Genomic DNA, 57025 nt, shown 5'->3' with positions numbered 1-57025 from the left:
TGACGATTTGCATGCCGGCCCCGGGCCGAGCGGTACGCCCGCCGGCGAATCGCTCGAAGGCCCGCCGGTCCCGCTACGCGCTCCGCAGCGGCTGAGCGATCCGGCTTCGAAATCCGACGGTTTGCCGCCCAATCGCCCGATCACGCTGAATTTCCAGCACGCGGAGCTTGCCGCCGTGCTCCATGCATTCGCGGAGTTCACGAAGCTCAATATTGTGGCGAGTGAGCGCGTGCGCGGCCAGGTGACGCTGCGGCTCGAACAGGTGCCGTGGCGCGTGGCCTTCGATCTGCTGCTGGAGGTGAATGGCCTCGCGATGGAGCGTGCGGGCGACGTGATCTGGGTGGCTCCTGCGGCCGAACTGGCGGCGCGCGAGCGGCAACGCTTCGAAGCGCATGCGCGGGCCGCCGAGCTGGAACCGTTGGCGAGCCGCGCATTCGAACTGCACTACGCGCGAGCCGAAGACGTCCAGCGCCTCCTGAGCGGCTCGGGCACGCAGCGCGCGTTGTCCAAACGCGGCGCGGCCGTGGCCGACGCGCGCACGAATTTGCTCTTCGTGACCGATCTGCCGGCGCGCCTCGACCAGATCGCCGATCTGATCGATCTGCTCGACGCGCCGGCGCGGCAGGTGCTGATCGAGGCGCGCATCGTCGAGGGCGACGAGGGGTTGTCGCACGAACTCGGCGTGCGGCTCGGCGTGACACCGGTTCAGGGTGACGGCGCCGCGCGCGGCGTGCAGGGCGGCAAGGACGGCGTGGTCTTCGACCTGGCCGCAGGGCCGCTGGCGGGCTTCGATGCCGCGCAGGCCGGCATTTCGCTGCTCGCCGCCCACGCCACGCGCCTGCTCGACGTTCAGTTGAGCGCCATCGAGGCCGAGGGGCGCGGACGCGTGGTGTCGAGCCCGCGCGTCGTCACCGCCGACCGCACGCGGGCCGTCGTCGAACAGGGGACCGAACTGCCCTACCAGGCGAAGGTCGGGCAGGGCGTATCGGGCGTGCAGTTTCGCCGCGCCAGCCTGAAACTGGAGGTCGAGCCGCAGATCACACCCGATGGCCATGTGATCCTGGACCTCGACGTCGCCAAGGACAGCGTCGGCGAGCAGACCGCCGCGGGGCCGGCGATCAACACCAAGCACGTGCGGACGCGGGTCGAGATCGAGGACGGCGGAACAGTGTCGATAGGGGGTATCGACGCGTCCGACGATCGCGACGATGTGACGCGTGTGCCGCTCCTGGGCAAAATACCCCTTTTGGGCGCGCTTTTTTCGCATCGGGCGCACCGCGATCAGCGCAGCGAACTGGTGGTGTTCATTACACCGCGCGTCGTCGGAGCGAATTGACCCCTGATTTTCGCTTCGACGGCAGGCAGGCGTCGAAGCGCGGGCCGCAGGCTCGACAACCCCGCCGCTTTGCCAGTAAGCTGCGGCACCAACCTAAACAGGAAACGCTGCAAGTGCGGGACGCAAACGCCAATGTTTTTTTCGTAGGGCTCATGGGCGCCGGCAAGACGACCGTGGGCCGGGCGGTCGCGCGCCGGCTGGAGCGTGAGTTTTTCGACTCCGACCATGAGATCGAGGCCCGCACGGGCGCTCGCATTCCCGTGATCTTCGAGCTGGAAGGCGAGTCGGGCTTTCGCGAGCGCGAGGCCCACGTGATCGACGAGCTGACTGGCCGCGAGGGCATCGTCCTCGCGACCGGCGGCGGTGCCGTGCTGCGGCCCGAGAACCGCCTCGCGCTCAAGGAGCGCGGCTTTGTCGTCTATCTGCGCGCGAATCCGCACGATCTGTGGCTGCGCACGCGGCGCGACAAGAATCGCCCGCTCTTGCAGACCGAAGACCCGAAGGCGCGTCTGGAAGCGCTCTACGAGGTGCGCGACCCGCTCTACCGCGAGATCGCCGACTTCGTCATCGAAACCGGCCGGCCTTCCGTCAACGGGCTCGTCAACATGGTGCTGATGCAGCTCGACATGGCCGGCGTCGCGCGAACCCCGGCGCGCTGAAGGCGCGTCAGTCATAATGGCCAGCATGATTACCGTCAACGTCGAACTGGGCGACCGCGCCTACCCCATCCACATCGGCACGGGCCTCCTCGGCCAGACCGAACTGTTTGCGCCGCATATCGCCGGCCAGTCGGTGACGATCGTCACGAACACCGTCGTCGATCCGCTTTACGGCGAAGCCCTGCGCGCGGCCCTTGCGCCGCTCGGCAAGGACGTCCGCACGGTCGTGCTGCCCGATGGCGAGGCGTACAAGAACTGGGAAACCCTGAACCAGATCTTCGATGCGCTCCTCACCGCGCGTGCGGATCGCAAGACCACGCTGATCGCCCTCGGCGGCGGCGTGACCGGCGACATGACCGGTTTTGCGGCGGCCTGCTATATGCGCGGTGTGCCGTTCATCCAGGTGCCGACTACGCTACTGTCGCAGGTCGACTCGTCGGTCGGCGGCAAGACGGGGATCAATCATCCGCTCGGCAAGAACATGATCGGCGCGTTTTACCAGCCGCAGGCCGTGATCGCCGATATCGGCGTGCTGCGCACGCTGCCCGAGCGCGAGCTGGCGGCCGGCATTGCCGAGGTGATCAAGACCGGCGCCATCGCCGACGCGGCGTTTTTCGGCTGGATCGAAGCCAACGTCGAGGCGCTCAACCGCTGCGACCCGCAGGCGCTCGCGCACGCCGTCAAGCGCTCCTGCGAGATCAAGGCGTCCGTGGTGGCCGCCGACGAACGCGAAGGCGGCCTGCGCGCGATCCTCAATTTCGGCCACACGTTCGGCCACGCCATCGAAGCGGGACTGGGTTACGGCGAGTGGCTGCACGGCGAGGCGGTCGGTTGCGGCATGGTGATGGCGGCCGATCTTTCGGTGCGGCTCGGCCATCTGGACGAGGCTTCGCGCGAGCGGCTCGTGCAGGTCGTGGCGGCCGCGAAGCTGCCGGTGCGCGCGCCGGCGCTCGGCGCCAGTCGCTATGTCGAGCTGATGCAGGTCGACAAGAAGGCCGAAGGCGGTGCGATCAAATTCATCTTGCTGAATCGCTTCGGCGACACGCTGATCACCCTCGCGCCGGACGAAGCCGTTCAGGCCACGCTTGCCGTCACGACGAAGGATTGAGCGCCGCCGGCCCACATACCTTGCGGAGGAACCGGTGAGCGATAGTCGCAGTGCAGTTTCAGCAGGCCAGCCGGGCGCGGTTCCCGGCGTTGGCGCATCGTCCTTTGCAGCCTCGCTCGAGGCCGTGCTCGCGCCGTACGCGGCACATGCCTCCCGGTCGCGCGGGCGACGCCACCCGGAGCCACTGCCCGCAGCGCGCAGCGAATTTCAGCGCGACCGCGACCGTATCGTCCACTCCACGGCGTTCCGGCGGCTCGAATACAAGACCCAGGTGTTCGTGAACCACGAGGGCGATCTCTTTCGCACGCGGCTCACGCACAGCCTCGAAGTGGCGCAGATCGCGCGTTCGGTCGCGCGCAACCTGCGCGTGAACGAGGATCTCGTCGAAGCGATCTCGCTCGCGCACGATCTTGGCCATACGCCTTTCGGTCATGCTGGCCAGGACGCGCTCAACGACTGCATGCGCGAGCACGGCGGCTTCGAGCACAATCTGCAAAGCCTCGCCGTGGTGGACGAGCTCGAGGAGTACTATGGCGCTTTCAATGGCCTCAATCTCTGTTTCGAGACGCGCGAAGGCATCCTTAAACACTGCTCGCGCGAGAATGCGCGGCGGCTTGGCGACCTGGGCGAACGCTTCCTGCTCGGGCGTCAGCCGTCGATCGAGGCGCAGATCGCGAATATCGCGGACGAGATCGCCTACAACAATCACGACGTGGACGATGGCCTGCGTTCGGGCCTGATCACCATCGAGCAACTGGCCGAAGTCGAACTCTGGCGGACGCACTACGAAGCCGCCCGCGCCGAGTTTCCCCAGATCGAGGGCCGCCGGCTGATTCACGAGACGGTACGCCGCATCATCAATACGCTGATCGTCGATCTGATCGAAGAAACCAGCCGGAATCTGGCGAAGCACGCCCCGCAGTCGATTGACGAGGTGCGCAGCGCGCCGCCGCTCGTGGCGCACAGCGCGGCCGTGGCGGCCCAGGCGGCGACGCTCAAGCGGTTCCTCTACCGCAATCTGTACCGGCACTACCGCGTGATGCGCATGGCGAACAAGGCACAGCGGGTCGTGACGGGCCTGTTCGCCGCGTTCACGGAGGATCCGCGCCTCCTGCCGCCCGCCTACCAGTCGCCCGATCCGTCGGCGCAGCCGCGCCTGATCGCGCACTATATCGCCGGCATGACCGATCGTTACGCGTTGAAGGAATACCGCCGCCTTTTCGTCGTCGACGACGACGTCTGATTGCGGCTTGCCAATGCACCCGGGAGCCCACGGAATGAGAGCCTGGCCGTATCCGCGCGTCTGCGCACACCGCGGCGGCGGCACGCTCGCACCGGAGAACACGCTGGCGGCCCTGCGCACGGGTGCCCGCTACGGGCACACGATGGTCGAGTTCGACGCGAAGCTCTCGGCCGACGACGTCGTCTTCCTGCTCCACGACGACACCGTCGAGCGCACGTCGAACGGCCACGGCGCGGCGGCGCGGCTGCGCTACGACGAACTGGCCGCGTTCGACGCCGGCAGTTGGCGCGATGCGCGTTTTGCGGATGAGCGCATGCCGACGCTCGCGCAGGTGGCCGCGTGCTGCCGCGAAGAGGGCCTTGCAGCCAACGTGGAAATCAAGCCGTGCCCGCACCGGGACGTGGAGACGGGATGCCTCGTCGCGCAGGAGGCCGCGCGGCTGTGGCGCGGCGAGACACCGGCGCCGCTGTTGTCGTCGTTTTCATTCGAGGCGCTCGCGATGGCTCGCGAGGCTGCGCCCGAACTGCCGCGCGGACTGCTGTTCGAGCACGTGCCGGCGGATTGGCGCGAGCAGACGGCCGATCTCGAATGCGTATCGCTGCATGCGAGCCATCGCTACCTGGACGAGGCGCTGGTCGCACGTATCAAGTCGGCCGGGCTACGCCTGCTCGTCTATACGGTGAACGATCTCGAGCGCGCCCGTCTGCTGGTGCGCTGGGGTGTCGACACGATCTGCACCGACCGCATCGACCTGATCGGGCCACACGCCCTCGACGGCTGAACGGGCGCGCAGCCGGCGAGCCTTCTTGTCGCGCCGTCGCCGGTCATGGATGTTTCAGCGGCTGCGCGCGATCAGTGCGCCGGCGATCAGCGCGACGCCGCCCACAATGGCGATGGCCTGCCAGGGGTTGGTGCGGACGTAGTCGTCGGCCTGGGCAAAGGCCTCGTCCGCGCGCTCGCGCGTTGCCGCGCGCGCCGCTTCGAGGCGCTCGCGCGCTACGTCGAGGCGTTTCCTCAGATCCGCGCGCAGCTCGGCGGCGTCGGCCTGGGTACCCTCGCCGAGGGACTTTTCGAGTTCGGCCAGCAGTTCGCGCAGTTCGTCGGCGATATCGGCTGCGGCACTGCGCCCGCGGCGCGCAATGCGTCGCGCACGGTGACCTGTCCTCGTCCAGGATTCCCCGAGGGCGTCTCGCGTGTTGGGAAATGCGCTCATGAATGGCTCCGTGGTTGAAAAGCAAAGATGACGTTCGTTTCGCCCCCGAAAATCGGGCGCCATGAGGCAGAGTATTGCGCAAATCCGGTACCCGGCACCCGAAGGTGTACAAGGCAGCTTGCCGTGGCGGCCCGCCGGACGGGGCTTTGCGGCCGGACGCCGCATTAGGTGATTACGGGGACAGCACGGTTTTTCCCAGAGGCATAGAATCAGGGAAAGCCTGCTTGTGTGTGGTGAAGACCGGATGCGGGAAGGTGGGGATGCCGCCCGCCGCCGGGGGCCGCGAGGGCTGGCGGAGGGCGGTGAACCGGGCGGTAGCCCGGCGCGGCAGTTAGAACATGTAACCGACCTTCAGGTAAGTGACGATCGGATTCAGGTGGATCTTGGCTTCCGCGCGTTGCGACAGGACACCGACCTGTGTTTGCTTTTGCGTGTCGAGGGTGGCGGTCACGTTGATCGGAATGTAGGACACCGAGAAGCCCGCGAACCAGTGCTTGGTGAAGTTGTAGTTGAAGCCCGCGTTAAACACCGGCGCCCAGGAACGATCTGTCGAAACGCTGGTCGGACCCCCAAGGGCCGCGCTCTGTTCGAAGGCGCCGTTGGTGATGTGGTCGTCGGTAAACCAGGCGTAGGTCACGCCGATGCCGGCATACGGGCGGAACTTGGCGTCGGGCTTGTTGAAGTAGTACTTGAAGAGGAGCGCCGGGCTCCAGAGCTTCGCCGAACCCAGCTTGCCGTACGGGCTCAGTTCGCCTTCGCCGTTCAGATCGAAGGTCGGCGGGATGCCCAGCTCGAGTTCCGTGGAGATGTGGTCGGTGATGAAGTAGCCGAAGCTGAGGCCGAGCGTATCGGCCGAACCGACTCCGGCACCGGTGCCCGGGAACGACATGTTGACTGGAGAACCGCCAACGCTGTCGATTTTGAGGGGGTCACTGCCGTCCTGAGGGGCGAAGTGGAACCACCCTGTCGTAACGTAGAACGTGTTGGCTGATTGAGCGTGTGCTGCCGAAAAACTGGCGAGCGCGGCGATACCTGCCAGCGCCTGTTTTAATTTCATATATGTGCTCCTCCATAAAAGGCCCGCTCATTATGAACACAACGTTTGCAACAAACCATACGCCACGGTTAGAGGCTTCTCCCTAAGCGCCGCGACGTTTCCGCTTCAAGCCGTATGCCTTGCGCACCGAGCGCTGGCGCGGCCTGGCGGGTCTGCGGGTATTCACCAACGGACTAATGGAAAATCGAGCATGGCACGGCTTGCACGTCTATATGTACCCGATCAGCCGCAGCACGTGATCCTGCGCGGACTCGACCAGCAGCCCGCATTCGTCGACGACCAGGACTACGAGCTTTTCATCGATTGCCTGAAGGCGGCGGCGCGCGATCATCATCTGGCGGTTCACGCATGGGTGCTGATGCCCGGCGCGGTGCAACTGCTCGCCACCCCTTCCGACGAGGCGAGCCTGCCGAAGGCCATGCAGGCCGTCGGCAGGCGCTACGTGGCGCACTTCAACCGCCGCTATGCGCGGCGCGGCACGCTGTGGGAAGGTCGTTACCGGGCCACGGTGATCGAGGCCGAGCGGTTCTTCCTGCTCGCGAGCCGGGTGGTCGAACTGGCGCCGGCGCGCGGTCATCTCGTCGCGGTACCCGAGGACTACCGGTGGTCGAGCTACCGGCATCACATCGGGCTCACCGTCGACAGTCTCATCACCGACCATCCGCTGTACTGGGCGCTCGGCAACACGCCGTTCGAGCGTCAGCGCGCCTACCGCGAACTGTGCGAGCAGCCGCTGGACGAGCGCGAGACCTCGCAACTGATGCAGGCCACTCTCAAAGGCTGGGTGCTCGGCAGCGAGAGCTGGCGCGATTGGGCCTCGCGCTCGGCGAACCGCCGCGTCTCGCCGCTGCCGCGCGGCCGGCCGCGCAAGGTGCGCGAGGCGCCTTCGCCGGCGGCCGCTGGTTCATCAGGGTCAAATCAACCGGGCGCTACGCCGCCCTCATCCACGAACTCGCCTGGCGGACACGGTAGTGGTCAGCCGACAACACATCCGGCGGGTCATCCGGGTAGCCAGCCGGCCGGTTCGGAGGGGCATGCGCCCGGTTCGTCCCCAACGGGGAGCACCGCGCCGGCCAGTTCGCCGTCCACGCACGAGGAGCGAAAGCCGGGCACTGGCACGCATTGATCTTTTTTAAATCAATGGTTTACTCAGAAAGGCGGCATCTTTCGATGCCGCTTTCTTTTGCCCGCTTTTGATAAGTCCCCAATAAAAAGTTGTGCGGATGCACCATCTTGATAATTGGGGTTATATCATGCACTTTTATTTGCATGCCCTTGATTCGTCGCGTATATTCGCCTTTCGGCTCTCCTTGGCGCACAACGCGGGAAGCCCGCATCGCCCGCGCAACGCCGTACAGCGGTCGCGCAAGCGGCGGGAACAAAAAAGTACGGAATCAACGGCCAGCCCTGGCCATTCTTGGACGGTCCCCATGAACGATCACCTGCAGCGCGCCGCGGTGCCCGCCGCGCAAGGTCTGTATGACCCGCAAAACGAACACGACGCATGCGGCGTCGGCTTCGTCGCCCATATCAAGGGCAAGAAGAGCCACGAAATCATTCAGCAAGGCTTGAAGATTCTCGAGAACCTCGATCACCGGGGCGCCGTGGGCGCCGATCCGCTGATGGGCGACGGCGCGGGCATCCTGATCCAGATTCCGGACGCCTTCTATCGCGAGGAAATGGCCAAGCAGGGCGTGACGCTGCCGCCGAATGGCGAGTACGGCGTCGGCATGATTTTCCTGCCGAAGGAACACGCCTCGCGCCTCGCCTGCGAACAGGAACTCGAGCGCACGGTGCGCGCCGAGGGCCAGGTCGTGCTCGGCTGGCGCGACGTGCCGGTCGACCACGCCATGCCGATCTCGCCCACTGTGAAGGCGAGCGAGCCGCTGATCCGCCAGATCTTCATCGGCCGCGGCAAGGACGTAATGGTTACGGACGCGCTCGAGCGCAAGCTGTACGTGATCCGCAAGACCGCGAGCCACCGCATCCAGGCGCTCAAGCTCAAGCACGGCAAGGAATACTTCGTGCCGTCGTGCTCGGCGCGCACGGTCGTCTACAAGGGTCTGCTGCTGGCGGGCCAAGTGGGCGTGTACTACCGCGACCTGCAGGACGAGCGCGTCGTCTCGGCGCTCGCGCTCGTGCACCAGCGCTTCTCGACGAACACGTTCCCGGCGTGGGAGCTGGCTCACCCGTACCGCATGATCGCCCACAACGGTGAGATCAACACCGTGAAGGGCAACGTGAACTGGCTGAACGCCCGTACCGGCGCGATCGCCTCGCACGTGCTTGGCGACGATCTGCCGAAGCTCTGGCCGCTGATCTACCCGGGCCAGTCGGACACGGCGTCGTTCGACAACTGCCTCGAACTGCTGGTGATGGCGGGTTATCCGCTCGTCCACGCGATGATGATGATGATCCCGGAAGCTTGGGAACAGCACACGCTGATGGACGAGAACCGCAAGGCGTTCTACGAGTACCACGCCGCGATGATGGAGCCGTGGGACGGCCCCGCCGCGATCGCCTTCACCGACGGCCGCCAGATCGGCGCGACGCTCGACCGTAACGGTCTGCGTCCGGCGCGCTATGTCGTCACCGACGACGACCTCGTCATCATGGCCTCGGAAGCCGGCACGCTGCCGATCCCCGAATCGAAGATCGTCAAGAAGTGGCGCCTGCAGCCGGGCAAGATGTTCCTGATCGACATGGAGCACGGCCGCATCATCGACGACAAGGAACTGAAGGACAACCTCGCCAACGCCAAGCCCTACAAGAGCTGGATCGACGCCGTGCGCATCAAGCTCGACGAGATCGAGCCGAAGGCGGAAGACGTCGCGACCGCGCGTGCCGAAGCCGCCGTGCTGCTCGACCGTCAGCAAGCGTTTGGCTACACGCAGGAAGACCTCAAGTTCCTGATGGCGCCGATGGCGATGTCGGGTGAAGAGGCCGTCGGCTCGATGGGCAACGACTCGCCGCTGGCGGTCATGTCCAACAAGAACAAGACGCTCTTCAACTACTTCAAGCAGTTGTTCGCGCAGGTCACGAACCCGCCGATCGACCCGATCCGCGAAAACATGGTGATGTCGCTCGTGTCGTTCATCGGCCCGAAGCCGAACCTGCTCGACACGAACAACATCAACCCGCCGATGCGTCTCGAAGTGTCGCAGCCGGTGCTCGACTTCAAGGACATCGCGAAGATCCGCGCGATCGAGCAGTACACGGGCGGCAAGTTCAGCTCCTACGAACTGAACATCTGCTACCCGGTGGCCTGGGGCAAGGAAGGCATCGAGGCGCGCCTCGCGTCGCTGTGCGCGGAAGCGGTGGATGCGGTCAAGTCGGGCTACAACATCCTGATCGTCTCGGACCGCCGCGCGGATCGCGACAACGTCGCGATCCCGGCGCTGCTCGCCACTTCGGCGATCCATTCGCACCTCGTCGAGCACGGTCTGCGCACGAGTACGGGTCTCGTCGTGGAAACGGGCTCGGCGCGCGAAACGCACCACTTCGCGCTGCTCGCGGGCTTCGGCGCGGAAGCCGTGCACCCGTACCTCGCTATGGAAACGCTCGCACAGATGGCGCAGGGCCTCAAGGGCGATCTGTCGCCGGAGAAGGCCGTCTACAACTTCACCAAGGCGGTGGGCAAGGGCCTGCTCAAGGTGATGTCGAAGATGGGCATCTCCACGTACATGTCGTACACGGGCGCGCAGATTTTCGAAGCGGTCGGTCTTGCCGACGACCTCGTGCAGAAGTACTTCAAGGGCACGGCTTCGAAGGTGGGTGGCATCGGCCTGTTCGAAGTGGCGGAAGAAGCGATCCGTCTGCATCACGACGCATTCGGCGACAACCCGGTTCTCGCGAACATGCTCGACGCGGGCGGCGAGTATGCCTACCGCGTGCGTGGCGAAGACCACATGTGGACACCCGACGCGATCGCCAAGCTCCAGCACTCGGCGCGCAGCAATTCGTACCAGACATACAAGGAATACGCGCACCTGATCAACGATCAGACGAAGCGCCACATGACCTTCCGCGGCCTCTTCGAGTTCCGCATCGACCCGGCGCGCGCGATCTCGATCGACGACGTCGAGCCGGCCAAGGAAATCGTGAAGCGCTTCGCCACGGGCGCGATGTCGCTCGGCTCGATCAGCACGGAAGCGCACGCCACGCTGGCGGTCGCGATGAACCGCATCGGCGGCAAGTCGAACACGGGCGAAGGCGGCGAAGACGAGAAGCGCTACCGGAACGAGTTGCGCGGTATTCCGATCAAGAACGGCGACACGATGCAGTCGATCATCGGGCCGGAAGTCGTGAAGGACATCCCGCTGAAGGATGGCGACTCGCTGCGTTCGAAGATCAAGCAGGTCGCGTCGGGCCGCTTCGGCGTGTCGGCGGAGTATCTGTCGTCGGCGGACCAGATCCAGATCAAGATGGCGCAGGGCGCGAAGCCGGGCGAAGGCGGCCAGTTGCCGGGCCACAAGGTGTCGGAGTACATCGGCAAGCTGCGTTATTCGGTGCCGGGCGTGGGCCTCATCTCGCCGCCGCCGCACCACGACATCTACTCGATCGAAGATCTGGCGCAGCTCATTCACGATCTGAAGAACGTGAACCCAGTGTCGTCGATCTCGGTGAAGCTGGTGTCGGAAGTGGGCGTGGGCACGGTGGCCGCGGGTGTCGCGAAGGCGAAGGCCGATCACGTCGTGATCGCCGGCCATGATGGCGGTACGGGCGCCTCGCCGCTCTCGTCGCTCAAGCACGCCGGCACGCCGTGGGAACTCGGCCTCGCCGAAACCCAGCAAACGCTCGTGCTGAACCAGTTGCGCGGCCGCATTCGCGTGCAGGCCGACGGCCAGATGAAGACGGGCCGCGACGTGGTGATCGGCGCGCTGCTCGGCGCGGACGAATTCGGCTTCGCGACGGCGCCGCTCGTCGTCCAGGGCTGCATCATGATGCGCAAGTGCCACCTGAACACCTGCCCGGTCGGCGTCGCGACGCAAGATCCGGTGCTGCGCGCGAAGTTCTCGGGCCAGCCCGAGCACGTCGTCAACTTCTTCTTCTTCATCGCCGAGGAAGTGCGCGAAATCATGGCGCAACTGGGCATCCGCAAGTTCGACGACCTGGTCGGTCGCGCGGATCTGCTCGATACGCGCAAGGGCGTCGAGCACTGGAAGGCGAAGGGCCTCGACTTCTCGCGCGTGTTCTATCAGCCGCAAGTTGGCGAGGAAGTCGCACGCAAGCACGTCGACACCCAGGACCACGGTCTCGACCGCGCGCTCGATCACACGCTGATCGAGAAGGCAAAGGCCGCGATCGAAACGGGCGAGCACGTCTCGTTCATCCAGCCGGTGCGCAACGTGAACCGCACGGTGGGCGCGATGCTCTCGGGCATGATCGCCAAGAAGTACGGCCACAACGGTCTGGACGACGACGCGATCCATATCCAGTTGAAGGGCACGGCGGGCCAGAGTTTCGGCGCGTTCCTCGCACGCGGCATTACGCTCGACCTCGTGGGCGACGGCAACGACTATGTCGGCAAGGGCCTCTCGGGCGGCCGCATCATCATCCGTCCGACCAACGACTTCCGCGGCAAGTCCGAAGAAAACATCATCTGCGGCAACACGGTGATGTACGGCGCGCTCGAAGGCGAAGCCTTCCTGCGCGGCGTGGCGGGCGAGCGCTTCGCGGTGCGTAACTCGGGCGCAACGGCGATTGTCGAAGGCACGGGCGACCACGGCTGCGAATACATGACGGGCGGCACGGTGGTCGTGCTCGGCGAGACGGGCCGCAACTTCGCGGCCGGCATGTCGGGCGGCGTGGCCTACGTCTACGATCCGGACGGCATGTTCGCCGGCAAGTGCAACCGCGCGATGGTCGCGCTCGATCCGGTGCTGCAGCAGGCCGAACAGGAACGCACCGTGGACCGCGCGCTGTGGCACGCGGGCCAGACCGACGAAGCGCTGCTCAAGGGACTCGTCGAGCGTCACTTCCAGTTCACCGGCTCGCCGCGTGCGAAGGTGCTGCTCGAGAACTGGGACGCGTCGCGCCGTCAGTTCGTGAAGGTGTTCCCCACGGAATACAAGCGCGCGCTGGGCGAGATCGGCGCGAAGAAGGCGAACCAGGAAGTGCTGGCCGCCTGAAGCCGCGACACCACGACGTACAGACGAAGGAGCGCTTGCCGCTGCGCGTGAAGCGCGCGGCGGCAGGCGCCGACCCCCTCACCGAATACATGGATGGACGAGAGCCAAATGGGTAAGGCAACCGGTTTTCTCGAATACGAGCGCCAGCATGAGGCGTACGAAGCACCGCTCACGCGCGTGAAGCATTACAAGGAGTTCGTTTCGGCACTTGCCGACTCGGACGCGAAGATCCAGGGCGCGCGCTGCATGGACTGCGGCATTCCGTTCTGCAACAACGGCTGCCCGGTGAACAACATCATCCCCGACTTCAACGACCTGGTGTTCCGCCAGGACTGGAAGTCGGCGATCGACGTGCTGCACTCGACCAACAACTTCCCCGAGTTCACGGGCCGCATCTGCCCGGCGCCGTGCGAAGCGGCGTGCACGCTCGGCATCAACGACGATCCCGTCGGCATCAAGTCGATCGAGCACGCGATCATCGACAAGGCCTGGGCCGAAGGCTGGGTCGCACCGCAGATCGCGAAGCACAAGACCGGCAAGAAGGTGGCCGTGGTGGGTTCGGGCCCCGCGGGTCTCGCCGCCGCGCAGCAGCTCGCGCGCGCCGGGCACGACGTGACGGTGTTCGAAAAGAACGACCGCATCGGCGGTCTCCTGCGCTACGGCATTCCCGACTTCAAGCTGGAGAAGTGGCTGATCGACCGCCGCATGCGCCAGATGGAAGCCGAAGGCGTGACGTTCCGCACCAATGTCTTCATTGGCAAGGGCGAACTGCCGGCATTTATCGGCAGCACGGCGAAGGAAACCATCACGCCGGACCAGTTGAAGGAGCAGTTCGACGCCGTGGTGATCGCGGGCGGTTCGGAAACGCCGCGCGACCTGCCGGTGCCTGGGCGCGAACTGCAGGGCATCTACTACGCGATGGAATTCCTGCCGCAGCAGAACAAGGTCAACGCGGGCGACAAGCTGGCCGATCAGCTCGTGGCGAAGGGCAAGCACGTCGTGGTGATCGGCGGCGGCGATACGGGCTCCGACTGCGTGGGGACGTCGAACCGCCATGGCGCGAAGAGCATCACGCAGTTCGAACTGCTGCCGCAGCCGCCCGAAGAGGAGAACAAGCCGCTCGTCTGGCCGTACTGGCCGATCAAGCTGCGCACCTCGTCGTCGCATGAGGAAGGCTGCTCGCGCGACTGGGCGGTGGCCACGAAGCGTCTGGAAGGCAAGAACGGCAAGATCGAAAAGCTCGTCGCCGCTCGCGTGGAGTGGAAGGACGGCAAGATGGTCGAAGTGCCCGGTTCGGAGTTCGAAATGAAGGCCGATCTCGTGCTGCTCGCCATGGGCTTCACGCAGCCGGTTTCGCCGGTGCTCGAAGCGTTCGGCGTCGACAAGGATGCGCGCGGCAATGTGCGTGCCTCGACCGAAGGCGAGAAGGCGTACTACACGTCGGTCGACAAGGTCTTCGCCGCCGGCGACATGCGCCGCGGCCAGTCGCTCGTCGTCTGGGCGATCCGCGAGGGCCGTCAATGCGCGCGCTCGGTTGACGCTTATTTGATGGGGCGCACGGAGCTGCCGCGATAAGGCACTCACTTCCGGCCGATATCGAAGCCGGGCACCCGGGAAGGGTGTCCGGCTTTTTTACGTTCTGGCGCGCGCACGTTACCATGACGCGATTGCCCGACCCACTTGACGGCCACCGATTATGTCCGAAGCCCGCGAGACCGATCAATGGCGGCGCTGCTTCGTCGCGCTCGCGCCCGATGCGGCGTCGCGCGACGCGCTAGCCGCGCTCGACGTGCCGCCCAACGTGCGGCGCGTGCCGTATGCGCAGTTGCATCTGACGGTGGCGTTCATCGGCGCGATGTCGTTCGATCAGGGCGAGATGCTCTCGCAGCGGCTGGCCGGGCAAGCGCTGCCGGTTCCGCCTGCGCCTGTGACGAAAATCGAATGCTGGCCCAGCCGCGCGCAGCCGCGGCTGATCGTGGCTGCGCTGGCGATGTCGGACGCGTTGACGGCGCTCGACTGGCGCGTGCGGTCCCTGATGGGCGAGGTGGGGTTGCCGCTCGATGCGCGCGCATTTCGCCCGCATGTGACGCTCGCACGGTTTGCGCGCGATGCGGCAGCGGGGCCCGCCGCGATGAACGGCGAAGCGCTGCCGCCATTGCGATTCGAGTCGCTCGTGCTGTATTCGAGTACGCTCGCCCGCCAGGGGGCGCGCTACGATGCGCTGGCCAGCGTGGCGCTGGCGTGAGGGGCAAGCAGGGTATTCGGGTGACGCGCCTCAGTGTCCGTTGCGCCGGTAGCGCGCCAGCGTGAGCCCATCGAGATCGATTTCGGGCGTGCGCTGCGTGACGAGATCGGCGACCACGCGCCCGGAGCCCATCGACATCGCCCAGCCTGTCGAACCATGCCCGACGTTGAGCCAGAGTCCCTCGACGCCGGAAGCGCCAAGCAGCGGCGCGCCGTCCGGCACCATGGGCCGCCGTCCGACCCAGAACTGCGCCGACGAGGGCGTGGCCGCATGCGGGAACCAGTCGTCGAGCACTTTCATGAGCGTTTGCAGCGCCTGTTCGCGCAGCGTCGCGCGATGGTCGCCCAGCTCCGCCGTGCCCGCGACGCGCAGATACGGGCCGAAGCGCGTGATCGCCGTCTTGAGCGATTCGTCCATGAGCGCGGCGCGCGGGGCTTTTTGCTCGTCGACGACGGGCAGCGTCGCCGAGTAGCCCTTCACGGGATAGAGGGGCACGCGCACGCCGAGCGGCGCCACGAGTGCTGCGCTCTCCACGCCCAGCGCGACGATCACCGCGTCGGCGGCGAGCGTTCGCGGCGCCGCGTCCGGCGCTTCGGGCGCGCTCGCGGACGGGCTCAGCACCTCGGCCGGCGCGCGGCGCTGCTCGCGGCGGTTGAGCTTGCCGCGGCCGGCGCGCACGCGCACGCCGCTCACCTTGCCGCCTTCGGCCTGCAGAGCCTCCGCTTCGGTATCGAGCAGAAAGCGCACGCCCCTGGCTTCGCACACGGCGCGCAGCTCGCGCGTGAAGCGCGCGCAGTCGCCCGCTTCGTCGTCGGGAAGGTAGATGCCCGCAACCGGCTTGATATGCGACCACGCGAGCCCCGGCTCGATCTGCGTGCATCCCGCGGCGTCGAGTTCGCGCCAGGCGATGCCCGCATCGCGCAGCACGTCGAGCGCTGGTTGCGCGAGTGCCAGGTCGTAGTCGCTGCGAAAGAGCTGCAAATAGCCCTGGCTGCGCCCGTATTCGAACGCATGCGTTTCGCGGAACGCGTGCAGGCAGGTGCGGCTGTAGCAGGCAATGCGCTGCATCCGCTGTTTATTCAGACGAAAGCGTTCGAGGTCGCATTCGCGCAGCCAGCGCGCGATCCAGCGCCATTGGGAGGGGGCGAGCGTGGGCCGGAAGATGAGCGGGGAAGTGGGCTTGAACAGATATTTGAGGAGCTTCGCGGGCATGCCGGGCGCCGCCCACGGCGTGACGTAGCCAGGCGCGATCACGCCCGCGTTGCCGAAGCTCGTGCCGAGCGCGACGCCGGGTTCGCGCTCGACGACCGTGACGTCGCAGCCCCGCTCGCTCAGATAATACGCAGTAGCGACGCCGATCACACCGGCGCCGAGGACGATCGTTTTCATGCCGGTCGACTCGGGTGGGACGGGAGGTATTGCAGCACGTTCGGACTCATCGTGCAGCGGATCGAGCAGCGAGCGCCTTGCCCTTCGTTTCGGGCAGGCAGAGAGCGGAGACGATCACCAGCAGATAGCCGGCGCCGGCCACGCCGCCGATCGCCTTCACGAGCGATATGGACTGCGCGAGCATGCCGACGAGAATCGGGAACAGCGAGCCGAGACCGCGCCCGAGGTTGTAGCAAAAGCCCTGACCGGAGCCGCGGATCGCATTCGGATAAAGCTCGGAGAGATAGGCGCCGATGCCCGCGAAGATCCCCTGCACCACGACGCCGAGCGGAAAGCCGAGCAGCAGCATGGCGCCATTGGTGATGGGCAGCATGGTGTAGGCCATGCCGAGCGCGAACGAGCCGAGCGCGAACAGGATGAACGAGGCGCGCCGGCCGATGCGGTCGCAGAGGATCGCGCCGACGATATAGCCCACAAACGAACCGACGATCAGCACGAACAGGTAGCCGCTCGTGTTGAACACGGAGAGATGGCGCACGGTTTTCAGGTACGTGGGCAGCCAGGTGGTGATGGCGTAGTAGCCGCCGAGCATGCCGGTGCAGAGCGCGCTGCCGAGCAGCGTGGTGGCGAGATGCGCGCGCGAGAAGATCTGCAGGAAATGCGCACGCGCGGCGCCGCTGTCACGCTCGCGCCGCGTTTGCACGAAGACGTCGGGGTCGCTCACGTTGCGGCGCACATAGAGGATCCAGAGCGCCGGCACGATGCCGATCCAGAAGCAGGCGCGCCAGGCGAGCGCCTCGGGCAGGGCGGCGAAGAAGGCCCAGTAGAGGATCGCGGCGGCTGCCCAGCCGAACGACCAGCTGCTCTGCAGGGTGCCCACCGCCTTGGCGCGGTGCTGCGGCGAGCGGATGGTCTCCGCCATCATGATCGTGACCACCGACCATTCGCCGCCGAAGCCGAAGCCCTGCAGCGTGCGCGTGGCGAGCAACTGCCAGAACGAGTTCGTGAATCCGGAGAGACAGGTGAAGATCGCGAACGTCGCAATCGTCCACTGCAGCACGCGCACGCGGCCGTAGCGGTCGGCCAGCACGCCCGCGAGCCAGCCGCCGAGCGCCGACGAGATCAGCGAGCTCGTCGCGATCATGCCGGCTTCGCTCTTGCTCATGCCCCAGGCGGCGATCAGCGTGGGGATCAGGAACGAGTAGATCATGAAATCGAACGCGTCGACGGCGTAGCCGCCGAAGCCGGCGTAGAGCGTTCGACGCTCGCGCCCGTTCAGTTCCGTGAACCACTGGAACGATCCCATCGCGTGTCTTCCCCCAATTGTTGTGTGCGCCACCATTTGTCATGCCGTATGCGGCATGAATGCTGGAGCGGGGGCTATTTTACGGCGCGACGGAACAGGCAGGCGAGCGTTTCGTTTGCATTTCCGTTAGCCAGGACGCGGTTGAAGGACTCGATGCCGGAGCGTCGGCGAGCGGTGCGACGCGCCCGCCGGCCCCAAGTTTAAGCGGCGATCCGCTCTTCGGGCATGCGCTCGATGTCGAGCGTCTCGTCGTGGAAGGCCGCAAGCGACTCGCGATGCGCGACGCTCACGATCGCCGCTTTCGGCAGACGCTCGTTGAAGAGCTTGTAGAGACGGCCTTCGTTGTCGGAATCGAGGGCGCTCGTCGCTTCGTCGAGGAACAGGTAGTCGGGCTTGTGCAGCAGCACGCGCGCACCGGCCAGCCGTTGCTGCTCGCCAGGCGAGAGCACGCGCGTCCAGTGCGCCGATTCGGCGAGGCGGTCCGCGTAGTCTTCGAGACGGCAGGCGCGCAGCGCCTCGCGGCAGTCTTCGTCGCTGTAGTCGTCGGCCGGCGACGGGTAGGTGAGCGCCGCCTTGAGCGTGCCGATCGGCAGATAGCTTTGCTGCGGGATGAACATCATGCGCGCGTCCACGGGCGCGTCGATCGAGCCTTCGCCGAACGGCCAGAGGCCCGCGAGCGCGCGCATCAGCGTGCTCTTGCCCGCACCCGAAGGGCCGCGCACGAGCCAGCGCGAGCCCGGCTTGATGGCGACGTCGCGGACTTCCGAAAGCGGCACGCCGTTAGGCAGGGCGAGCTTCAGGTGGTCGGTGGAGAGCACATTCGCGTCGACGAAGTGCAGGTTGATGCCGCCGTGCTCGGTGGCGGGCGAGACGGTTTCCTTCAGGCGCGGCGAGTGGACCACGCGCACGAATTCACGCAGACGGTTGACGGTGGCGCGCCAGTCGACCAGCGTCGAGTAACTGTTGATGAACCACGAGAACGAGTCGCTCACGGTGCCGAACGCCTGCGAGATCTGCATCAGCACGCCGAAGGTGAACGCTCCGGCGAAATAACGCGGCGCGGCGACGACGAGCGGGAAGATGATGGCGATCTGGCCGTAGAAGCTCAGCACGAAAGTGAGGCGCTTCGTGTACTTCATCACGCGCCACCAGTTGTCGCGGATGTGCTGGAAGAGGCCTTGCGCGCTGCCGCGCTCGGTGTCCATGCCGTCGTAGAAGGCGATCTGCTCGGCGTTTTCGCGCAGGCGGATGAGGCCGAAGCGGAAGTCCGCCTCCACTTTCTGCTGCTGGTAGTTGATCGACACGAGCGGATGGCCCACCTTCTGGATCACGATCGAACCGAGCACGGCGTAGAGCGCGGCGGCCCACACCATGTAGCCCGGAATCGCGAGCGGGTGGCCGCCCAGCGTGATCGAGAGTGCGCCCGCGAGCGTCCAGAGAATCGTCACGAAGGAGATCAACGTAACGACCGTGGAGAGCAGGTCCAGTGTGAGCGCGAGCGTACTGGTCGCGAACGACTGGAGGTCGTCGCTGATCCGCTGGTCCGGGTTGTCGGCCAGCCGGTCGCGCTCGATGCGATAGAACGCGCCCTTGCCGAGCCACTCGTCGAGAAAGCGCGTGGTGAGCCACTGGCGCCAGCGGAAGCCGAGCATCTGACGCAGATAGCGCCCGTACACCGCGAGGATGATGAAGGCGAACGCGAGCACCGTGAAGATCATCAGGAGGTGCGGGAACTGCTTGACGTCCTTGCCCTGCAGCGCGTTGTAGAAGTCGGCGTTCCAGCTGTTGAGCCGCACGTTGATCCACACGACCAGCAGGTTGATGACGACGATCGCGATGAGCAGCCCCCAGGCGATCCATCGCTCCTCGGACACCCAGTAGGGCTTGATCAGGCTCCAGGCCGTGATCTTTTCGGGCTGATCCGGCGTGGCGCGGGAAGAAAGGTTGGTCATGTGCGTCCTGATATAGACCCGGCCCGAGGCCGGAAAAGGCAAGCGTGCGGCGCGGCACGGCGGTGCCGGGATTCTGTCGCGAACCGCTTAAGCCGGGCTTAACCGCCGTTCAATCGACGTGTAAGCGCGCGGCCCATTGTCTCACCGGCGGCTGGTGGCGGGCGGAACCGGGCGTTGCGGGCATTGTGCCAGAGCGCAGGCGCCTCCCGGCAAATGCCCGGTGCCGGTGCGCCGGGCGGGTGAGGGTGCGTGGCGTTCGGCATGAGCGGTCGCGGAACCACGGCGCGAACCCGAGGGAAGCGGGCCGCGGCGCCAGCGCCGGCGCGGTTTGCGGGCCCCGCGCCTTTTGTGGTCTAATGTCCGCTGACGAAACAGGGGTGCTTCGCCGGCATGCCGTGCATGTCGCTGTGAGGCTGAGAGAGACCCTTCGCACCCGATCCGGGTAATACCGGCGCGGGAAGTTTCCGGAAAGTCTTGCTGGAGCCAGTTCCAGTTTCCCGCCGGGCAAGCGCGCATGGGACCCGTGTCCCATTGCCCCTCGCGCCTGTCCGGCCGGCCTTGCCAGCCGGTTTCGTCCTTGGGTACGTCTGCTGTTGCCGTACGGAAAGGATACGATGACCGCCTATTCCTCAGTCCATTTAGTTTATTGGGCCCGCGCGCTGGTCAGCATTTCGATCAGCACTTTGGCCTGCTCCGGCATACGCGTGTTTGCGCGCTGCGGAGTCGCGTCATGAACGACGTCCGCTCTGCTGCAGCCATGCCGGACTTCGCCGTTCTCGGCGGCGGGCTCTCCGGGCGCCTCGTCGCCTGGCGGCTCGCCGGCATGGGCCACCGCGTGGCGCTCTACGAGCGCGGCGGTCCCGAAGGCGCCGACGCGGCCGCATGGGTCGCGGCCGCGATGCTTGCGCCGCTGGCCGAGGCCGCCGTCGCCGAACTGCTCATCACCGAACTTGGGGTCGCGTCGCTCGAGACCTGGCCGCAGATTCTCGCGGAACTGCCCGAGCCGGTCTTCTTCCAGCACAACGGCACGCTCGTGGTCTGGCATCACGCCGACCGCACCGAGGCGCCGCTGTTCGAGCGCCGCGTGCGCGCGAATGCACCTCACTGGCTCGCCAATGAGGGTTTTGTCGCGCTTGCGGGCAAGGAACTGGACGCGGCCGAGCCCGCGCTTGCCGGGCGCTTCGCGCGCGGCTGGCTGCTGCCTGGCGAAGGACAGCTCGACAACCGCCAGGTGCTCGGTGCGCTGGCGGCGGGGCTCGCGCAACGGGGCGTCGAAACGCACTGGCACACGAGCGTGAACGACGCCGATCTGCCGCGTGCCCGCGTGACGATCGATTGCCGGGGCCTGGGCGCCAAGCCCGCGTTGCCCGCGTTGCGCGGAATCCGCGGCGAGGTGGCGCGCGTGCATGCACCGGGCATCGGGCTCTCGCGGCCCGTGCGCCTCCTGCATCCGCGTTATCCGCTCTATATCGCGCCGAAGCAGAACGACCTCTACGTGATCGGCGCCACCGAGATCGAAGGCGAGGACATGTCGCCGGTGAGCGTGCGCTCGGCGCTCGAATTGCTGAGCGCCGCGTTCGCCGTGCATCCGGCCTTCGGCGAGGCACGCATCCTCGAACTCAATTCGCAGTGCCGTCCAACGCTGCCCGATCATCGTCCGGCGCTGATCTGGGACGGCGCACAAACCTTGCGCGTGAATGGCCTTTACCGGCACGGTTTCATGATCGCGCCCGCCGTGGCCGACGAAGCGGTCCGCTGCGCGCGGGCGCTGCTCGACCAGCGCGTGGCCGATCAGGACGCCTTCGAAACGCTGCGCCGCGACTCGCGCTGGAGCGCGATGCTGCATGTGCAGGGCGCGCGGGAGACGGCCTGACGCGCAGCGGCAGGGCTGCACGAGGGGTGTTTCCAGTAACAGGACTTGTAGTGAACCGAATCGACATGGACATACAGATCAACCAGAAGCCGCTCACGCTGCCCGAAGGGGCGACCGTCGCCGACGCGCTCACCGCGTTCGGCGCACGGCCGCCTTATGCGGTCGCGCTGAACGGCGATTTCGTCGCGCGCGGCCAGCATGGCGCGCGCACGCTCCAGGCGGGCGACCGCCTCGACGTCGTGAGCCCGGTGGCGGGCGGCTGAGCCGTCTCGCCCGTTCGCGTGCTTTTGCGTCCGCTTTTGCGCTCCTCCGACGCCTCGACCCGATGCCACCGCGCAAGGATTCTTCCGCCATGACCACCCCTTCCACCGCCGACGCGCTCACGCTCTACGGCGAAACCTTCGCGAGCCGCGTGCTGCTCGGCTCGTCGCGCTATCCGTCGCTGCAGTCGCTGTCCGATTCGATCGGTGCGGCGCGGCCCGGCATGATCACCGTGGCGCTGCGCCGCCAGATGAACGACGGCACCGCCGAAGCGGGCTTCTTCGACCTGCTCAAGCGCCACGGCGTGCCGCTCCTGCCGAACACGGCGGGCTGCCTCACCGTCAACGAAGCCGTGACGACGGCCCACATGGCGCGCGAAGTCTTCGATACCGACTGGATCAAGCTCGAACTGATCGGCGACGACTACACGCTGCAGCCCGACCCGGTCGGCCTGATCGAGGCCGCGTCGCGCCTCGTGCGGGACGGCTTCAAGGTGCTGCCTTACTGCACCGAAGACCTCGTGATCGGCCGGCGTTTGCTCGACGCGGGCTGCGAGGCGCTGATGCCTTGGGGCGCGCCGATCGGCACCGGCAAAGGCGTGATCAATCCCTATGGCCTGCGCGTGCTGCGCGAACGGTTGCCGGACGTGCCGCTGATCGTCGACGCGGGCCTTGGCGTGCCCTCGCACGCGGCGCAGGTGATGGAATGGGGTTTCGACGGCGTGCTGCTGAACACGGCGGTCTCGCAGGCGACGCACCCGGACGCGATGGCGCGCGCGTTCGCGCTGGGCGTGGAGGCGGGCCGCGCCGCGTATCTTGCCGGGCCGATGGCCGAGCGCGAGGCGGCCGTGGCGAGCACGCCCGTCGTGGGCATGCCGTTCTGGCATCAGGATGGAGGCCAGCAATGACCGAGATGCTGCGACCGCAGGACCGCGAGCTGTTCTGGCCGCCGGCCGACGAACTGACCACCACCGCAGAGCGCATCCGCGCGCGCCTTGGAGACTGGCCGCCGACGCACGCGCCCTGGCGCATCTGCCTCACGCCGCCGGACGCGCCGAACGGCGGCGACCTGATCATGCTGACCGACGCGACGCCGCACCTCGCGAACATCGCGCGCTGGATGACCGAAGGCGCAGGCGTGATCGAAGCGGCCGGCGACGCTCCCAAAGCGGGCCGTGTGACGCTGCATCTGGGTGGCGAGCGCTATGCGCTGGAAGGCGAGCTGGCCGAAGACTGGGTGCCGGCGCTGGCGGCTTTCCTCGACTGCGGCTTCGACCCGCACGACGCGCTCGTGCTGGCGCTGGCCTGGCGCGACGGGGACGAGGCTGGCGAGGACGCGTGGCCGGTCGACTTCGCGCGCTTTCCGCGCGTGCTGGACTTGCCGGCCGCGCCGGCCCAACCGTTCGCGCCGTGCCCGGCGAAGCTCGGCCTGTACCCGGTGCTGCCGACGGCCGACTGGGTCGAGCGCGTGCTCGACTACGGCGCAAAGACGGCGCAGTTGCGCAGCAAGCAGCCGAAATCGCCGCAATTGGTGGCGGAAATAGAACGCTGTGTTGCGGCGGGCCGCCGGCACGATGCCCGCGTGTTCATCAACGACCACTGGCGGGAGGCGCTGGCGGCCGGCGCTTACGGCGTACACCTTGGCCAGGAGGATCTGCGCGACGCGGATCTCGGCGCCATCGCAGCGGCGGGCGTGCGTCTCGGCCTCTCGACGCACGGCTACTTCGAGATGCTCACGGCGCTGCACTTCCGCCCAAGCTATATCGCGCTCGGCGCCGTGTTCCCGACCACGACCAAGGCGATGCCGACCGCGCCGCAGGGGCTCAAGCGTCTCGTGCGCTACGTGCAGCTTCTCGAGGGCGTGGTTCCGCTGGTGGCGATCGGCGGCATCGACGGCGCCGTGCTGCCGCAGGTGCTCGCGACGGGCGTCGGCTGCGCAGCCGTCGTGCGGGCGGTGACCGAGGCCGCCGACCCGGCTGGAGCTGTTGCTGCGTTGCAGAACGCGTTTACGCAATAATGGCCCGCTGACGGAAGGTCGGACGTTGTGTCCGGCCATGCCGTCGGGGGGCCGGTCGACGTCGGGTTGACGTCCTTTACCGGCTGGATCGGCGACGGGGCGCGTCACGGCAGCTTTTTCATGATGGCCCTATAATCCCGCCTTCGTGTAAATGGACTGTCAGCTTACGTGCCATCCTCATCTGAATCCCTGCTGGAGCTGCGCGACGTCGATTTCGGCTACGGCGACCGGCTCGTCCTGTCCGGCCTGAACATGCGCTTTGGGCGCGGCCAGGTCGTGGCGGTCATGGGCGGCTCCGGCGGCGGCAAGACGACGGTGCTGCGTCTGATCGGCGGTCTCGTGCGCGCCCGGCGCGGCCAGGTGCTGTTTCATGGCGAAGACGTCGGCGCCCAGTCGCGCGAAGGCCTCTACGCCCTGCGGCGCAGGATGGGCATGCTGTTTCAGTTCGGCGCGCTCTTCACCGACATGTCGGTGTTCGAGAATGTCGCCTTCGCCCTGCGCGAACACACCGACCTCCCCGAAGAGCTGGTCCGCGACCTCGTGCTGATGAAGCTCAACGCCGTGGGCTTGCGCGGCGCACGCGATCTCGCGCCGTCGGAGATTTCGGGCGGCATGGCCCGGCGCGTCGCGCTGGCGCGCGCCATTGCGCTCGACCCCGAACTCATGATGTACGACGAGCCGTTCGCGGGCCTCGACCCGATCTCGCTCGGCATCACGGCGAACCTGATCCGCACGCTCAACAACGCGCTCGGCGCGACCTCGATCCTCGTCACGCACGACGTGCCCGAGTCGTTCGCCATCGCCGACTACGTGTACTTTCTCGCCAACGGCGGCGTGCACGCGCAGGGCACGCCTGCCGAGCTGCGCGCCTCCACCGACCCGACGGTGCGCCAGTTCATCGACGGCGCGCCGGACGGCCCGTTCCGTTTTCACTACCCGGCGGACGTGCCGCTCGCCGCGGATTTCGGCATCGGCGGAGACCGCTCATGATCGGCGCCATCAGCTCGCTCGGGCGCTCGGTCATCGAACAGATCACGCGCGCCGGTCACGCGGCCCGCTTCTTCGTGCGCCTCGTGCTCGAATTTTTTCCGCTCCTGCGGCGACCGCGCCTTGTCACGAAGCAGATCCACTTCGTCGGTAATTATTCGCTGCTGATCATTGCCGTCTCGGGGCTCTTCGTCGGCTTCGTGCTGGGCCTGCAGGGCTATTACACGCTCAACCGCTACGGTTCCGAACAGGCGCTCGGCCTGCTGGTGGCGCTTTCGCTCGTGCGCGAACTCGGGCCGGTCGTCACGGCGCTGCTGTTCGCGGGCCGCGCGGGCACCTCGCTCACGGCGGAAATCGGCCTCATGAAGGCCGGCGAGCAACTGACCGCGATGGAGATGATGGCGGTCGATCCCGTGCGGATCGTGGTCGCGCCGCGCATGTGGGCGGGCGTGATCGCCATGCCGATCCTCGCGGCGATCTTCAGCGCGGTCGGCATACTCGGCGGCTACGTGGTGGGCGTGCTGCTGATCGGCGTCGATGCGGGCGCTTTCTGGTCGCAGATGCAGGGCGGCGTGGACGTCTGGACCGACGTGGGCAACGGTGTGATCAAGAGTCTCGTGTTCGGCTTCGCCGTGACGTTCACCGCGCTTTACCAGGGCTACGAAGCCAGGCCGACGCCCGAGGGCGTGTCGCGCGCGACCACGAAGACGGTCGTGTACGCGTCGCTCGCCGTGCTGGGTCTCGACTTCCTGCTCACCGCACTGATGTTCAGCTAAGGTCGCACGCTGTGAGTGGCCGGGTCGCGCAGACTGCGCAGCCCCGCCTCGGCGGTTCCACCTGAAGACGGCAGGCGTTGGCGCCGCCGCAACGGATTCTGATTGGGATGACGATGAAAAAGAATGCTCTCGACTTCTGGGTCGGTCTGTTCGTGGTGCTGGGCTTCATCGCGCTGTTGTTTCTCGCGCTGAAGGCCGGCAACATGAGCTCGCTGTCGTTCCAGACGACCTATCCGGTCAAGCTCAAGTTCGACAACATCGGCGGGCTCAAACCGCGCGCGCCTGTGAAGAGCGCGGGCGTGACCGTGGGCCGGGTGGCGTCGATCGGCTTCGACACGAACACGTACCAGGCGCTCGTGACGATCAACATCGACCAGCAATACCAGTTCCCGAAGGATACGTCGGCGAAAATCCTGACCTCGGGCCTGCTCGGCGAGCAGTACATCGGCCTGGAGCCGGGCGGCGACAGCGAAATGCTCAAGGCGGGCGACACCATTGCCATGACGCAGTCGGCGATCGTTCTCGAGAACCTGATCGGTCAGTTCCTCTACAGCAAAGCCGCCGATTCGGGGGCGGCGAAACCAGGCGCCTCGGCACCGGCTCCGGCGCCGGCCGAGGCCGGCTCGGGCGCGGCAGGCAAGTGAGAAGGAGAAGAACAATGTTCACGATGCGCATGCGCGCAGCCGCGATGGGTGTCGCGGTGCTGGCGATCTCGGGGTGCGCGACGGTGCAGACGCCGTCGAAGGACGACCCGTGGGAAGGTTTCAACCGTTCGATCTTCACGTTCAACGACAAGGTGGACCAATACGCGCTCAAGCCCGTGGCCAAGGGCTACGTGTGGGCGACGCCGCAGCCGGTGCGTGACAGCGTCACGAACTTCTTCTCGAATATCGGCGACGTCTACAACGCGGCGAACAACCTCCTGCAGTTGAAGATCACCGACGGCGTGGAAGACATCATGCGGATCGTGATCAACACGGTTTTCGGTGTCGGCGGTCTGTTCGACGTGGCGACGCTCGCGAAGCTGCCCAAGCACGACCAGGATCTGGGCCTCACGCTCGGGCATTACGGCGTGCCGGCCGGACCGTACCTCGTGCTGCCGTTCCTTGGCCCGAGCACGGTCCGCGACGCCGTGGGCTCGGCCGGCAACTATTTCATTAACCCGCTGACGTACGTCAATCCGGCGGCGGTGAGCTGGGGGCTGTACGGCCTGAACATCGTCAGCACCCGGGCCAACCTGCTGGGCGCGAGCGACCTGCTCGAGGGGGCGGCGATCGACAAGTACTCGTTCGTGCGTAACGGCTACCTCCAGCGCCGCGCCTATCAGTTGTCCGACGGCAAGGGCAACGCGTCGTCGAACCTGCCCGACTACGGCGAAGGCGCGCCGCCGCCGAAGTACGAGGACGTCGACCAGGGCGCGGCCGCGCCTGCGGCTGCCGCTTCCGGTGCGCAAGGGACCAGCACGTCGAATGCCGCCGGCACGGCGCCCGCATTGCCGGCTGGCGGCCCTGCGCCGCTGTCGGGCCCGAACGGAGCGGCTGCGGCCACGGGCGCGTCGGACACGACCGTGCCGGCCGACCAGATGGTGCCGCCCGCGCGTATCGGCTATCCGTCGATGCTGCGTCTGCACTGAGCGGCGGCTCCGCCCGATTTGTCAGACGTAAGCCGCTGAGTAACATGAAGAAACGGTTGTCGCAGAATCTTCGCAGTTTAACGATGGAGCCCGATAGAACTCGCGTGATATTGTTGGCTCCAACGGGGTGCTTCTCCCCATCACGCAGGACTTGATATGAAAAAATTCTTTCTGTTGCCGCTTTTCGCCATGTTTTTTGCGATGACGGGCGTGGCGTCCGCACAAACGGTGGACACCAGCAACCCGGATACGATGGTCCAGCAGGTCACCCAGCAGGTGATCGACCAGATCCGCGGCGACAAGTCGATCCAGGCGGGCGACATCAACAAGATCACGCAGCTCGTCAACGAGAAGATCCTGCCGTACATGGACTTCCGCCGTACGACGCAACTGGCGATGGGCCGCAACTGGCGCACGGCCACGCCGGATCAGCAGGCGCAGGTCATCGAGCAGTTCAAGACCCTCCTGATCCGCACGTACTCGGGCGCGCTCGCCCAGGTGCGCGACCAGCAGATCCAGTACAGGCCGTTCCGCGCGAACCCGGACGACACCGACGTCGTGGTGCGTTCGATGGTCATGAACAATGGCCAGCAGATCGAGCTCGACTACCGTCTGTACAAGACGCCGCAAGGCTGGCGCGTGTACGACATCAACGTGCTCGGCGCGTGGCTGATCCAGGCGTACCAGCAGCAGTTCCAGGAAAAGATCCAGCAAGGCGGCGTGGATGGCCTGATCCAGTTCCTCACGCAGCGCAACCAGCAGCTCGCCGCGGGCAAGACTTCGTGAGCACGAGCTTCGATACCGGTGCGGCGCTGACCCACGAGAGCGCGAAAGCCGCGCTCTCGGCGGGCCTGGCGCGCATCGCGCAGGGTGCAACCGCCGTCGACTGCGCGCCCCTCACGCAATTCGATTCGTCGGCGCTGGCCGTGCTGATCGCCTGGCAGCGCGCCGCGCGCGAGCGCGGCACGACGCTCGACGTCCTCAATCTGCCTTCCAAGCTCGCGAGCCTCGCGCACGCCTACGGCGTCGATTCGCTCCTCCACGAGCGACATTGACGCGCGGCGGCCCCCGGTCCCCGGTTCTGCCGGCGGGCTGGGCGGGTTCGCCGCGATTCCCTCCTCTGCGTCTCTTCGGGCCAGGTCGGGTGTAGCGACTTTGCCCTATAATCAACCGTTTTTTGGGCGTTGCCGCCGGATTTTCGGCGGCACGGATGGCGCTACGGGCTGTCCCCCCATTTCCCGGTCTTCCCCCGCAGCATTGATGCACTTTACAGCCGCACCGCCACGAGACGGGCGGCGTTCGAGTCATGCCAGCCATAGAAATTCGTAACGTCAAGAAGCGCTACAAGGAGCTCCAGGCGCTCAAGGGCGTCAGCTTTACGGTCGAGGAGGGTGAGTTCTTCGGGCTGCTCGGCCCGAATGGTGCGGGCAAGACGACGCTCATCAGCATTCTTGCGGGCCTCGCGCGCGCCGATGAAGGCTCGATTGCCGTGCGCGGCCACGACGTCGTGAACGACTACCGCAATGCGCGCCGTAGCCTTGGCGTCGTGCCGCAGGAACTCGTGTTCGATCCGTTCTTCACGGTGCGCGAGACGCTGCGCATCCAGTCCGGCTACTTCGGCCTGCGCAACAACGACGCGTGGATCGACGAGGTCATGGCCAACCTCGACCTCACCGAAAAAGCCGACGTCAACATGCGCGCGCTCTCGGGCGGCATGAAGCGCCGCGTGCTGGTGGCGCAGGCGCTCGTGCATCGTCCGCCTGTGATCGTGCTCGACGAGCCGACTGCCGGCGTGGACGTCGAGTTGCGCCAGACACTCTGGAAATTCATCGCGCGCCTGAATCGCGAAGGCCACACGATCGTGCTCACCACGCACTACCTGGAGGAAGCCGAGGAACTGTGCGATCGCATCGCGATGCTGCGCCGCGGCGAGGTCGTGGCGCTCGAGCGCACGAGCACGCTCCTGCAGCGCTTCGCGGGCACGCAACTGTTCCTGCGTTTCTCGGAGGGCGTGCTGCCTGCCGAGCTGCGCACGCTCGAAGTCGATCCGTCGAACGTCAACACGCGCCAACACCTGCTGCGTCTTGCCAACTACGACGAGGTCGAGCGTATCCTCGCGCTGTGCCGCGCGAATGGCTGCAAGCTCGAAGAGGTGGAGGTCCGCAAGGCCGATCTGGAGGATGTCTTCGTGCAGGTGATGAGCGGTCCGGAAGTGATCGAGGGGCTGGCATGAGCGGTTATAGCGGATTCAGTACGCTGTTCTACAAGGAAGTGCTGCGTTTCTGGAAGGTCGCCTTCCAGACCGTGCTCGCGCCCGTCATCACCGCGCTGCTCTATCTGACGATTTTCGGCCACGCGCTGCGCGGTCACGTGCAGGTGTATCCGGGCGTCGAGTACACGAGTTTCCTGATTCCCGGCCTCGTGATGATGAGCGTGCTGCAGAACGCGTTCGCGAACAGCTCGTCGTCGTTGATCCAGTCGAAGATCACGGGCAATCTCGTATTTGTCCTCTTGCCGCCGCTCGCCGCCTGGGAGATGTTTGGGGCTTACGTGCTCGCGTCCATCGTACGCGGGCTCGCGGTCGGCGCGGGCGTGTTCGTGGTGACGATCTGGTTCATTCCGGTGAGCTTCGCCGCGCCGCTCTACATCGTGGCGTTCGCGGTGCTCGGCTCGGCCATTCTTGGCACGCTCGGCCTCATCGCCGGCATCTGGGCCGAGAAGTTCGACCAGCTCGCCGCGTTCCAGAACTTCCTCATCATGCCGCTCACGTTCCTCTCGGGCGTGTTCTACTCGACGCATACGTTGCCGCCCGTGTGGCGCGAAGTGTCGCGGCTCAACCCGTTTTTCTACATGATCGACGGTTTTCGCTATGGGTTCTTCGGCTTGTCCGACGTGAATCCGTTTGCGAGCTTCGCGGTCGTTTTCGTTTTTTTCGTGGCGCTCGCCGCGCTCGCGATGCGTCTGCTCGCGAGCGGCTACAAGCTGCGCCACTAAGCAGGACAGGAGCTTCTCACCATGTTGCCGACACCGGAGCAGGTCAAGCAGTACATCTCGGCAGGGCTCGCGTGCGAGCACCTCGAAGTGGAGGGCGACGGCCAGCACTTCTTCGCGACCATCGTTTCGCCGTCCTTCGAAGGCAAGCGCCTGATCCAGCGTCATCAGTTGGTCTACGCCGCGCTTGGCGATCGCATGCGCGAGGAAATCCACGCGCTCAGCATGAAGACGCTCACGCCCGCCGAATGGCAGAACGCATAATCTGGAATATCAGTGCGAATCACCCAGGATAAAGACGGCGCCGTCAATGGCGCCTCGCCCCAAGCGAAAGACGCGGCCCAGCAGGCAGGCCGCACGGATCAGGAAACCTCAGGCATGGACAAACTCGTCATCGTCGGCGGGCAGAAGCTCGCAGGGGAAGTGGCCGTTTCCGGCGCGAAGAATGCCGCGCTGCCCATTCTGTGCGCGAGCCTTCTGACGGCGGAGCCGGTCCATCTGGAGAACGTGCCCGACCTGCAGGACGTGCGTACCACGCTCAAGCTGCTCGGCCAGATGGGTGTGCGTACCGAGCAGTCGGGCAGCCGCGTGCAGCTCGACGCTTCGAACCTGACCCATCTCGTCGCGCCGTACGAGCTCGTGAAGACCATGCGTGCCTCGATCCTCGTGCTCGGGCCGCTCGTCGCGCGCTTCGGCGAGGCGAAGGTGTCGCTGCCCGGCGGCTGCGCGATCGGCGCGCGCCCCGTGGACCAGCACATCAAGGGCCTGCAGGCGATGGGCGCCGAGATCACGATCGAGCACGGCTTCATCGAGGCACGGGCGAAGCGCCTGAAGGGTGCGCGCATCGTCACCGACATGATCACCGTGACCGGCACGGAAAACCTGCTGATGGCCGCGGTGCTGGCCGAGGGCGAAACGGTGATCGAGAACGCCGCGCGCGAGCCCGAAGTGGCCGACCTCGCGAACCTGCTCGTCGCGATGGGCGCGAAGATCGAGGGCATCGGCACGGACCGCATCGTGATCCAGGGCGTCGACAAGCTGCACGGCGCGAAGCACACGGTCATTCCCGACCGTATCGAAGCCGGCACGTTCCTGTGCGCCGTGGCGGCCGCCGGTGGCGACGTCACGCTGCGCCACGTGCGCCCGGGCATCCTCGACGCCGTCACCGAGAAGCTGTGCGAAGCCGGCGTGACGATCGAAGAGGGCGACGACTGGATGCGCGTGCGCATGAGCGGCCGTGCGCGCGCCGTCAACGTGCGCACCTCCGAATATCCGGCCTTCCCTACCGACATGCAGGCGCAGTTCATGGCGCTCAATGCGCTGGCGGACGGCACCTCGCAGGTCGTGGAAACGATCTTCGAGAACCGCTTCATGCACGTGCAGGAGCTGAACCGCCTGGGCGCGAGCATCACCATCGACGGCAACACGGCGCTCGTGGCGGGCGTCGAGAAGCTCTCGGGCGCGAAGGTCATGGCAACCGACCTGCGCGCTTCGGCGAGCCTCGTGATCGCGGGCCTGTGCGCCGACGGCGAGACGCTGATCGACCGTATCTATCACCTCGACCGCGGCTACGACCGCATGGAAGAGAAGCTGACGAAGATCGGCGCGAACGTGAGGCGCATCAAGGGGAGCGCGGCATGAGCACCGTCCAGACGCCGGCTGCGGCGGCAGGCGCGCCGCTTACGCTCGCGCTCTCGAAGGGCCGCATCTTCGAAGAGACGATGCCGCTCCTCGCCGCCGCGGGCGTGCAGGTGGCGGAAGACCCCGAGACCTCGCGCAAGCTGATCCTGCCGACCACCGATGCCAACCTGCGCGTGATCATCGTGCGCGCGACCGACGTGCCGACCTACGTGGAATACGGCGCCGCGGATTTCGGCGTGGCCGGCAAGGACGTACTGCTGGAGCACGGCGGCAGCGGCCTCTACCAGCCGATCGACCTCGACATCGCGCGTTGCCGCATGTCGGTGGCCGTGAAGGCGGGCTTCGACTACGCGAACGCGGTGCGCCAGGGCGCGCGCCTGCGCGTCGCGACGAAATACACGGAAACCGCGCGGCAGCACTTCGCGGCGAAGGGCGTGCACGTCGACCTGATCAAGCTGTACGGCTCGATGGAGCTGGCGCCGCTCGTCGGCCTCGCCGATGCGATCGTCGACCTCGTCAGCTCGGGCGGTACGCTGCGCGCGAACAATCTGGTCGAGGTCGAGGAGATCATGCCGATCTCGTCACGCCTCGTCGTGAACCAGGCGGCGCTCAAGTTGAAGCGCGCCGCGCTGCGGCCTTTCATCGACGCGTTCGAACGCGCGTCGCGTCGCGGCGCCAACGCGGCTGCTGCCACGGCTGGCTAAGGCCAGCTTAGGCAGGCGTCGTTCGCACGAGGGGGCCGGCTCAGGGCGCCCTCGCGCACAAACCGTTACGGATGGGTATCAGCATGGCTATCACGATTCGCAAACTCGACTCCAGCGCCGAAGGTTTCAAGAAGGCGCTGCACGCGGTGCTCGCGTTCGAGGCGAGCGAAGACGAGGCGATCGAGCGCTCGGTGGCGCAGATCCTTGCCGACGTGAAAGCGCGCGGCGACGCCGCCGTGCTCGACTACACGAACCGCTTCGACCGTCTTTCGGCCAACAGCGTCGCGGCGCTGGAGCTGCCCATGAGCGAACTCGAAGCGGCGCTGGAGAGCCTCGAGCCCAAGCAGCGCGCGGCGCTCGAAGCGGCGGCGGCGCGCGTGCGCGGCTACCACGAGAAGCAGCGCATCGAGTGCGGCTCGCATAGCTGGCAATACACCGAAGCGGACGGCACCGTGCTCGGCCAGAAGGTCACGCCGCTCGACCGCGTGGGCCTCTACGTGCCGGGTGGCAAGGCCGCGTATCCGTCGTCGGTGCTGATGAACGCGATTCCCGCGCGCGTAGCGGGCGTGCGCGAGATCGTCATGGTCGTGCCCACGCCCGACGGCGTGAAGAATCCGCTCGTGCTCGCCGCCGCGCTGCTTGGCGGCGTGGACCGCGTGTTCACGATCGGCGGGGCGCAGGCCGTGGCGGCGCTCGCTTACGGCACGGACACGATTCCGCCCGTCGACAAGATCTGCGGCCCCGGCAATGCCTATGTGGCGTCGGCCAAGCGCCGCGTGTTCGGCACGGTCGGCATCGACATGATCGCGGGCCCCTCGGAAATCCTCGTGCTCTGCGACGGCACCACGGACCCGCGCTGGGTCGCGATGGACCTGTTCTCGCAGGCCGAGCACGACGAGCTTGCGCAGTCGATCCTGCTGTGCCCGGACGCGGCGTTCATCGCGCGCGTGGAAGAGGCGATCGGCGAGCTGCTGCCCAGCATGCCGCGTGCGGAAGTCATTGCCACGTCGCTCACGAACCGCGGCGCGCTCGTGAAGGTGCGCGACATGGCCGAAGCCTGCGCCATCGCCAACGAGATCGCGCCCGAGCACCTGGAGATCTCCGCGCTGGACCCGCAGAAGTGGGGTACCGAAATCCGCCATGCCGGCGCGATCTTCCTCGGCCGCTACACGAGCGAGAGCCTCGGCGACTACTGCGCGGGGCCGAATCACGTGCTGCCTACGTCGCGTACCGCACGTTTCTCGTCGCCGCTCGGCGTTTATGATTTCCTCAAGCGCTCGAGCCTCATCGAGGTCAGCGCGGAAGGCGCGCAGACGCTCGGCGAAATCGCCGCCGAACTGGCCTATGGCGAGGGCCTGCAGGCTCACGCCCGCAGCGCCGAATACCGGATGAAGCAGGGCTGACCGCACCTGGCGGCCCGGTGCCGGGCTACCCTGCCGTGCGATCCATGGCAGGCTGGCCCGGTTGTGCAACGTTCTGCAGGCGCATGGAACGGCAAGACCCGTTTGCGAGAACCTTACGATAACCAGGGCGGCTCCGAAGCCGTCCGATAGAGGGCTGGCCGCCATCGCGCGCGTCCGCCCGCCCAACATGACGACACCACAAGACATCCTCCGCCCCGATGTGCTCGCGATGACGAGCTATCCGGTGCCCGACGCGACCGGCTTCGTGAAGCTGGACGCCATGGAAAACCCGTTCACGCTGCCCGGCGATCTTGCGGCGCGACTGGGCGAGCATCTGACGGAGGTCGCGCTGAACCGCTATCCGGCGCCGCGTCCCGAGGCGCTGATCGCGAAGCTCAAGGCCGTCATGCGCGCGCCGGCCGAGTGCGACGTGCTGCTTGGCAACGGCTCGGACGAAATCATCAGCATGATCACGATGGCGTGCGCGAAAGCGGGCGCGAAGGTGCTTGCGCCGGTGCCCGGCTTCGTGATGTACGCCATGTCGGCGAAGTTCGCGCAGGTGGAGTTCGTGGGCGTGCCGCTCAATGCGGATTTCACGCTCGATACGGATGCCATGCTCGCGGCGATCGCCGAACATCGTCCCGCCGTGATCTGGCTTGCGTACCCGAACAACCCGACCGGCACGCTATTCGACGACGCCGATATCGAGCGCATCATCGCGGCAGCCCAGGCCGCGCAGGGTCTCGTCGTGATCGACGAGGCTTACCAGCCGTTCGCGCAGAAAAGCTGGATGCCGCGCGCGGGCGAGTTCGACAACGTCGTAGTGATGCGCACGATGTCGAAGCTCGGGCTGGCGGGTATCCGCCTCGGCTACCTGGCGGGCCGCCCCTCGTGGCTCAACGAATTCGACAAGGTGAGGCCGCCGTACAACGTCAACGTGCTGACCCAGGCCGCCGCGAATTTCCTGCTCGATCACGTGGACGTGCTCGACGCGCAGGCCGCGCAGTTGCGCACCGGGCGCGCGGTGCTCGCGGCCGAAGTGGCGAAACTGCCGGGCGCCGAAGTGTTCGAGAGCGCCGGCAATTTCCTGCTGGTGCGCGTGCCGGACGCCGCCGCGGTGTTCGATACGCTGCTCACGGCGCGGGTTTTGATCAAAAACGTGAGTAAAATGCACCCATTGCTGGCGAATTGTGTTCGCCTCACCGTCGGGACACCCGACGAAAACGCGCAGCTCCTCGCCGCGCTGAAGCTCGTGCTGAAGTGAGCTTCGTTCTCTAACTCTCCTGTTACGGGTTGTTTGAAGGAAATTGCCATGCGCGTCGCGCAAGTCGTTCGCAACACCAGCGAAACGCAAATCCGCGTCAAGATCAATCTGGACGGCACCGGCGAGCAGAAGCTCGCGACCGGCGTGCCGTTTCTCGACCACATGCTCGACCAGATCGCACGACACGGTCTGATCGACCTGGAAATCGAGGCGCATGGCGATACGCATATCGACGATCACCATACGGTCGAGGACGTCGGCATCACGCTCGGCCAGGCGGTGGCGCAGGCTATCGGCGACAAGAAGGGCATTCGCCGCTACGGCCATGCCTACGTGCCGCTCGACGAGGCGCTTTCGCGCGTCGTGATCGACTTCTCCGGCCGTCCGGGCCTCGAATTTCACGTGCCGTTCACGCGCGCGCGCATCGGCACGTTCGACGTCGATCTGTCGATCGAGTTTTTCCGCGGCTTCGTCAACCATGCGGGCGTGACCCTGCACATCGACAATCTGCGCGGGCTGAATGCTCACCATCAGATGGAAACCGTGTTCAAGGCCTTCGGGCGGGCGCTGCGCCAGGCTTCCGAGCTGGATGAGCGCGCGGCGGGCCGGATTCCGTCGACGAAGGGCAGCCTTTAACGACCTACACCGTACACGACGAGCGGCGCACGCAGGCCCGACGCACTCCGGTTAGCACGCCGCGCCCTTTGCGCGGTGGCGCAGGCGTGCCGGTTGCGCAGTGCGGCCAGGTCCGCGCGCGGCTTGCCGCACCGGCGATCTGCCGCTTCGTGCCGGCGATACCGGATTGCCGTCGCCGCAAGGTGATGAGGATTGGACGGCATGCGAAGGGCGCGTACGCATTGCTTCCGCCAGATCAAGCCAGGAGCCAGGGCCCACGCGGCCTGATTCGAGATGAAGACTTCAATTGCGATTGTGGATTATGGGATGGGCAACCTGCGTTCGGTGGCCCAGGCGCTGAAACAGGCGGCGCCCGAAGCCGACGTAGCCATCGTCGATCGCCCCGAGGCGATCCGCGCGGCCGACCGCGTCGTGCTGCCGGGCCAGGGCGCGATGCCCGACTGCATGCGCTCGCTCGCCGAATCGGGCCTGCAGGAGGCCGTGATCGAGGCGTCGCGTACGAAGCCGCTGATGGGCGTGTGCGTGGGCGAGCAGATGCTGTTCGACTGGAGCGCCGAGGGCGACACGAAGGGCCTCGGGCTGTTGCCCGGCAAGGTCGTGCGCTTCGAGCTGGAAGGGCAACTGCAGGACGACGGCTCCCGCTTCAAGGTGCCGCAGATGGGCTGGAACGTCGTGCGCCAGACGCGCGCGCATGCGCTCTGGGAAGGCGTGCCCGACGGCAGCCACTTCTACTTCGTGCACAGCTACTACGTCGTGCCCGACGACACGGCTCACACGGTGGGCGAGACGCCTTACGGCGCCGCCTTTACCTCGGCGGTGGCGCGGGATAACATCTTCGCCACTCAATTTCACCCGGAAAAGAGCGCGGCGACGGGTTTGCGCGTCTATCGCAACTTCGTCCACTGGAACCCGTGATGGCCCGGACGGGCTCGCGCGGCGCGGGCATCGGCCGTTCGGCCAGTGCGACCGCCAACCCGATTTGCGTCAGCAAGACGGCCGAAAGACTTGTACTAAACTAGCGAAACGGCGTCGGATCGGCCTTTTTCTCGACCGGCGCCGGCTGTATTCAACCTTCTTCCCAGATAACACGCGATAGCTATGCTGCTGATTCCGGCCATCGATCTCAAAGACGGTCACTGCGTACGCCTCAAGCAAGGCGATATGGACCAGGCGACGATTTTCTCCGAAGAGCCGGGGGCCATGGCCCGACACTGGCTCGAGCGCGGCGCGCGGCGCCTGCACCTCGTCGACCTGAACGGTGCCTTCGCAGGCAAGCCGAAGAACGAAGACGCGATCCGCGAGATCATTGCGGAAGTGGGCGACCGGATTCCCGTGCAGCTCGGCGGCGGCATTCGCGACCTCGACACGATCGAGCGCTATCTGGACGACGGCCTCTCGTACGTGATCATCGGCACGGCCGCGGTCAAGAACCCGGGCTTTCTGCAGGAAGCCTGTACGGCATTCGGGGGCCATATCATCGTCGGTCTCGACGCGAAGGACGGCAAGGTCGCCACCGACGGCTGGAGCAAGCTCACGGGCCACGAAGTCGTGGATCTCGCGCGCAAGTTCGAAGACTACGGCGTCGAGTCGATCATCTACACCGACATCGGCCGTGACGGCATGCTCCAGGGCATCAACATCGAGGCAACAGTGCGCCTTGCGCGCGCGGTGAAGATTCCCATCATCGCGAGCGGCGGCCTCTCGAACCTGGCCGACATCGACGCACTCTGCGAAGTGGAAGACGAAGGCGTCGAAGGCGTGATCTGCGGCCGCGCCATCTATTCGGGCGATCTGGATTTCACCCAGGCCCAGACCCGTGCAGACAGCCTGCGCGAATCGGACGACGCCTGATAACGTCAAGCGCCACGCGGCTCAATCGACTGGCAACATCGGCAAGATCATGGCTCTACCCAAACGCATCATCCCCTGTCTCGACGTGACCGCCGGGCGGGTCGTCAAGGGCGTCAACTTCGTCGAACTGCGCGACGCCGGCGATCCCGTCGAAATCGCGCGCCGCTACGACGAGCAGGGCGCCGACGAACTCACGTTTCTCGATATCACCGCGACCTCCGACCAGCGCGACCTGATCCTGCCGATCATCGAAGCGGTGGCCTCGCAGGTGTTCATTCCGCTGACGGTCGGCGGCGGCGTGCGCGCCGTCGAGGACGTGCGCCGTCTGCTCAACGCGGGCGCGGACAAGATCAGCATGAACTCCTCGGCGGTGGCCAATCCGCAACTCGTGCGCGACGCCGCCGACAAGTACGGCTCGCAGTGCATCGTCGTCGCCGTTGACGCGAAGCGCACTTCGGCGCCCGGCGAGCCCGCGCGCTGGGAGGTGTTCACGCACGGCGGGCGCAAGGCGACCGGCATCGACGCGGTCGAGTGGGCGCGCAAGATGGCCGAGCTCGGCGCGGGCGAGATCCTGCTCACGAGCATGGACCGCGACGGCACGAAAAGCGGCTTCGACCTCGATCTCACGCGTGCCGTTTCCGACGCTGTGCCGATCCCCGTGATCGCCTCGGGCGGCGTGGGCGGCCTGCAGGATCTCTCGGACGGCATCGTGAAGGGTCATGCCGACGCGGTGCTGGCGGCGAGCATCTTCCACTATGGCGAGCACACGGTTGGCGAGGCGAAGCGCTTCATGGCCGATCAGGGCATCTCGGTGAGGTTGTGACGTGACGACGAACGCTATCGAAAAATCGGCCTGGCTCGACAAGGTCAACTGGGACGCCAACGGCCTCGTGCCCGTGATCGCGCAGGAAGCGACGACGGGCGACGTGCTGATGTTCGCGTGGATGAACCGCGAGGCCCTCGCGAAGACGGTCGAAACGGGCCGTGCCGTGTACTTTTCGCGCTCGCGCCAGCGTCTGTGGTTCAAGGGCGAGGAATCGGGCCACGTGCAGCACGTGCGCGACGTCCGCCTCGACTGCGACGAGGACGTCGTGCTGCTCAAGGTCGAGCAGGTTTCGGGCATTGCGTGCCATACGGGCCGCCATTCGTGCTTCTTCCAGCAATTCGAAGGCACCGTCGACGAGGGCCGCTGGGTCGCCGTCGATCCCGTGCTGAAAGACCCCGAACACATCTACAAATGACGCAACTCAGCACCAACGACACCCTGCTGCGCCTCGCGGCGGTGATCGACAGCCGCAAGGGCGGCGATCCGGACGCTTCTTACGTCGCGCGCCTTTTCCACAAGGGCGACGACGCGGTGCTCAAGAAGGTCGGCGAAGAGGCGACCGAGGTCGTGCTCGCGGCGAAGGATCTGCGCCAGGGCGGCGCGCCGACGGCGCTCGTCGGCGAAATGGCCGATCTGTGGTTTCATTGCCTTGTGGCGCTCTCGCATTTCGACCTGAGTCCCGCCGACGTACTGGCGGAGCTGGAACGTCGCGAGGGCCTTTCGGGTCTCGAGGAAAAGGCACTGCGCAAGAGCCGCGAGCGCGAGCAGAACGGCGACTGAACCGTGCCGGCGAGGCGGGCGGCCGACAGCTAAAGCACTTACTCCGGATCGACAGCTCTGCATGGGACCGGAGTAAGAGCTTTGCATGGGGCCGAAGTAAGTGCTAAAGCACTAACTCCGGCCGACAGCTAAAGCACTAACTCCGGATCGACAGGAGACGAGCAGCATGTCCATGCCCGGCGGATATCCGCCTCCCACCGTTCGCGATCCGGTCGAAGCGGATCGTCTGCGCAGCCTGCGCACCCTGACGCACGTGCTCTACGCGCTTTATGCCGTGTACTGGCTCACCGGCGGCATCTCGATACTCATCGCGATCATCCTGAACTACCTCAAACGCGACGAGGCGCTCGGCACGCCCTACGAGCAGCATTTCACCTGGCAGATCCGCACCTTCTGGCTCGCGCTGGCCGGGCACCTCATCGGCGTCGCCCTCATCATCGTGCTGGTCGGCGTTCCGGTCCTGTGGGCTGTCGCAATCTGGACGTTGTACCGTATCATCAAAGGCTGGTTGTATCTGTACGACAACAAGCCGCTGGCCGACCCGCGCGGGTGGGTCTGAGTACCCCGGCATCCGGGCGTCTATCGCGTGCCATTGACCTTGGAGCACCATGAGTCACGATCGCAGCACCTGCCTCTTCTGCAAGATTGCCGACGGGCTGATTCCGAGCACCCGGGTCTACGAGGACGACGAATTCGTCGCTTTTCGCGATATTCGCCCCGCAGCGCAAACGCACATACTCGTCATTCCGCGCCAGCATATTTCTACCCTTTCGGATTGCGGCGAAAACGACGCTCCGCTGCTTGGTAGAATGTTTGTACTGGTCGCGCGGCTTGCGAAGGAGCTTGGCGTGTCGTACACCGGCGGCGATACCGGGTTTCGCACCGTCGTGAATACGGGGCCCGGCGGCGGGCAGGAGGTCTATCACCTGCACGCCCATCTGCTTGCCGGACCGCGACCGTGGCATCGCATGGGTTAACGCTGCCACGCGAACGCCACACTGCGGCCACACTACACCGGCACTATTTTCGGGTTACGCCGCCCCGTTTCGATGGGCGGCGTCAATACGCAGGCGCGCCGACGGCACGCTGCGATTTTCCCGCCGCATGGACGAAGCGCGACGGCGGGGTCAAGGAGAATTGGGATCATGGGTTCGTTGAGCATCTGGCACTGGCTGATCGTCTTGCTGATCGTGGCGCTCGTCTTCGGCACGAAGAAACTGCGCAATATCGGCAGCGACCTGGGCGGTGCCGTGAAGGGTTTCAAGGAAGGCATGCGTGACAGCGAGGCCGCCGGCGCCGACGCGCAGAAGCGCGAGCTGCCGTCCAATGGCGGCACGGTCGATGTCGAGGCCAAGGACAAGAGCGAACGTACGGACTACCGCTAAGGCGGTCGTCCGTCCCACCGCAGGCTGACGGAAGCTTCCACTCATGCTCGATCTGGGTCTTACCAAGATGGCGCTGATCGGCGTCGTCGCGCTGGTCGTGCTCGGACCGGAACGGTTGCCGCGTGTGGCGCGCACGGCCGGCGCCCTGTTCGGCCGCGCGCAGCGCTACATCAACGACGTCAAGGCGGAAGTCACACGCGAGATCGAACTCGACGAGCTGCGCCGCATGAAGACCGAGTTCGAGCAGGCGGCGACCAACGTCGAAAAGACCGTCCACGACAACCTGCGCAAGCAGGAAGCCGAACTGAACGACGCGTGGAGCGCCGGGACTTCGGTGTCGCCGAGCATCGCGGGCGGGGCTGATCACGCCGCTATAACAGCCGAAAGCGTCGCGGGCGTCACCGCGGACGCGGGGGCATCATCCTGGCGCAGCGGCAACGCCGGCGCCGTGCCGGCCAGGCGCAAGAACTGGCGCGTGAAGCAGGCCACCACGCCCGTCTGGTACAAGCGTGCCACGCTGCGGCGCACACGCGTGCAGTCGGGTGCGGCGCGTGTCGCGCAGCATACGCCGGCCAGCCTGCGCCGGCCGGTGCGCTTCTTCTGATGCCGATCTTGCGTACGTCCATCTTCAATCGAGGGCCGGTGTGAGCGACCCCCAGCTAAAACAGGATGAAGGTGCCGAAGAGACCTTCATTTCCCATCTCGTCGAACTGCGAGACCGCATCATCCGCGCGGGCATTGCGGTCATCGTCGTGTTCGTCGGGCTCGTGTACTGGGCGCCGGACATCTTCCGGCTGCTCGCGCGTCCGCTCATGCAGAACCTGCCGCGCGACGGCAAGATGATTGTCACCGACGTCACCGGCTCGTTCTTCGTGCCGATGAAAGTCACGATGCTCGTCGCGTTCGTGATCGCGCTGCCAGTCGTGCTCTACCAGATCTGGGCGTTCGTCGCGCCCGGCCTCTACCAGCACGAGAAGAAGCTCGTCGCGCCGCTGGTTGCGAGCAGTTACACGCTGTTCCTGTGCGGGATGTCGTTCGCGTACTTTGTCGTGTTCCCGACCATCTTCCGCGTGATGGCGCACTACAACGCGCCGCTTGGCGCGGAGATGACGACCGATATCGACAATTACCTGAGCTTCGTGCTCACCATGTTCATCGCGTTTGGCGTGACCTTCGAGGTGCCCATCGTCGTGGTGCTGCTCGTGCGCATGAACCTTCTTACGGTGAAGAAGCTCAAGGAGATCCGTCCGTACGTGATCGTCGGCGCGTTTATCGTCGCGGCCGTTGTCACGCCGCCGGACGTGTTCTCGCAGCTCATCCTCGCGCTGCCGCTGATCGTGCTCTACGAGGCCGGGATCATCGCCGCGCGCGTGTTCGTCGGCACCGGCGAGAAGAAGGCCGCCGACGAGGAGCAGGCGGCCAGCAGCTAGGCTGACCCCGTGTCGCCCCCGCACGCAGCGTGCCGCAGGGACAAAAAAGGCCGCGAACGGCAAGTTCGCGGCCTTTTTGCTTTTTCCGGTATCTGGCGGTCCTGGGTGAGGGTTAGCCGCCGTTGTCGTCGTCCTCGCCGTCTTCCTGTTCCGGCTGCTTGGGCGGCGGCGGGCGCTTGCCGATCAGCACGTCGAGATCCATGTCCTTGTTCTTGCGCTCAAGGTGGATCTTCGCGTCCGTGCCGGGCTTGATCTGCGCGATCACGTTCAGAAGACGCGTCGTATCGGTGATTTCCTCGCCGTTCACGGAAAGCAGGATGTCGCCGGGCTTGATGCCGGCCTTGTCGGCCGGGCCGCCTTGCAGCACGCCCGCGACGATCGCCCCCGACTTCTGGTTCAGCCCGAACGATTCGGCGATCTCGGGCGTCACGTCCTGCGGTTCGACGCCGATCCAGCCGCGTGTGACCGAGCCCGTCGTGATGATGCTCTCCAGCACGCTGCGCGCCGTGGAAACGGGAATCGCGAAACCAATCCCGAGCGAGCCGCCCGAGCGCGAGTAAATGGCCGTATTGATGCCGAGCAGGTTGCCGTGCACGTCCACGAGCGCGCCGCCGGAGTTGCCGGGATTGATGGGCGCATCGGTCTGGATGAAGTTTTCGAACGTATTGATGCCGAGGTGATTGCGCCCCAACGCGCTGATGATGCCCATCGTGACCGTCTGGCCCACACCGAACGGATTGCCGATGGCGAGCACCACGTCGCCCACGCGCGCCTGATCCATGCGTCCGAGCGTGATGGTGGGCAGGTTCGGCAGATTGATCTTGAGTACCGCGAGATCGGTCTCCGGGTCGGCGCCGACGACCTTCGCGGTCGTGGTGCGGCCGTCCGAGAGCGCGATTTCGATTTGATCGGCGCCGTCGATGACGTGCTGGTTCGTTAGAATGTAACCGTCCGGACTGACAATGACACCCGAGCCGAGGTTCGCGGCAGGCTGATCCTGCTGCTTGTGATTGTTGTTGGGATTGCCGAAAAAGTAGCGAAACAGCGGGTCGTTCTGGCGCGGGTCGGGCGGGAGCGATCCGTCCTTGCTCGAGAACACGTTGACGACCGCGGGCATCGCTTTCTGGGCGGCGTCCGCATAGGAGCCCTGCGCCGGGCCGCCGCCGATGCCAATGCTGGGCGCCACCTCCCGCAGCGCCACGATTGGCTCGGCAAGCTGCTTGCCCAATTGCCCCTGATGCTGCAGCCACTGTGGCTTGAGCGTTGCGACGATGAACATCAACGCGAGCAGGACCGTCACCGCCTGGGCGAAGAACAGCCAAAAGCGTCTAAGCATCTGAGGATTAGAGGATTATATGGATCGGATCGAACTGGAATTGTATCTGAACAATCTTCTCGAAGCCGCGCGCTTCAAGGACTATTGCCCCAATGGCCTGCAGGTGGAAGGGCGCCGCCGGGTGGAGAAGATCGCGACGGGTGTGACCGCTTCGCTCGCGTTCCTCGAAGCCGCGCTGGAATGGGGTGCCGATGCCGTGCTGGTCCATCACGGCTACTTCTGGAAGAATGAGGCGCCGCAAATCACGGGCCGCAAGTACCGGCGCCTGAAGACGCTGCTACAGCACGACCTGAGCCTCTTTGCCTACCACCTGCCGCTCGATAGCCACCCGGAACTGGGCAACAACGCCCAACTGGGCGCCCGCCTTGGCTGGATCGGCGAGCAGCGCTTCGGCGAGCAGGACCTCGGCTGGATGGCGACGCTGCCCATGCCGATCACGCTTGCGCACTTTACGGCGCAGGTCGAGCAAACGCTCGGCCGCGCTCCGCTCGTGATCGGCGATCCCGACTGGGAGCTGCGTCGCGTGGCCTGGTGCACCGGCGCGGCACAGGGGCTCTTCGAGGCGGCGATCGATGCCGGTGCCGACGTCTACCTCACCGGCGAGATTTCCGAGCCGACCTTCCATATTTCGGCCGAAAGCGGCGTGGCGTTTCTCGCAGCAGGCCATCACGCGACCGAGCGTTTCGGCGTGCAGGCGGTGGGCTCGCATCTGGCAGACACTTTCGGCATCGAGCATCTCTTCATCGACATTCACAATCCGGTCTGAGTGGATTGGCGGGTGTCCTGCACGAGGTGTCATCGCACCGGATTTATTCAGAAAGCGTTTACAACGGCCAACCAGGAATCTCCTTTTTCGTGCGGGAAAACCCCGACATATCAAGGACTTCGCGCGCTTTTTGGAGGTCGCCCCTTGTAAATGCCGACTCCATTCGCGCAAACTAGCGTTCGGCAGTACGCGGGTAAGCACGGCGTGACGGATAAATCCAACTCAGAAGTGGGGCGATGTGATGCGAGACAATGAAAATGACCGCGTCGATGGCAGCCGCCGAACCTGGCTGATTGCGACGTCCGTAGCAGGTGGCATAGGAGGCGTCGCCACCGTCGTACCGTTCGTAGCTTCGTTTGCACCATCCGAAAAGGCCCGCGCCGCCGGCGCGCCCGTCGAAGTCGACATCACCGGCCTCGAGCCCGGCAGCATGATGACGGTGGCCTGGCGCGGCAAGCCGGTCTGGATCCTGAACCGCACCGACCGCATGATGGCCGATGTCGTGAAGGCCGATCCCGAGCTGGCGGATCCGAACTCCGAGCATCCGTTCTCCATGCCGATGCCGGAATACTGCAAGAACGAATACCGCTCGCGTCCCGAGCACAAGAACATTCTCGTGGCGGTTGCCGTCTGCACCCACCTGGGCTGCACGCCGACGCCGCGCTTCCAGGAGGGCCCGCAGCCCAATTTGCCCGACGACTGGCCCGGCGGCTTCCTGTGCCCGTGCCACGGCTCCACCTACGATCTGGCCGGGCGCGTGTTCAAGAACAAGCCCGCGCCGCAGAACCTTGACATCCCCCGGTACATGTTCACGTCCCCGACGCAGATCGTGATCGGCAAGGACGAACAAGGAGAAGCGTGATGGCGACGGGAACCGACAACAAGGTGGAGACGACGGGCCTCCTCGGCTGGATCGACAGGCGCTTCCCGCTCACCGCGACGTGGCGCGCGCATGTGTCCGAGTACTACGCGCCGAAGAACTTCAACTTCTGGTACTTCTTCGGCTCGCTGGCCTTGCTCGTTCTGGTGAACCAGATCGTCACCGGCATTTTCCTCACCATGAACTACAAGCCCGATTCGACGCTCGCGTTCGCGTCGGTCGAGTACATCATGCGCGAGGTGCCGTGGGGCTGGCTCATCCGCTACATGCATTCCACGGGCGCCTCGATGTTCTTCGTGGTCGTTTATCTGCACATGTTCCGCGGGCTTCTGTACGGTTCTTACCGCAAGCCGCGCGAACTCGTCTGGATTTTCGGCTGTGCGATCTTCCTGTGTCTGATGGCCGAAGCCTTCTTCGGCTATCTGCTCCCTTGGGGCCAGATGTCGTTCTGGGGCGCGCAGGTGATCGTGAACCTGTTTTCGGCGATTCCGTTTATCGGCCCGGACCTTTCGTTGTGGATCCGCGGCGACTATGTCGTTTCGGACATCACGCTCAACCGCTTCTTTGCGTTCCATGTGATCGCGATTCCGCTCGTGCTGATCGGCCTCGTCGTCGCGCATATCGTCGCGCTGCACGAAGTGGGGTCGAACAACCCCGATGGCATCGAGATCAAGGAGAAAAAGGACGCGGACGGCATTCCGCTCGACGGCATTCCGTTCCATCCGTATTACTCCGTGCACGACTTCATGGGCGTGTGCATCTTCCTGATGATCTTCGCGGCGATCGTGTTCTTCGCGCCGGAAATGGGCGGCTACTTCCTCGAAGCGAACAACTTCATCCCGGCCAACCCGCTGCAGACGCCGCCCGAAATCGCGCCGGTGTGGTACTTCACGGCGTTCTACGCGATGCTGCGCGCCACCACCGACCCCTTCAAGATCGTGCTGATGATCGTGATCGCGCTGCTCGGACTGCTCTCGCTCGTGCGGGCGCGCGGCAAATGGCGCGTGGGGCTGCCCGTGCTGGCCATCCTCGTGATCCTCGCGATGTATTTCACCGAGTCGAAGTTCTGGGGCGTGGTGGTGATGGGATCGGCGGTGATTTCGCTGTTCTTCCTGCCGTGGCTCGACCGGGCGCCAGTGAAGTCGATCCGCTACCGGCCGACATTCCACAAGGTTTTCCTCGGGATTTTCGTTATCGCCTTCCTGACGCTGGCATTTTTGGGGACAAAACCACCATCGCCAGCGGCGACGCTGATCGCCCAGGTTTGCGCGCTCGTCTACTTCGCGTTTTTCCTCGGCATGCCGGTCTGGACGCCGCTTGGCACGTTCAAGCAGCCGCCCGAGCGCGTGCGGTTCAAGCCCCATTAACCCGTGAGCGAGGAAAACATGACGACAAAATCCCTCTATGCGGCGCTCACGCGGGCGGGCGCCGGGTTCGGCGTGGCCGCGCTGGCGCTGGTCTGCGCGCTTGCCACGGGGCCGGTGCGAGCCCAGGAAAACATTCCGCTCGACCGCGCGCCCGATAACAGCGAAAATCTTGCCTCGCTGCAACATGGCGCGCAATTGTTTGTAAACTACTGCCTGAACTGCCACAGTGCGAATCTGATGCGCTACAGCGCATTGCAGGAAATCGGCATTCCGCAGAAGCAGATCGAGGACAATCTCCTGTTCACGACCGACAAGGTCGGCAACACGATGTCGATCGCCATGCGGCCGGACGACGCGAAATCGTGGTTCGGCGTGGCGCCGCCGGACCTCTCCGTGGAGGCGCGCGCGCGCGGACGAGACTGGCTGTACACGTACCTGCGCAGCTTTTACCGCGACGACACGCGGCCGACGGGCTGGAACAACCTCGTGTATCCGAACGTGAGCATGCCGAATGTGCTCTGGCAACTGCAGGGCATACGCAACGCGAAGTTCGAGGACGTGACGGACCTGGAAAGCGGGGAAAAGACGCACCGCTTTGCGGGGTACGATCAGGTTACGCCCGGGAAGCTCTCGCCGGTGGATTATGATGCCGCCGTGGGCGATCTGGTGGCGTACCTGGACTGGATGGCGGAACCGGAACAGAAGACCCGCAAGCAGCTTGGCGTGTGGGTACTGCTGTTCCTTGGCATTCTGAGCTTTTTTGCCTGGCGGCTGAACGCCGCGTACTGGAAAGATATCAAATAGTCACGTCCTGACCGACGTGGGGCCGGCGCCGCGAGCAAACCGTCTGGAAGCCGTCTGACGGAGTGATCGCCCGCTGGCCTTTTGGGTTTATTGAGGAAATGTAAATCATGATGGTTCTGTACTCCGGCACTACCTGCCCGTTCTCCCAGCGTTGCCGGCTGGTGTTGTTCGAAAAGGGCATGGACTTCGAAATCCGCGACGTCGACCTGTTCAACAAACCGGAAGACATCGCCGTGATGAATCCTTACGGTCAGGTGCCGATTCTGGTCGAGCGCGACCTGATCCTGTACGAGTCGAACATCATCAACGAGTACATCGACGAACGCTTTCCGCATCCGCAACTGATGCCGGCCGACCCGGTACAGCGCGCCCGCGCGCGCCTGTTCCTGCTCAACTTCGAGAAGGAACTGTTCGTGCACGTGAGCACGCTCGAAAACGAGAAGGGCAAGGCCGCCGAGAAGAACCACGAGAAGGCGCGCCTCGCGATTCGCGACCGCCTCACGCAACTCGCGCCGATCTTCCTGAAGAACAAGTACATGCTGGGCGAAGAGTTTTCGATGCTCGACGTCGCGATCGCGCCGCTGCTGTGGCGTCTGGATCACTACGGCATCGAACTGTCGAAGAATGCGGCGCCTTTGATGAAGTACGCCGAGCGTATTTTCAGCCGTCCGGCCTATATCGAAGCGCTGACGCCGTCGGAAAAGGTGATGCGCCGCTAAGTTCCTGCGGACCTTCCTGCAGGCAATCAGGGGCGGTGCGCGGCGTTTTCGGTGCGGCGTGCAGCCCCGGCAAAGGATCGTTGATGCAAGAGATTTCCACGAAGCCGTATCTGCTTCGAGCGCTGTACGAGTGGTGCACCGATAACGGTTTTACGCCGCATATCGCGGTGCGGGTCGATAACCGGACGCGTGTGCCGCGCCAGTTCGTGCGCGACGGCGAGATCGTGCTGAACATCAGCTTCGAGGCCACGAGCCAGTTGCAGATGGGCAACGAGGCGATCGAGTTCAATGCCCGGTTTTCCGGCAAGTCGCACAAGATCGAGGTACCCGTGGCGAACGTGCTCGCGATCTACGCGCGCGAGAACGGACAGGGCATGGCGTTCCCGGTCGAAGCGGCGGCGGGGGATGCCGGTGACGTGCTGCCCTCCGAGCGGGACGAGCATGAAGAAGGGACTGTGGCCGGGTTGCCCGCAGAGCCCGTCGATGTTCCCGAAGCCGCCGCGCCCGAAAAGGGCGACGACGGGGCGAAAGCCGGCAAGGGTCACCTCAAGATCGTGAAATGAAGTAGAATTGCGGGCTACGCCGGCTTAGCTCATCTGGTAGAGCAGTTGATTTGTAATCATCAGGTGGCGGGTTCGAGTCCTGCAGCCGGCACCAATTACCCATCCGAGGTTGTCCTCGGAAATCCAGAAACCCGTGATAGCATAAGGCTTAGCGGGTTTTTTTATTCCGATGTTGTCCGACGGTGCCCGCCTGAATCCGGGGGCATGTGGGGGCACCACCGGGGGAGTCTCTGCAATATCGCAAATGCCCCCGGGAAAAGTGCCCCCTAGCGCTGTAAGGTAAATGCCTTATGCCGTTGACTGATATCGCGATTCGCAAAGCCGCTCCCCGTGAAAAGCCATACCGCCTTGCTGATAGCGGCGGCATGTACCTTGAGATTTCGCCGTCTGGCGGAAAATACTGGCGGCTCAAATACCGTTTTCTAGGCAAGGAGAAGCGACTTGCCTTGGGCGTCTACCCAGACGTGCCGTTAGCTGTTGCTCGGGAAAAGCGTGACGATGCCCGGAAGAAGCTTGCTGTGGGTATTGATCCCGGCGAGGCGAAGAAAGCCGATAAGCGGGCGGCTCACCTCGCAGCGACCAATTCCTTCGAGGCAGTCGCGCTTGGCTGGATGGCGGAACTCAAACCGTATGTTACGGCTGGCTCGATGGCGAAGACCAAGGCCCGCTTCGAGAAGGATGTCTTTCCGTGGATTGGAAAGCGGCCAGTGGCCGAAATCGATGCGCCTGAAGTCTTGACGGTGCTGAAGCGGATTGATAGTCGTGGCGCTCGTTTTACGGCTCACAAGGTTCGTGGAGAGATTAGCCGTGCATTCCGCTACGGAATCAAGGAAGGCTATTGTAAGCATGACCCGGCTCGTGATCTGGTCAATGCGATACCACCGGCGCAAACGACGCACTTTGCTTCTATCACTGATCCGGATAAGGTAGGCGCGATGCTGCGGGCTTTCGATGGCTTTTCTGGGACGTTTCCGGTTCTGTGTGCGCTTAAGCTCGCCCCCATGTTGTTCACGCGGCCCGGGGAACTACGCAAAGCTGAATGGACACAGTTTGATCTGGATAAGAGCGAGTGGCGATACCTTGTCACGAAGACTAAGACCGAGCATTTAGTTCCGCTTGCAACTCAAGCGGTCCAGATTCTGCGCGAGCTTCACGCGTTGACCGGAGATGGCCGTTACGTATTTCCGGGGGCGCGTTCAACCCAGCGCCCGATGAGCGATGCAGCCATCAATGCTGCTCTTCGGCGCTTGGGTTACGACACCCGCAGCGAAATTACCGGTCACGGCTTTCGGGCGATGGCACGCACGATTTTGCACGAAGAGTTGGAACAAAAACCAGAAGTTATTGAGCACCAGCTTGCTCACACGGTTCCCGATGCACTCGGCAAAGCGTATAACCGCACAAAATTCATCAAGGAGCGTCGGGCTATGATGCAGAAATGGGCTGATTACTTGGGAACACTTAAGGCGAATGCTGGTATGGAAGGATGATGATTCGCTGCGGAAGTATTGATGTTTGGTAGTTTGTATGCGGCATTGGAAAAATATATTGATAGGCGTTGATTTAACGAGGCCGAATAGATGTGAAGATCGAAAAACCTAATTCTGCGCTGAAAGTCGAGATGAGCTTCAAGGAAGCGGGGAATCTTCTCAAACGTCTCTTTAAAAAGAAAGGCGTGACTAAGATTAGTCTGAAATTTGAGCTGTATCGAGAGCACGAGAAAAAGCCGCTTGTAATCACGACGGTTCATACTCGGGCGGATGCCGGCAAGTGGAATGTACAGGTTCTACCAAGCCCACGTTCTAACCCTCTTGAGTCTAGTGACGAGTTGCAGAACAAGCTAGATGCAATTAAAGCGTCAGTTGAAAATTATATTTCAAAAAACTCGCTAAACGATACGTGGCTAGATTGGGTTGTCACACTTAAAGATGAAATGAGATCAGGCCGTTCAACTGAAGATCTAGAGCTTCGAGGTTTATTATTCAAGCAGGCTATCACTGGCATTGGATATTCCGCTCATTTTGCGGCACCGATTTTGGCGATTGCCCATGTTATTGAGGGAACCGAAGCATTGGCGAGGAATGACCTAGAGCAGGCATCGCGCAATGTTAAGTGGGGTACTTATTGGTCGGGCGAAGGGATGTTCATTCCTGACCCAACGAGGCGATTCGAGGCTCGCGCGCGTACGGGGGGCAGAGGCAAAGCAGCTCGCAATGAAGAGGTAAAAAAGAAGGTCGCCGAGCTTCTTCTACAAAGTCCGAGTCCTGAAGGATGGAATTCCACCAGTCAAGCTGTTGATGAGGTCGCGGATGAACTGACTGGGGAGTATTCCCAGTTTGTCGAAAACCACGGGCTGAAGTGCGAAAACCTTGCGAGAACAATCGGCGGCTGGCTGGAAGAATCACCGGACAGATTTCCGCATTCTGTCAAACTCCAAGAGTGATCATCCTGATCGTACCCTATAACCCCTCCAGTTGAGGGGTTTTTTGTGCCCGAAATTTTATTTTTAGCAGACGTCTGTCGGTACTGGCGTCACTTTCCTAACATATGTCCATCGATCTGTGCCGCGAAGAGCCGCACAGATCGATGCAGGTAGGTTAGGTGTGGTTCATTGGCCACGTTCTATCTTGACAATCAACGCAGCATTACCGAAGTACTCTCGCGGGGTCCTTTGCTGCAGTTCTTATGAATAAAAGGTGTCGTATGACGTTGAATGAAATTCCCCCGGTTCTTAGTGTGAAGCAATTTTGTTCAATCATAGCTAAGTCGAAGTCGTGGGCTTATGCGGAGTGGAAACGTGAGGGCAGTGACCTCCCAAAGCCATTCAAGATTGGCAACGCGACACGCATCTTGGGTGAAGCGACGGCCAATTATCTAGCCAAAAAATCCAGTGCCGAAAAGGAGTAGGCGAAGGATGGCGATATGGCTCCAATAATGGATTGAGGTTTGGCCATGTAATTCCGGATCAACAGTCAAACGAAGAGGCCATTCGGTGGAAAAGTGACCGCTACCCCGATAGAGGGCGTTTGTTGCGAGAGGTCGAATGCAACTGTCATGCAGTTCGCGAAAGTAGGCGCTATGGATCGAGTTCGCATCGTAATGACTGTAGTGTGATGCAACTGGCTGGGTCGGTCAAAGCAACGGGGGAGCGGGGCTAGTAGGTAAGCTTTGCTGCCAACGTGAGGTTCGTAGCGAGAGATACGTGGTTGGCAATCTTCCTATCTATAAATTTAGGATTGCATATGAAATTAGTTGAGAGAGGGAAGCTCATGATGAAGAGACAGGGTATGAAATCCGAAAAGAGAACACCGGACGTGGTTGGCGCACTTCAAGCGATCCGCTTGAAGAAGTCGCGCGAGCAGATCAAGTCCGCGCGCTTGCATCCGTTCGTTCCGGTGATCGATGAGGCTTTGGCGCATGGCTGGAAATGGTCGCCGATTGTCACGTTGATTCGCGAAAGCGGGGGCCCGTGCTTAACGAAGCGTGAGGCTGAGCTGTTGTACGCGGAGCTCAAAGAGCAAGTCGTCAGGAACGGTTCTGGGAATGACTACGACAAACCGATTGACCAACCTGCAAATTCGATGCCTAAGAGCGGGAATGAAGAGGTCGTTGCATGATGAACGCCACGGTCCACAACGGTGGCAGGGGCTTCGTTCCCTCGCAAAATCGCATCTGCGTGTCGCGGGAGGTGAGCCATCTGCCGACAGGCTATTATCCGCCGAAGGTCCAGCGAGCCATCAGTGCGTTGACCCCTGGCATGTATCGCGCGGCTCATGAGTGCCATGCGATCCATGGCGCGGGGTACGGTGCCACCCTCGCCAACATCCTCGGCAAAGTCTCTTTTGCCGTTGCGGGCAATTTCCGTATTCGTGATCGCAACGGCCATTCGATGCCGCTCGGCTTGCATATCTTGTTCGCTGGTGCGCGGTTGAGTGGCAAGTCGAAGGCACATGACCGCTTCAATGCGCCTGTCGAGGAGGCGATGAAAGGCTGGAGAAAGCGTTGGCTGTTCGACAACGTGACGCTTCCCGCTCTGTTGCGCAAGATTCGCGGCGGTAGCATCTGGTCGATGCTCAGTATGCCGGAGGGGCGTGGTTATCTCGGGAGCCAGCTTGGCCGTTCATTCCATGACTTGAGCGACCTGTATGACAGCAACATACCGTCGTTTGATCGTGCCGACGACGGGGACGACATCGCCGAGCATGTCCCGGACAGCACAATTTTTGTCACGTGCATCAATGTGCAGGATGACGCGCATCGTGCTTGGCTCGACAAGCATGCGCAGGATGCAATCGCTTCGGGTTATCTGTTCCGCCTGCTGATGATGGAGACCGACGAGTTGTCTCATGAGGGCGCGGGGGCCACGCAATCGGAATCGGCTTTGCTCGACTACGATCAGCGCATCGTGGAATTGATCACGGGCGCGAGCATCAAGCTCAACACGATGTCAGTAAGCCAGTTACCGCTTATCGAGGTCAGTTCGGAGGCGGAGCAGATACTGCGGCGTGCCCAAGAACACTTCCAGTACATGGCAAGCGCCGCTTTGGACGAGAGAGACGAGATCGTCTTTGCCGTACGCTTGGCCACAAATGCTCGTCGGATTGCTGGCTGCATGCACGTGTTCGAGCGTTACGAAGGCACTGTCTCGTTCGACACGATGGATCGCGCCGTGACGATCGCCGAATTCTTCGGGGCTCAGTGGCTTACGGCGGTATTTCCGCCAAAGCCGATACCTGAGGTGGCACAACGCGCTCAACGCCTGCTGGACTATCTTTACGACCGCCAGTACAGATGGCGAGAGGTGAGTTGGCGGAAATCCGACATCGAGGAACTGGCGCCCAACTTCGGTTGGAACAGGGCCGAAATGAAAGAGGCCATCACGTCGATCTGCGGTGAGGGGTTGGCCCACGTCATCCCGCGAACCGAAAACGGGCGACGCGTCGTCAAGTTAGAACTGGACTCCTATCCTTTCGCACCTCGGTCAGCCTGTCGGGGCAAACTGTCCCACATCGGCTGATCGCACGAGTGGCTCTTCCGTTCACCTCACGGTGGATGGACGAGTAGCTTGCGAGACTATGCCGACCCGGATCGCACTATACAGAGCAGCGCAATGACGCCACCAGAATATATCCCTCCCATTCTTCCCTGGAACAACGTGGGACTAGCCACGCATGTCGATCGCCATCTGGCATTTCGTATTGATCCGGACACGATTCTGGACGGCCCCGAAATGTCTCGGGCGCTAAGGCTTGAGCAATTCGTCTGCCTCGCGCTTGAAGCCACTACCGCCCCCTTTCATGCTGGTTCTGACCCCCGCAAGTTCGTTTACACGCAGAATCAGTTCGACAGCGCGGCCCGAAAGCTGGCAGCCATGCTTCCATTCCTCATGGCCGATATAACGATACTCAATCCGTCAGGCCCGTACGCAAATCAATTCCTGTTTGCCCCGCATCTGCGACTACTGGGGGAGGTATTTTTCAGCAGCGACATCTCCGGCTACCGGGGAGACGCAAAATGCCAAAGTGTTGAGTACTTGGATTCCTCGATTGCGGAAAGTTACAACGACTTCGTTGCCAGTTTTCGGCAGATCATGCATGCCCGAAAGCTACTGCGGCGCGAGCTTCACAACTGGAGCTTGGGGAGTTGCGAGAACGTGGCGAACCTGAACACCTACCTTCAGGATTTCTTCTCCCAGCATGATAGCGTGACGGTGCTTCATCTCCGTCTGTCGCACGTCAAGGCGACGGCCGGTTGGGTCGCAGTACCGATGGACGATCAACGGCGCGATCTCGAATTGCTCCGTAAATCCCGCGCGCTCTTTTTTGATCGCCTGAGACGCAAGCCAGCCCTCTTTACCGCCGCACCGGGGTACGTCTGGGCGATCATCCCGACAGTTGACGGCTGCTATGAGTTACACCTTACGTTGTTGTTCAGCAGTGCTGCCTTGCAGAAGGTGCTTGATGACATAGACAGTGAAGCGGCCCAGAGGGGTGGGGCCAGTGAGGATCACGCGGATCTGATCGGAGCGTACTGGGTTCGGATAGCGACTGACGGGCGGGGAACCTATCGTCGCGGAGACTGGATTGGCCGACTGTACGACCCCAGGCAGTGGGTGCATGGTGACGTTCGCGCCGATGACGTTTGCGGGCGTGAAAAGCTCCGGGAAACGCTCGGCTACTTCGCTTGCCGACGAGCGCTGGTGCGTCTCGAAAACGAACCCGCAGGGGAGTATTTTGGCATCCCGGAGCGCAAGACCCGAGGCGCACGACGGTCGGTCAGGGGGCGTGTTGGCTGCACTGAATGATCGTGTAGCCACATGGGCGTGTAGCCCAAAAACGGCATCCAAAACACTTAACCTATTGATTTTGCTAAGCTAATGATCTTCCGGTTTGGGGTGGGGGCCACCCCCACGTTTTCCGGGAGCAGATGTGAACGTCCGGTCAGGCGAGTGCTTTATCGTGCAAAATTTCACAGAAGATTCACGAGAAAGCGCACGGACTTCATCAAAATTTTTTTCACTAATTTTTTGAAATTCCCGCAGAATCTCGTTTTCCAAAACGTGTACGACAACACATACGGACTTCGATTGCAATTTTCGTCGAACCATTCGTGGCGCGAAGCCGAATAGAGGATTCGGTTGCCTGCTTTCGAATTGTGGAGCATGAATTCTACATGTTCTTGAGATCATGCCGTGTTCAGGAAGCTCATCGCCAGCGCAGACGTGCAGTGGTTCTTAATTGCGTGCGTATCTATGTATATGACAGAAGCGAACGATAGGTAAGTCCTCTTCACGCCAGTGGGGTGAGTCGATGCGTTGATCATGTTTTCTGGGCTGTATCCAATTTTGCTTCATATGGAATGCGAAATAATGAAGGATTGTTATATGAAAAATACAGAGCAATTTATAGCAGTAAACAAGAGGGTGAATGATGGATGAGAATGATAGATCCATCTTCGATGAAATCGGACATCGATCAATCTGCAAAAAAAAACGTCTCCAGCTTACTAACGTTGCTTGCTGCGTAACGCTCCAGCTACTTTGATGACTCGAAGCATAGGAGGCAGACTGTTCACCACTGTCGCTATGCTCTGCGACGACATTACGAAGCAATCATGCACCAGATCACGGAAGACCAGGGAGAACTGGAGACCATCGCTCGCCTTGACGAACGCATAAACGTTGAAGAAGGAAATGTCAGAGAAAGGAGAGCGACGATCATCCACAAGGGCTATGGCTCACAATATCTTCTCGGTATCGAAAAGTTCGTAAAGGACATCGAGAAACGTTGGAAGGGAGGCTTTGTTGATGAAACAACACGTTACGCTCAGGTTAGCAAGATTCGCGAGCTATACCTTGGCAAGAAGTACTACCGTCGCATGAACGAATGGCTGAAGCGATACTCCGACATGTACCGCTACTCGACACGCGTCGAAGTCTTCTACGATGCCTGCAAGGAATTGAGACTACTCAGTCCAGATCCGTTCTGTCTCGGAGAGCCGGGTGACACGTGCGGTGCAGATGGCATGCGTTGTATGGACCTGTTCAATGCGCTGATTGATCGGGTTCGTGAGCGTTGTCAGTCGCGCGAGTTCACGGAGCGTGAGCGTCTGAGACTGGTGAACGCCGAAAAAAATAAGCAGAGCGTGCTGGTGTTGGAGGAGGCGATGTTCTCGAAGGAGACAGGAAGATCTCGCTGGCTGGTGCTCTCGCTGACGTTGCGCTACAAGCCGAAATTCCGTTGCGGGACTACATACGAGACAGTCCAGCAGCACCGCGACCGCTTCTTCGCTGCACGGCGCTTCAATCGGCTGATGTCAGGTATTAGGAACTATGTATGGGCAATCGAGCAGGGGGAAGACACGGGATTGCACCTGCACGTGATTCTCTTCTATTCGGCGGAGCACAACCGCGACGAGTTCATCGCGAAGCAGATCGGTGAATATTGGGTTGATGCCATCACGGAAGGCAAGGGCGAATACTGGAACAGCAACGCCGAGCGGCTCAAGCGGAAGTATAAGGAGCGTGGTCACGGCGTTGGTGTCGGACAGATCAACTGGAACGATACCGAGAGGCGGGAGGCCTTACGAAGGAATCTCGTGTACCTCGCCAAGGCGGAGCAGTACCTCATGATCAAGTGCGCGGAGCGCGTTCGCACGTTCGGCATGGGAAAGGCGCCGGAGAAGGTGAAGGCTGGTCGTCCTCGTGTTGATGTCGACGCGAATAACGCCACTGAAAATTTGATCGACGGCGAGTCGTCTGATGGAGCGGATGGGAATGTGGTGTCGCCTGATGAAGATTGGACCGATTGAATCGAGCCATAACGGGCACGGTGTCAGTGACCGGACCTGCGGCACTCGCCGTGTCTGGCGCGACGTGTTGATGTCAGGTTATCCGAAGCCGCCGCTGCTGATAACTGTATAACGACCTTCTTCGAATATACGCGTAGACTTTTTGATGACGCGTCAATACCGGTCCGTCGTATCATCCGGAATT

At 63.9% G+C, this 57025-nt stretch carries 54 protein-coding genes, 1 tRNA gene, 1 pseudogene and 1 riboswitch (1 of these 57 cut by a window edge); of the genes and pseudogenes, 50 read left to right on the top strand and 6 right to left on the bottom strand.

Annotation, left to right across the window (positions count from 1 at the left end):
• The 5 genes from V8683_RS22740 to ugpQ form a co-directional block, all read left to right on the top strand.
• Positions 1-1336: the 3' portion of a type IV pilus secretin PilQ gene (locus V8683_RS22740; RefSeq protein ID WP_411188286.1), read on the top strand. It extends 224 nt beyond the left edge of the window; the window shows 1336 of its 1560 coding nt (coding positions 225-1560); the start codon falls outside the window, past its left edge; its stop codon occupies positions 1334-1336.
• Positions 1337-1443: 107 nt separating this feature from the next.
• Positions 1444-1995: a shikimate kinase AroK gene (gene aroK / locus V8683_RS22735; RefSeq protein WP_027797319.1), complete on the top strand. Its 552-nt coding sequence runs from the start codon at positions 1444-1446 to the stop codon at positions 1993-1995.
• 25 nt (positions 1996-2020) lie between these two features.
• Positions 2021-3103, top strand: a complete 1083-nt coding sequence (gene aroB, locus V8683_RS22730; RefSeq protein WP_411190480.1) for a 3-dehydroquinate synthase — start codon at positions 2021-2023, stop codon at positions 3101-3103.
• A 124-nt stretch (positions 3104-3227) separates the two neighbouring features.
• A complete protein-coding gene (locus V8683_RS22725) occupies positions 3228-4346 on the top strand; it encodes a deoxyguanosinetriphosphate triphosphohydrolase (RefSeq protein ID WP_411190481.1) in 1119 nt (372 codons plus the stop codon).
• Between the two features lie 34 nt (positions 4347-4380).
• Positions 4381-5127 (top strand): glycerophosphodiester phosphodiesterase, encoded by a 747-nt coding sequence (gene ugpQ / locus V8683_RS22720; RefSeq protein ID WP_411188287.1) that lies wholly within the window; start codon positions 4381-4383, stop codon positions 5125-5127.
• Positions 5128-5181: 54 nt separating this feature from the next.
• On the opposite strand, the gene V8683_RS22715 is transcribed toward ugpQ, so the two are convergent.
• Entirely contained in the window at positions 5182-5559 is a 378-nt protein-coding gene (locus V8683_RS22715) for an ElaB/YgaM/YqjD family protein (protein ID WP_411188288.1), read from the bottom strand.
• Between the two features lie 331 nt (positions 5560-5890).
• Positions 5891-6616, bottom strand: a complete 726-nt coding sequence (locus V8683_RS22710) for an OmpW/AlkL family protein (RefSeq protein WP_411188289.1) — start codon at positions 6614-6616, stop codon at positions 5891-5893.
• 190 nt (positions 6617-6806) lie between these two features.
• Here V8683_RS22710 and V8683_RS22705 point away from each other — a divergent pair.
• The 4 genes and pseudogenes from V8683_RS22705 to thpR form a co-directional block, all read left to right on the top strand.
• Positions 6807-7508 (top strand): annotated as a pseudogene (locus V8683_RS22705) (transposase); the annotation flags it as partial.
• Positions 7509-8046: 538 nt separating this feature from the next.
• Entirely contained in the window at positions 8047-12747 is a 4701-nt protein-coding gene (locus V8683_RS22700; protein WP_411188290.1) for a glutamate synthase-related protein, read from the top strand.
• Positions 12748-12855: 108 nt separating this feature from the next.
• Complete coding sequence (locus V8683_RS22695; RefSeq protein ID WP_411188291.1) at positions 12856-14322, top strand: glutamate synthase subunit beta; 1467 nt, start codon at positions 12856-12858, stop codon at positions 14320-14322.
• A gap of 121 nt (positions 14323-14443) precedes the next feature.
• Entirely contained in the window at positions 14444-14992 is a 549-nt protein-coding gene (thpR, locus tag V8683_RS22690) for an RNA 2',3'-cyclic phosphodiesterase (RefSeq protein ID WP_411188292.1), read from the top strand.
• A gap of 30 nt (positions 14993-15022) precedes the next feature.
• Here the strand turns inward: thpR and V8683_RS22685 are convergent, their stop codons facing one another.
• The 3 genes from V8683_RS22685 to V8683_RS22675 all read right to left on the bottom strand — a co-directional run bounded on the left by V8683_RS22685 (position 15023) and on the right by V8683_RS22675 (position 19639).
• Positions 15023-16381 carry a D-amino acid dehydrogenase gene (locus V8683_RS22685; protein ID WP_411188293.1) on the bottom strand — a complete coding sequence of 453 codons (1359 nt, stop codon included), beginning with the start codon at positions 16379-16381 and terminating at the stop codon, positions 15023-15025.
• 46 nt (positions 16382-16427) lie between these two features.
• Complete coding sequence (locus V8683_RS22680) at positions 16428-17687, bottom strand: MFS transporter (protein ID WP_411188294.1); 1260 nt, start codon at positions 17685-17687, stop codon at positions 16428-16430.
• 200 nt (positions 17688-17887) lie between these two features.
• Positions 17888-19639, bottom strand: coding sequence for an ABC transporter ATP-binding protein/permease (locus tag V8683_RS22675; RefSeq protein ID WP_411188295.1), 1752 nt, complete (start codon positions 19637-19639; stop codon positions 17888-17890).
• Between the two features lie 363 nt (positions 19640-20002).
• Positions 20003-20116, top strand: a riboswitch (TPP riboswitch).
• Between the two features lie 253 nt (positions 20117-20369).
• Here V8683_RS22675 and V8683_RS22670 point away from each other — a divergent pair.
• From V8683_RS22670 to tatC, 28 genes are all read left to right on the top strand, one after another.
• Positions 20370-21512 carry an FAD-dependent oxidoreductase gene (locus tag V8683_RS22670; protein ID WP_411188296.1) on the top strand — a complete coding sequence of 381 codons (1143 nt, stop codon included), beginning with the start codon at positions 20370-20372 and terminating at the stop codon, positions 21510-21512.
• Between the two features lie 65 nt (positions 21513-21577).
• Positions 21578-21775 carry a sulfur carrier protein ThiS gene (thiS, locus tag V8683_RS22665; RefSeq protein WP_411190482.1) on the top strand — a complete coding sequence of 66 codons (198 nt, stop codon included), beginning with the start codon at positions 21578-21580 and terminating at the stop codon, positions 21773-21775.
• An 89-nt stretch (positions 21776-21864) separates the two neighbouring features.
• Positions 21865-22680, top strand: coding sequence for a thiazole synthase (locus V8683_RS22660; RefSeq protein WP_411188297.1), 816 nt, complete (start codon positions 21865-21867; stop codon positions 22678-22680).
• Entirely contained in the window at positions 22677-23789 is a 1113-nt protein-coding gene (gene thiE, locus V8683_RS22655) for a thiamine phosphate synthase (RefSeq protein WP_411188298.1), read from the top strand. The genes V8683_RS22660 and thiE overlap by 4 nt, the downstream gene beginning before the upstream one ends.
• A gap of 168 nt (positions 23790-23957) precedes the next feature.
• Positions 23958-24779 (top strand): ABC transporter ATP-binding protein, encoded by an 822-nt coding sequence (locus V8683_RS22650; RefSeq protein ID WP_411188299.1) that lies wholly within the window; start codon positions 23958-23960, stop codon positions 24777-24779.
• Complete coding sequence (gene mlaE / locus V8683_RS22645; protein WP_411188300.1) at positions 24776-25552, top strand: lipid asymmetry maintenance ABC transporter permease subunit MlaE; 777 nt, start codon at positions 24776-24778, stop codon at positions 25550-25552. The genes V8683_RS22650 and mlaE overlap by 4 nt, the downstream gene beginning before the upstream one ends.
• 113 nt (positions 25553-25665) lie before the next feature.
• Positions 25666-26196, top strand: a complete 531-nt coding sequence (gene mlaD, locus V8683_RS22640; protein ID WP_411188301.1) for an outer membrane lipid asymmetry maintenance protein MlaD — start codon at positions 25666-25668, stop codon at positions 26194-26196.
• A 14-nt stretch (positions 26197-26210) separates the two neighbouring features.
• Complete coding sequence (locus tag V8683_RS22635) at positions 26211-27185, top strand: MlaA family lipoprotein (RefSeq protein ID WP_411188302.1); 975 nt, start codon at positions 26211-26213, stop codon at positions 27183-27185.
• 156 nt (positions 27186-27341) lie between these two features.
• Positions 27342-27971 (top strand): MlaC/ttg2D family ABC transporter substrate-binding protein, encoded by a 630-nt coding sequence (locus V8683_RS22630; RefSeq protein WP_027797339.1) that lies wholly within the window; start codon positions 27342-27344, stop codon positions 27969-27971.
• Complete coding sequence (locus tag V8683_RS22625) at positions 27968-28240, top strand: STAS domain-containing protein (RefSeq protein WP_411188303.1); 273 nt, start codon at positions 27968-27970, stop codon at positions 28238-28240. The genes V8683_RS22630 and V8683_RS22625 overlap by 4 nt, the downstream gene beginning before the upstream one ends.
• A gap of 251 nt (positions 28241-28491) precedes the next feature.
• Positions 28492-29418 carry an ABC transporter ATP-binding protein gene (locus V8683_RS22620; RefSeq protein WP_411188304.1) on the top strand — a complete coding sequence of 309 codons (927 nt, stop codon included), beginning with the start codon at positions 28492-28494 and terminating at the stop codon, positions 29416-29418.
• Positions 29415-30179 (top strand): ABC transporter permease, encoded by a 765-nt coding sequence (locus tag V8683_RS22615; protein WP_411188305.1) that lies wholly within the window; start codon positions 29415-29417, stop codon positions 30177-30179. The genes V8683_RS22620 and V8683_RS22615 overlap by 4 nt, the downstream gene beginning before the upstream one ends.
• Before the next feature lie 21 nt (positions 30180-30200).
• Complete coding sequence (locus tag V8683_RS22610) at positions 30201-30440, top strand: BolA family protein (protein WP_322015307.1); 240 nt, start codon at positions 30201-30203, stop codon at positions 30438-30440.
• A 114-nt stretch (positions 30441-30554) separates the two neighbouring features.
• Entirely contained in the window at positions 30555-31817 is a 1263-nt protein-coding gene (gene murA / locus V8683_RS22605; protein WP_411188306.1) for a UDP-N-acetylglucosamine 1-carboxyvinyltransferase, read from the top strand.
• Positions 31814-32521 (top strand): ATP phosphoribosyltransferase, encoded by a 708-nt coding sequence (gene hisG / locus V8683_RS22600; RefSeq protein ID WP_411188307.1) that lies wholly within the window; start codon positions 31814-31816, stop codon positions 32519-32521. The genes murA and hisG overlap by 4 nt, the downstream gene beginning before the upstream one ends.
• Before the next feature lie 83 nt (positions 32522-32604).
• The gene (hisD, locus tag V8683_RS22595; RefSeq protein WP_411188308.1) at positions 32605-33924 is read left to right on the top strand and encodes a histidinol dehydrogenase; all 1320 of its coding nucleotides are present in this window, start codon (positions 32605-32607) and stop codon (positions 33922-33924) included.
• A gap of 187 nt (positions 33925-34111) precedes the next feature.
• Complete coding sequence (hisC, locus tag V8683_RS22590; protein ID WP_411188309.1) at positions 34112-35188, top strand: histidinol-phosphate transaminase; 1077 nt, start codon at positions 34112-34114, stop codon at positions 35186-35188.
• 48 nt (positions 35189-35236) lie between these two features.
• On the top strand, positions 35237-35824 hold the full coding sequence (gene hisB / locus V8683_RS22585; protein WP_027797348.1) for an imidazoleglycerol-phosphate dehydratase HisB: 588 nt from the start codon (positions 35237-35239) through the stop codon (positions 35822-35824).
• A gap of 273 nt (positions 35825-36097) precedes the next feature.
• Positions 36098-36739, top strand: a complete 642-nt coding sequence (gene hisH, locus V8683_RS22580) for an imidazole glycerol phosphate synthase subunit HisH (protein ID WP_411188310.1) — start codon at positions 36098-36100, stop codon at positions 36737-36739.
• A gap of 183 nt (positions 36740-36922) precedes the next feature.
• Complete coding sequence (gene hisA, locus V8683_RS22575) at positions 36923-37675, top strand: 1-(5-phosphoribosyl)-5-[(5-phosphoribosylamino)methylideneamino]imidazole-4-carboxamide isomerase (protein WP_411188311.1); 753 nt, start codon at positions 36923-36925, stop codon at positions 37673-37675.
• Positions 37676-37724: 49 nt separating this feature from the next.
• Positions 37725-38498: an imidazole glycerol phosphate synthase subunit HisF gene (hisF, locus tag V8683_RS22570; RefSeq protein ID WP_411188312.1), complete on the top strand. Its 774-nt coding sequence runs from the start codon at positions 37725-37727 to the stop codon at positions 38496-38498.
• Between the two features lies 1 nt (position 38499).
• Complete coding sequence (gene hisI / locus V8683_RS22565; protein WP_411188313.1) at positions 38500-38916, top strand: phosphoribosyl-AMP cyclohydrolase; 417 nt, start codon at positions 38500-38502, stop codon at positions 38914-38916.
• Positions 38913-39281 carry a phosphoribosyl-ATP diphosphatase gene (locus tag V8683_RS22560; protein WP_411188314.1) on the top strand — a complete coding sequence of 123 codons (369 nt, stop codon included), beginning with the start codon at positions 38913-38915 and terminating at the stop codon, positions 39279-39281. Before hisI ends, V8683_RS22560 begins: the two co-directional genes overlap by 4 nt.
• A gap of 166 nt (positions 39282-39447) precedes the next feature.
• Positions 39448-39840, top strand: a complete 393-nt coding sequence (locus tag V8683_RS22555) for a DUF4870 family protein (RefSeq protein WP_411188315.1) — start codon at positions 39448-39450, stop codon at positions 39838-39840.
• A 49-nt stretch (positions 39841-39889) separates the two neighbouring features.
• Positions 39890-40258: a histidine triad nucleotide-binding protein gene (locus V8683_RS22550; RefSeq protein WP_411188316.1), complete on the top strand. Its 369-nt coding sequence runs from the start codon at positions 39890-39892 to the stop codon at positions 40256-40258.
• Between the two features lie 168 nt (positions 40259-40426).
• On the top strand, positions 40427-40666 hold the full coding sequence (gene tatA / locus V8683_RS22545) for a Sec-independent protein translocase subunit TatA (protein WP_027797356.1): 240 nt from the start codon (positions 40427-40429) through the stop codon (positions 40664-40666).
• A 43-nt stretch (positions 40667-40709) separates the two neighbouring features.
• Entirely contained in the window at positions 40710-41270 is a 561-nt protein-coding gene (gene tatB / locus V8683_RS22540) for a Sec-independent protein translocase protein TatB (protein WP_411188317.1), read from the top strand.
• A 40-nt stretch (positions 41271-41310) separates the two neighbouring features.
• Complete coding sequence (tatC, locus tag V8683_RS22535) at positions 41311-42096, top strand: twin-arginine translocase subunit TatC (protein WP_411188318.1); 786 nt, start codon at positions 41311-41313, stop codon at positions 42094-42096.
• A gap of 112 nt (positions 42097-42208) precedes the next feature.
• On the opposite strand, the gene V8683_RS22530 is transcribed toward tatC, so the two are convergent.
• Complete coding sequence (locus tag V8683_RS22530) at positions 42209-43432, bottom strand: Do family serine endopeptidase (protein WP_411188319.1); 1224 nt, start codon at positions 43430-43432, stop codon at positions 42209-42211.
• 19 nt (positions 43433-43451) lie between these two features.
• Here V8683_RS22530 and V8683_RS22525 point away from each other — a divergent pair, with 19 nt between their 5' ends.
• The 13 genes from V8683_RS22525 (at position 43452) to V8683_RS22465 (ending at position 56841) form a co-directional block, all read left to right on the top strand.
• On the top strand, positions 43452-44198 hold the full coding sequence (locus V8683_RS22525) for a Nif3-like dinuclear metal center hexameric protein (RefSeq protein ID WP_411188320.1): 747 nt from the start codon (positions 43452-43454) through the stop codon (positions 44196-44198).
• Positions 44199-44439: 241 nt separating this feature from the next.
• Entirely contained in the window at positions 44440-45060 is a 621-nt protein-coding gene (petA, locus tag V8683_RS22520; protein ID WP_027797361.1) for a ubiquinol-cytochrome c reductase iron-sulfur subunit, read from the top strand.
• Positions 45060-46445, top strand: coding sequence for a cytochrome b (locus tag V8683_RS22515; RefSeq protein WP_411188321.1), 1386 nt, complete (start codon positions 45060-45062; stop codon positions 46443-46445). Before petA ends, V8683_RS22515 begins: the two co-directional genes overlap by 1 nt.
• Positions 46446-46463: 18 nt before the next feature.
• Positions 46464-47249, top strand: coding sequence for a cytochrome c1 (locus tag V8683_RS22510; RefSeq protein WP_411188322.1), 786 nt, complete (start codon positions 46464-46466; stop codon positions 47247-47249).
• 107 nt (positions 47250-47356) lie between these two features.
• Positions 47357-47968, top strand: coding sequence for a glutathione S-transferase N-terminal domain-containing protein (locus V8683_RS22505; RefSeq protein ID WP_027797364.1), 612 nt, complete (start codon positions 47357-47359; stop codon positions 47966-47968).
• Between the two features lie 83 nt (positions 47969-48051).
• Positions 48052-48531 carry a ClpXP protease specificity-enhancing factor gene (locus V8683_RS22500; RefSeq protein WP_411188323.1) on the top strand — a complete coding sequence of 160 codons (480 nt, stop codon included), beginning with the start codon at positions 48052-48054 and terminating at the stop codon, positions 48529-48531.
• 18 nt (positions 48532-48549) lie between these two features.
• A tRNA-Thr gene (locus V8683_RS22495) sits at positions 48550-48625 on the top strand.
• Between the two features lie 196 nt (positions 48626-48821).
• Positions 48822-50021, top strand: coding sequence for a tyrosine-type recombinase/integrase (locus V8683_RS22490; protein WP_411188324.1), 1200 nt, complete (start codon positions 48822-48824; stop codon positions 50019-50021).
• 92 nt (positions 50022-50113) lie between these two features.
• Positions 50114-50974 carry a hypothetical protein gene (locus V8683_RS22485; RefSeq protein ID WP_411188325.1) on the top strand — a complete coding sequence of 287 codons (861 nt, stop codon included), beginning with the start codon at positions 50114-50116 and terminating at the stop codon, positions 50972-50974.
• Positions 50975-51818: 844 nt separating this feature from the next.
• Complete coding sequence (locus V8683_RS22480; protein ID WP_411188326.1) at positions 51819-52148, top strand: hypothetical protein; 330 nt, start codon at positions 51819-51821, stop codon at positions 52146-52148.
• Positions 52145-53548: a DUF3987 domain-containing protein gene (locus V8683_RS22475; RefSeq protein ID WP_411188327.1), complete on the top strand. Its 1404-nt coding sequence runs from the start codon at positions 52145-52147 to the stop codon at positions 53546-53548. The genes V8683_RS22480 and V8683_RS22475 overlap by 4 nt, the downstream gene beginning before the upstream one ends.
• A 93-nt stretch (positions 53549-53641) precedes the next feature.
• The gene (locus V8683_RS22470; RefSeq protein WP_411188328.1) at positions 53642-54835 is read left to right on the top strand and encodes a hypothetical protein; all 1194 of its coding nucleotides are present in this window, start codon (positions 53642-53644) and stop codon (positions 54833-54835) included.
• A gap of 809 nt (positions 54836-55644) precedes the next feature.
• On the top strand, positions 55645-56841 hold the full coding sequence (locus V8683_RS22465; protein WP_411188329.1) for a YagK/YfjJ domain-containing protein: 1197 nt from the start codon (positions 55645-55647) through the stop codon (positions 56839-56841).
• Positions 56842-57025 lie beyond the last annotated feature (184 nt).

It is taken from the genome of Paraburkholderia sp. AV2, assembly GCF_054968425.1.
This window is presented reverse-complemented; position numbering and strand designations above follow the sequence as displayed.

What these genes read in the sequence shown, in the direction of transcription:
- aroB (WP_411190480.1), top strand. Translation starts at nt 2,021, where the DNA reads ATGATTACCGTCAACGTCGAACTGGGCGACCGCGCCTACCCCATCCAC.
- ugpQ (WP_411188287.1), top strand. Translation starts at nt 4,381, where the DNA reads ATGAGAGCCTGGCCGTATCCGCGCGTCTGCGCACACCGCGGCGGCGGC.
- V8683_RS22715 (WP_411188288.1), bottom strand. Translation starts at nt 5,559, where the DNA reads ATGAGCGCATTTCCCAACACGCGAGACGCCCTCGGGGAATCCTGGACG.
- V8683_RS22710 (WP_411188289.1), bottom strand. Translation starts at nt 6,616, where the DNA reads ATGAAATTAAAACAGGCGCTGGCAGGTATCGCCGCGCTCGCCAGTTTT.
- V8683_RS22700 (WP_411188290.1), top strand. Translation starts at nt 8,047, where the DNA reads ATGAACGATCACCTGCAGCGCGCCGCGGTGCCCGCCGCGCAAGGTCTG.
- V8683_RS22695 (WP_411188291.1), top strand. Translation starts at nt 12,856, where the DNA reads ATGGGTAAGGCAACCGGTTTTCTCGAATACGAGCGCCAGCATGAGGCG.
- thpR (WP_411188292.1), top strand. Translation starts at nt 14,444, where the DNA reads ATGTCCGAAGCCCGCGAGACCGATCAATGGCGGCGCTGCTTCGTCGCG.
- V8683_RS22685 (WP_411188293.1), bottom strand. Translation starts at nt 16,381, where the DNA reads ATGAAAACGATCGTCCTCGGCGCCGGTGTGATCGGCGTCGCTACTGCG.
- V8683_RS22680 (WP_411188294.1), bottom strand. Translation starts at nt 17,687, where the DNA reads ATGGGATCGTTCCAGTGGTTCACGGAACTGAACGGGCGCGAGCGTCGA.
- V8683_RS22675 (WP_411188295.1), bottom strand. Translation starts at nt 19,639, where the DNA reads ATGACCAACCTTTCTTCCCGCGCCACGCCGGATCAGCCCGAAAAGATC.
- V8683_RS22670 (WP_411188296.1), top strand. Translation starts at nt 20,370, where the DNA reads ATGAACGACGTCCGCTCTGCTGCAGCCATGCCGGACTTCGCCGTTCTC.
- thiS (WP_411190482.1), top strand. Translation starts at nt 21,578, where the DNA reads ATGGACATACAGATCAACCAGAAGCCGCTCACGCTGCCCGAAGGGGCG.
- V8683_RS22660 (WP_411188297.1), top strand. Translation starts at nt 21,865, where the DNA reads ATGACCACCCCTTCCACCGCCGACGCGCTCACGCTCTACGGCGAAACC.
- thiE (WP_411188298.1), top strand. Translation starts at nt 22,677, where the DNA reads ATGACCGAGATGCTGCGACCGCAGGACCGCGAGCTGTTCTGGCCGCCG.
- mlaE (WP_411188300.1), top strand. Translation starts at nt 24,776, where the DNA reads ATGATCGGCGCCATCAGCTCGCTCGGGCGCTCGGTCATCGAACAGATC.
- mlaD (WP_411188301.1), top strand. Translation starts at nt 25,666, where the DNA reads ATGAAAAAGAATGCTCTCGACTTCTGGGTCGGTCTGTTCGTGGTGCTG.
- V8683_RS22635 (WP_411188302.1), top strand. Translation starts at nt 26,211, where the DNA reads ATGTTCACGATGCGCATGCGCGCAGCCGCGATGGGTGTCGCGGTGCTG.
- V8683_RS22630 (WP_027797339.1), top strand. Translation starts at nt 27,342, where the DNA reads ATGAAAAAATTCTTTCTGTTGCCGCTTTTCGCCATGTTTTTTGCGATG.
- V8683_RS22620 (WP_411188304.1), top strand. Translation starts at nt 28,492, where the DNA reads ATGCCAGCCATAGAAATTCGTAACGTCAAGAAGCGCTACAAGGAGCTC.
- V8683_RS22615 (WP_411188305.1), top strand. Translation starts at nt 29,415, where the DNA reads ATGAGCGGTTATAGCGGATTCAGTACGCTGTTCTACAAGGAAGTGCTG.
- V8683_RS22610 (WP_322015307.1), top strand. Translation starts at nt 30,201, where the DNA reads ATGTTGCCGACACCGGAGCAGGTCAAGCAGTACATCTCGGCAGGGCTC.
- murA (WP_411188306.1), top strand. Translation starts at nt 30,555, where the DNA reads ATGGACAAACTCGTCATCGTCGGCGGGCAGAAGCTCGCAGGGGAAGTG.
- hisG (WP_411188307.1), top strand. Translation starts at nt 31,814, where the DNA reads ATGAGCACCGTCCAGACGCCGGCTGCGGCGGCAGGCGCGCCGCTTACG.
- hisD (WP_411188308.1), top strand. Translation starts at nt 32,605, where the DNA reads ATGGCTATCACGATTCGCAAACTCGACTCCAGCGCCGAAGGTTTCAAG.
- hisC (WP_411188309.1), top strand. Translation starts at nt 34,112, where the DNA reads ATGACGACACCACAAGACATCCTCCGCCCCGATGTGCTCGCGATGACG.
- hisB (WP_027797348.1), top strand. Translation starts at nt 35,237, where the DNA reads ATGCGCGTCGCGCAAGTCGTTCGCAACACCAGCGAAACGCAAATCCGC.
- hisH (WP_411188310.1), top strand. Translation starts at nt 36,098, where the DNA reads ATGAAGACTTCAATTGCGATTGTGGATTATGGGATGGGCAACCTGCGT.
- hisA (WP_411188311.1), top strand. Translation starts at nt 36,923, where the DNA reads ATGCTGCTGATTCCGGCCATCGATCTCAAAGACGGTCACTGCGTACGC.
- hisF (WP_411188312.1), top strand. Translation starts at nt 37,725, where the DNA reads ATGGCTCTACCCAAACGCATCATCCCCTGTCTCGACGTGACCGCCGGG.
- V8683_RS22560 (WP_411188314.1), top strand. Translation starts at nt 38,913, where the DNA reads ATGACGCAACTCAGCACCAACGACACCCTGCTGCGCCTCGCGGCGGTG.
- V8683_RS22555 (WP_411188315.1), top strand. Translation starts at nt 39,448, where the DNA reads ATGTCCATGCCCGGCGGATATCCGCCTCCCACCGTTCGCGATCCGGTC.
- V8683_RS22550 (WP_411188316.1), top strand. Translation starts at nt 39,890, where the DNA reads ATGAGTCACGATCGCAGCACCTGCCTCTTCTGCAAGATTGCCGACGGG.
- tatA (WP_027797356.1), top strand. Translation starts at nt 40,427, where the DNA reads ATGGGTTCGTTGAGCATCTGGCACTGGCTGATCGTCTTGCTGATCGTG.
- tatB (WP_411188317.1), top strand. Translation starts at nt 40,710, where the DNA reads ATGCTCGATCTGGGTCTTACCAAGATGGCGCTGATCGGCGTCGTCGCG.
- V8683_RS22530 (WP_411188319.1), bottom strand. Translation starts at nt 43,432, where the DNA reads ATGCTTAGACGCTTTTGGCTGTTCTTCGCCCAGGCGGTGACGGTCCTG.
- V8683_RS22525 (WP_411188320.1), top strand. Translation starts at nt 43,452, where the DNA reads ATGGATCGGATCGAACTGGAATTGTATCTGAACAATCTTCTCGAAGCC.
- petA (WP_027797361.1), top strand. Translation starts at nt 44,440, where the DNA reads ATGCGAGACAATGAAAATGACCGCGTCGATGGCAGCCGCCGAACCTGG.
- V8683_RS22515 (WP_411188321.1), top strand. Translation starts at nt 45,060, where the DNA reads ATGGCGACGGGAACCGACAACAAGGTGGAGACGACGGGCCTCCTCGGC.
- V8683_RS22510 (WP_411188322.1), top strand. Translation starts at nt 46,464, where the DNA reads ATGACGACAAAATCCCTCTATGCGGCGCTCACGCGGGCGGGCGCCGGG.
- V8683_RS22505 (WP_027797364.1), top strand. Translation starts at nt 47,357, where the DNA reads ATGATGGTTCTGTACTCCGGCACTACCTGCCCGTTCTCCCAGCGTTGC.
- V8683_RS22500 (WP_411188323.1), top strand. Translation starts at nt 48,052, where the DNA reads ATGCAAGAGATTTCCACGAAGCCGTATCTGCTTCGAGCGCTGTACGAG.
- V8683_RS22490 (WP_411188324.1), top strand. Translation starts at nt 48,822, where the DNA reads ATGCCGTTGACTGATATCGCGATTCGCAAAGCCGCTCCCCGTGAAAAG.
- V8683_RS22480 (WP_411188326.1), top strand. Translation starts at nt 51,819, where the DNA reads ATGAAATCCGAAAAGAGAACACCGGACGTGGTTGGCGCACTTCAAGCG.
- V8683_RS22475 (WP_411188327.1), top strand. Translation starts at nt 52,145, where the DNA reads ATGATGAACGCCACGGTCCACAACGGTGGCAGGGGCTTCGTTCCCTCG.
- V8683_RS22470 (WP_411188328.1), top strand. Translation starts at nt 53,642, where the DNA reads ATGACGCCACCAGAATATATCCCTCCCATTCTTCCCTGGAACAACGTG.
- V8683_RS22465 (WP_411188329.1), top strand. Translation starts at nt 55,645, where the DNA reads ATGCACCAGATCACGGAAGACCAGGGAGAACTGGAGACCATCGCTCGC.